General features: G+C 54.7%; 57 protein-coding genes (1 of these 57 running past the window's edge). 50 read left to right on the forward strand and 7 right to left on the reverse strand.

The genetic code is table 11. The features are described 5' to 3' along the window. The 5 genes from B5E84_RS06090 to B5E84_RS06110 form a co-directional block, all read left to right on the forward strand. Positions 1-514, forward strand: a 514-nt coding sequence (locus tag B5E84_RS06090; protein WP_204248551.1) for a UPF0236 family transposase-like protein, incomplete at its 5' end; no start/stop codon positions are given. Between the two features lie 106 nt (positions 515-620). Continuing rightward, a complete protein-coding gene (locus B5E84_RS21030; protein WP_242963315.1) occupies positions 621-965 on the forward strand; it encodes a Fic family protein in 345 nt (114 codons plus the stop codon). A 429-nt stretch (positions 966-1394) separates the two neighbouring features. Then, the gene (locus B5E84_RS06100) at positions 1395-2246 is read left to right on the forward strand and encodes a DUF6602 domain-containing protein (protein ID WP_087220737.1); all 852 of its coding nucleotides are present in this window, start codon (positions 1395-1397) and stop codon (positions 2244-2246) included. Positions 2247-2461: 215 nt separating this feature from the next. Further along, positions 2462-2782, forward strand: coding sequence for a DUF4190 domain-containing protein (locus B5E84_RS06105; protein ID WP_087220740.1), 321 nt, complete (start codon positions 2462-2464; stop codon positions 2780-2782). Between the two features lie 12 nt (positions 2783-2794). Beyond that, complete coding sequence (locus tag B5E84_RS06110) at positions 2795-3592, forward strand: DUF975 family protein (protein ID WP_087220743.1); 798 nt, start codon at positions 2795-2797, stop codon at positions 3590-3592. 171 nt (positions 3593-3763) lie between these two features. Here B5E84_RS06110 and B5E84_RS06115 read toward each other — a convergent pair whose 3' ends face one another. Together B5E84_RS06115 and B5E84_RS06120 are read right to left on the reverse strand one after the other, a co-directional pair. Then, on the reverse strand, positions 3764-5284 hold the full coding sequence (locus B5E84_RS06115) for a DUF4190 domain-containing protein (protein WP_087220746.1): 1521 nt from the start codon (positions 5282-5284) through the stop codon (positions 3764-3766). Positions 5285-5317: 33 nt separating this feature from the next. Further along, positions 5318-6226: a PHP domain-containing protein gene (locus B5E84_RS06120; RefSeq protein WP_242963316.1), complete on the reverse strand. Its 909-nt coding sequence runs from the start codon at positions 6224-6226 to the stop codon at positions 5318-5320. Between the two features lie 189 nt (positions 6227-6415). Between B5E84_RS06120 and B5E84_RS06125 the strand changes: the two genes are divergently transcribed. The 15 genes from B5E84_RS06125 to B5E84_RS06200 all read left to right on the forward strand — a co-directional run bounded on the left by B5E84_RS06125 (position 6416) and on the right by B5E84_RS06200 (position 24674). Then, positions 6416-6676 (forward strand): PRC-barrel domain-containing protein, encoded by a 261-nt coding sequence (locus B5E84_RS06125; RefSeq protein WP_087220749.1) that lies wholly within the window; start codon positions 6416-6418, stop codon positions 6674-6676. Positions 6677-6868: 192 nt separating this feature from the next. Then, positions 6869-7504 carry a GNAT family N-acetyltransferase gene (locus B5E84_RS06130; protein ID WP_087220752.1) on the forward strand — a complete coding sequence of 212 codons (636 nt, stop codon included), beginning with the start codon at positions 6869-6871 and terminating at the stop codon, positions 7502-7504. Positions 7505-7676: 172 nt separating this feature from the next. Then, a complete protein-coding gene (gene nrdR / locus B5E84_RS06135) occupies positions 7677-8129 on the forward strand; it encodes a transcriptional regulator NrdR (protein ID WP_087220755.1) in 453 nt (150 codons plus the stop codon). Between the two features lie 3 nt (positions 8130-8132). Beyond that, entirely contained in the window at positions 8133-8648 is a 516-nt protein-coding gene (locus B5E84_RS06140) for a YqeG family HAD IIIA-type phosphatase (RefSeq protein ID WP_087220758.1), read from the forward strand. Then, the gene (gene aroE / locus B5E84_RS06145; protein WP_087220761.1) at positions 8641-10029 is read left to right on the forward strand and encodes a shikimate dehydrogenase; all 1389 of its coding nucleotides are present in this window, start codon (positions 8641-8643) and stop codon (positions 10027-10029) included. The genes B5E84_RS06140 and aroE overlap by 8 nt, the downstream gene beginning before the upstream one ends. Further along, positions 10026-10454, forward strand: coding sequence for a type II 3-dehydroquinate dehydratase (gene aroQ / locus B5E84_RS06150; protein WP_087220764.1), 429 nt, complete (start codon positions 10026-10028; stop codon positions 10452-10454). Before aroE ends, aroQ begins: the two co-directional genes overlap by 4 nt. Before the next feature lie 100 nt (positions 10455-10554). Further along, entirely contained in the window at positions 10555-10860 is a 306-nt protein-coding gene (locus B5E84_RS06155) for a hypothetical protein (protein WP_087221038.1), read from the forward strand. Between the two features lie 93 nt (positions 10861-10953). Then, entirely contained in the window at positions 10954-11511 is a 558-nt protein-coding gene (gene efp, locus B5E84_RS06160; RefSeq protein WP_087220766.1) for an elongation factor P, read from the forward strand. A gap of 386 nt (positions 11512-11897) precedes the next feature. Continuing rightward, a complete protein-coding gene (locus B5E84_RS06170) occupies positions 11898-15407 on the forward strand; it encodes a doubled motif LPXTG anchor domain-containing protein (RefSeq protein ID WP_242963317.1) in 3510 nt (1169 codons plus the stop codon). A gap of 293 nt (positions 15408-15700) precedes the next feature. Next, positions 15701-17470, forward strand: a complete 1770-nt coding sequence (argS, locus tag B5E84_RS06175) for an arginine--tRNA ligase (RefSeq protein ID WP_087220775.1) — start codon at positions 15701-15703, stop codon at positions 17468-17470. Positions 17471-17526: 56 nt separating this feature from the next. After that, the gene (locus tag B5E84_RS06180; protein ID WP_087220778.1) at positions 17527-20691 is read left to right on the forward strand and encodes a DEAD/DEAH box helicase; all 3165 of its coding nucleotides are present in this window, start codon (positions 17527-17529) and stop codon (positions 20689-20691) included. 1 nt (position 20692) lies between these two features. Beyond that, positions 20693-21397, forward strand: a complete 705-nt coding sequence (locus B5E84_RS06185) for a FadR/GntR family transcriptional regulator (protein ID WP_087220781.1) — start codon at positions 20693-20695, stop codon at positions 21395-21397. A gap of 213 nt (positions 21398-21610) precedes the next feature. Next, on the forward strand, positions 21611-23068 hold the full coding sequence (locus B5E84_RS06190; RefSeq protein WP_087220784.1) for an NAD(P)/FAD-dependent oxidoreductase: 1458 nt from the start codon (positions 21611-21613) through the stop codon (positions 23066-23068). Further along, positions 23065-24315, forward strand: a complete 1251-nt coding sequence (locus tag B5E84_RS06195; protein WP_087220787.1) for an NAD(P)/FAD-dependent oxidoreductase — start codon at positions 23065-23067, stop codon at positions 24313-24315. Before B5E84_RS06190 ends, B5E84_RS06195 begins: the two co-directional genes overlap by 4 nt. Then, the gene (locus B5E84_RS06200; RefSeq protein ID WP_087220789.1) at positions 24309-24674 is read left to right on the forward strand and encodes a DUF1667 domain-containing protein; all 366 of its coding nucleotides are present in this window, start codon (positions 24309-24311) and stop codon (positions 24672-24674) included. The genes B5E84_RS06195 and B5E84_RS06200 overlap by 7 nt, the downstream gene beginning before the upstream one ends. Before the next feature lie 125 nt (positions 24675-24799). Here the strand turns inward: B5E84_RS06200 and B5E84_RS06205 are convergent, their stop codons facing one another. Both B5E84_RS06205 and B5E84_RS06210 read right to left on the reverse strand, forming a co-directional pair. Continuing rightward, the gene (locus B5E84_RS06205; protein ID WP_087220792.1) at positions 24800-25132 is read right to left on the reverse strand and encodes a hypothetical protein; all 333 of its coding nucleotides are present in this window, start codon (positions 25130-25132) and stop codon (positions 24800-24802) included. A gap of 40 nt (positions 25133-25172) precedes the next feature. Then, positions 25173-25943 carry a DeoR/GlpR family DNA-binding transcription regulator gene (locus tag B5E84_RS06210; RefSeq protein WP_087220795.1) on the reverse strand — a complete coding sequence of 257 codons (771 nt, stop codon included), beginning with the start codon at positions 25941-25943 and terminating at the stop codon, positions 25173-25175. 438 nt (positions 25944-26381) lie between these two features. Between B5E84_RS06210 and B5E84_RS06215 the strand changes: the two genes are divergently transcribed. From B5E84_RS06215 to B5E84_RS06290, 16 genes are all read left to right on the forward strand, one after another. Then, complete coding sequence (locus B5E84_RS06215) at positions 26382-27191, forward strand: BtpA/SgcQ family protein (protein ID WP_087220798.1); 810 nt, start codon at positions 26382-26384, stop codon at positions 27189-27191. A gap of 148 nt (positions 27192-27339) precedes the next feature. Beyond that, entirely contained in the window at positions 27340-28533 is a 1194-nt protein-coding gene (locus tag B5E84_RS06220) for a BMP family lipoprotein (protein WP_087220801.1), read from the forward strand. 68 nt (positions 28534-28601) lie between these two features. Next, on the forward strand, positions 28602-30152 hold the full coding sequence (locus B5E84_RS06225; protein WP_087220804.1) for an ABC transporter ATP-binding protein: 1551 nt from the start codon (positions 28602-28604) through the stop codon (positions 30150-30152). Continuing rightward, positions 30149-31246 carry an ABC transporter permease gene (locus tag B5E84_RS06230; protein ID WP_087220807.1) on the forward strand — a complete coding sequence of 366 codons (1098 nt, stop codon included), beginning with the start codon at positions 30149-30151 and terminating at the stop codon, positions 31244-31246. The genes B5E84_RS06225 and B5E84_RS06230 overlap by 4 nt, the downstream gene beginning before the upstream one ends. Continuing rightward, on the forward strand, positions 31243-32196 hold the full coding sequence (locus B5E84_RS06235) for an ABC transporter permease (RefSeq protein ID WP_087220810.1): 954 nt from the start codon (positions 31243-31245) through the stop codon (positions 32194-32196). The genes B5E84_RS06230 and B5E84_RS06235 overlap by 4 nt, the downstream gene beginning before the upstream one ends. Before the next feature lie 18 nt (positions 32197-32214). Further along, positions 32215-33159 (forward strand): carbohydrate kinase family protein, encoded by a 945-nt coding sequence (locus tag B5E84_RS06240; protein ID WP_087220813.1) that lies wholly within the window; start codon positions 32215-32217, stop codon positions 33157-33159. Between the two features lie 20 nt (positions 33160-33179). Further along, positions 33180-34370 carry an SIS domain-containing protein gene (locus tag B5E84_RS06245; protein ID WP_162612815.1) on the forward strand — a complete coding sequence of 397 codons (1191 nt, stop codon included), beginning with the start codon at positions 33180-33182 and terminating at the stop codon, positions 34368-34370. Between the two features lie 9 nt (positions 34371-34379). Beyond that, positions 34380-35189, forward strand: a complete 810-nt coding sequence (locus tag B5E84_RS06250; RefSeq protein WP_087220819.1) for a secondary thiamine-phosphate synthase enzyme YjbQ — start codon at positions 34380-34382, stop codon at positions 35187-35189. A 71-nt stretch (positions 35190-35260) separates the two neighbouring features. Continuing rightward, complete coding sequence (locus B5E84_RS06255) at positions 35261-36418, forward strand: SIS domain-containing protein (protein ID WP_087220822.1); 1158 nt, start codon at positions 35261-35263, stop codon at positions 36416-36418. 12 nt (positions 36419-36430) lie between these two features. Next, positions 36431-36823, forward strand: coding sequence for a YjbQ family protein (locus tag B5E84_RS06260; protein ID WP_087220825.1), 393 nt, complete (start codon positions 36431-36433; stop codon positions 36821-36823). A gap of 14 nt (positions 36824-36837) precedes the next feature. Beyond that, positions 36838-37824 carry a hypothetical protein gene (locus B5E84_RS06265; protein WP_087220829.1) on the forward strand — a complete coding sequence of 329 codons (987 nt, stop codon included), beginning with the start codon at positions 36838-36840 and terminating at the stop codon, positions 37822-37824. 28 nt (positions 37825-37852) lie between these two features. Then, the gene (locus B5E84_RS06270) at positions 37853-39124 is read left to right on the forward strand and encodes an MFS transporter (protein ID WP_087220832.1); all 1272 of its coding nucleotides are present in this window, start codon (positions 37853-37855) and stop codon (positions 39122-39124) included. 2 nt (positions 39125-39126) lie between these two features. Then, entirely contained in the window at positions 39127-40395 is a 1269-nt protein-coding gene (locus tag B5E84_RS06275; protein ID WP_087220835.1) for an MFS transporter, read from the forward strand. 31 nt (positions 40396-40426) lie between these two features. After that, a complete protein-coding gene (locus B5E84_RS06280) occupies positions 40427-41629 on the forward strand; it encodes an SIS domain-containing protein (RefSeq protein WP_162612816.1) in 1203 nt (400 codons plus the stop codon). An 8-nt stretch (positions 41630-41637) separates the two neighbouring features. Next, positions 41638-42822 carry an SIS domain-containing protein gene (locus B5E84_RS06285; RefSeq protein WP_087220844.1) on the forward strand — a complete coding sequence of 395 codons (1185 nt, stop codon included), beginning with the start codon at positions 41638-41640 and terminating at the stop codon, positions 42820-42822. Positions 42823-43032: 210 nt separating this feature from the next. Then, positions 43033-43377 carry a phenylpyruvate tautomerase MIF-related protein gene (locus B5E84_RS06290; protein ID WP_087220847.1) on the forward strand — a complete coding sequence of 115 codons (345 nt, stop codon included), beginning with the start codon at positions 43033-43035 and terminating at the stop codon, positions 43375-43377. 240 nt (positions 43378-43617) lie between these two features. On the opposite strand, the gene B5E84_RS06295 is transcribed toward B5E84_RS06290, so the two are convergent. After that, on the reverse strand, positions 43618-43908 hold the full coding sequence (locus tag B5E84_RS06295; protein ID WP_087220850.1) for a type II toxin-antitoxin system YafQ family toxin: 291 nt from the start codon (positions 43906-43908) through the stop codon (positions 43618-43620). Then, positions 43905-44183 (reverse strand): type II toxin-antitoxin system RelB/DinJ family antitoxin, encoded by a 279-nt coding sequence (locus tag B5E84_RS06300; RefSeq protein ID WP_087220853.1) that lies wholly within the window; start codon positions 44181-44183, stop codon positions 43905-43907. Before B5E84_RS06300 ends, B5E84_RS06295 begins: the two co-directional genes overlap by 4 nt. 730 nt (positions 44184-44913) lie before the next feature. On the opposite strand from B5E84_RS06300, the gene prmA reads away from it, so the two are divergent. The 4 genes from prmA to thiI are packed head-to-tail and all read left to right on the forward strand — an operon-like array spanning position 44914 to position 49001. Then, on the forward strand, positions 44914-45876 hold the full coding sequence (gene prmA, locus B5E84_RS06305) for a 50S ribosomal protein L11 methyltransferase (protein WP_087220856.1): 963 nt from the start codon (positions 44914-44916) through the stop codon (positions 45874-45876). Positions 45877-45879: 3 nt separating this feature from the next. Continuing rightward, positions 45880-46641: a 16S rRNA (uracil(1498)-N(3))-methyltransferase gene (locus B5E84_RS06310; protein ID WP_087220859.1), complete on the forward strand. Its 762-nt coding sequence runs from the start codon at positions 45880-45882 to the stop codon at positions 46639-46641. An 18-nt stretch (positions 46642-46659) separates the two neighbouring features. Continuing rightward, positions 46660-47814 (forward strand): cysteine desulfurase family protein, encoded by a 1155-nt coding sequence (locus B5E84_RS06315; protein ID WP_087220862.1) that lies wholly within the window; start codon positions 46660-46662, stop codon positions 47812-47814. 5 nt (positions 47815-47819) lie between these two features. Further along, positions 47820-49001 (forward strand): tRNA uracil 4-sulfurtransferase ThiI, encoded by a 1182-nt coding sequence (gene thiI / locus B5E84_RS06320; protein WP_087220865.1) that lies wholly within the window; start codon positions 47820-47822, stop codon positions 48999-49001. A 284-nt stretch (positions 49002-49285) separates the two neighbouring features. On the opposite strand, the gene B5E84_RS06325 is transcribed toward thiI, so the two are convergent. Then, on the reverse strand, positions 49286-49519 hold the full coding sequence (locus tag B5E84_RS06325) for an HPr family phosphocarrier protein (RefSeq protein ID WP_087220868.1): 234 nt from the start codon (positions 49517-49519) through the stop codon (positions 49286-49288). Positions 49520-49653: 134 nt separating this feature from the next. Here B5E84_RS06325 and mtaB point away from each other — a divergent pair, with 134 nt between their 5' ends. The 10 genes from mtaB to B5E84_RS06375 all read left to right on the forward strand — a co-directional run. Next, positions 49654-51012: a tRNA (N(6)-L-threonylcarbamoyladenosine(37)-C(2))-methylthiotransferase MtaB gene (mtaB, locus tag B5E84_RS06330; protein ID WP_087220871.1), complete on the forward strand. Its 1359-nt coding sequence runs from the start codon at positions 49654-49656 to the stop codon at positions 51010-51012. 38 nt (positions 51013-51050) lie between these two features. Then, entirely contained in the window at positions 51051-51314 is a 264-nt protein-coding gene (locus tag B5E84_RS06335; RefSeq protein ID WP_087220874.1) for an IreB family regulatory phosphoprotein, read from the forward strand. A 269-nt stretch (positions 51315-51583) separates the two neighbouring features. Next, the gene (ruvX, locus tag B5E84_RS06340) at positions 51584-52006 is read left to right on the forward strand and encodes a Holliday junction resolvase RuvX (RefSeq protein WP_087220877.1); all 423 of its coding nucleotides are present in this window, start codon (positions 51584-51586) and stop codon (positions 52004-52006) included. Positions 52007-52158: 152 nt separating this feature from the next. Continuing rightward, positions 52159-52422 (forward strand): DUF1292 domain-containing protein, encoded by a 264-nt coding sequence (locus B5E84_RS06345; protein ID WP_087220879.1) that lies wholly within the window; start codon positions 52159-52161, stop codon positions 52420-52422. 21 nt (positions 52423-52443) lie between these two features. After that, positions 52444-52890 (forward strand): Fur family transcriptional regulator, encoded by a 447-nt coding sequence (locus B5E84_RS06350; protein ID WP_204248552.1) that lies wholly within the window; start codon positions 52444-52446, stop codon positions 52888-52890. A 19-nt stretch (positions 52891-52909) separates the two neighbouring features. Continuing rightward, the gene (locus tag B5E84_RS06355; RefSeq protein ID WP_330374186.1) at positions 52910-54589 is read left to right on the forward strand and encodes a ribonuclease J; all 1680 of its coding nucleotides are present in this window, start codon (positions 52910-52912) and stop codon (positions 54587-54589) included. Positions 54590-54601: 12 nt separating this feature from the next. Further along, positions 54602-54994, forward strand: coding sequence for an endolytic transglycosylase MltG (locus tag B5E84_RS06360; RefSeq protein ID WP_087220887.1), 393 nt, complete (start codon positions 54602-54604; stop codon positions 54992-54994). Continuing rightward, positions 54991-55635 carry an O-methyltransferase gene (locus tag B5E84_RS06365; protein WP_087220890.1) on the forward strand — a complete coding sequence of 215 codons (645 nt, stop codon included), beginning with the start codon at positions 54991-54993 and terminating at the stop codon, positions 55633-55635. The genes B5E84_RS06360 and B5E84_RS06365 overlap by 4 nt, the downstream gene beginning before the upstream one ends. A 15-nt stretch (positions 55636-55650) precedes the next feature. After that, positions 55651-56886 (forward strand): peptidase U32 family protein, encoded by a 1236-nt coding sequence (locus B5E84_RS06370; RefSeq protein ID WP_087220892.1) that lies wholly within the window; start codon positions 55651-55653, stop codon positions 56884-56886. A 401-nt stretch (positions 56887-57287) separates the two neighbouring features. Further along, positions 57288-57671 carry the 5' end (the start) of a YdcF family protein gene (locus B5E84_RS06375; protein WP_087220895.1) on the forward strand. The gene runs 504 nt beyond the window's last position, so only the first 384 of its 888 coding nucleotides appear in the window; the start codon lies at positions 57288-57290; the stop codon falls past the right edge of the window.

Raw genomic sequence — 57671 nt, forward strand, 5'->3', positions numbered from 1 at the left:
ACTGCTGACCTGGATCCGAGAAAATCAAAAAAGGAAAGTAGAAGAATGGATTCAGGAAAAGTATGCCCGGTTAACGGAAAGAAAACAGAATAAGCTGCAAAAAGCGTGGAGTTATCTGAGACGGAATTGGAAGGGGATTCAGGAGCGTCTGAAGGAAACAGAGGAAAATATCGGCAGTAGCACGGAAAGCCATGTGAGCCATATATTGTCGGCCCGAATGAGCAGCAGGCCAATGGGATGGAGTCTAAAAGGAGTCGATCATGTTGCCCAGTTGAGAATCTATTTGAAAAACGGAAGGGACTTGTCAGAGTTGCTGTTGCCTTTGAAAACGGAAGGGACAGAGGGAGCAGAAAAGGAAGATGAGAAACGGTGCTTTAGTGCGCATGAGATCCTTGCTTGGGAAAAACAAAAGCAAAAGAAAAACGGGAAATACATCGAGGCGTTACAGGCAACAGTGAGCAGACAGACTGGAGCGAAGTTCTATTTCCAATCGGCAATAGCCGGAATATGCTGACAGGAATGAGGAAAAGTGACAGGTGGAGTCTGCCTATATGGTTCCCCAGGTAGAGTTACACCATCGTTTTATTCCGTTTTATTTGATGAAATGAATGATGTGTGGTATGATAAAAATAATGATTGACCATGTGGCGGAAATTCCTTATTCCACGGACAGTCTCCTGACTGCCCATGGCATTATGGCACGGGGGTTGATGGAAGAGTTCGGCGTATTCCGCAGCCGCTCTGTGAGTGTGGTAGACAACGAAGGGCAAGTCCTGCATTTCGGTACATTTCCGCAGTATGTCCCGGACCTAGTGATAGAACTGATGGACTGGGCAAAGACCAACGAGGTGTACATACGGATTCACAGCTGCCTGATCCACTATGAGCGGGAACTGATATATTCCTTTGCCGATGGAAATGGGTGTGTGGGCCGCTTGTGGCATACGCTGTTGCTTTTCAAATGAAATTCGGCGTTTACCTGGCTCCCAGTAGAATCTATTATCCATGATTGACAGCAGGAGTATTATGCAGCCATCAATGTTCCCAATGACGCGGTAGAATCTACACTATTTATTGAGTTCATGCTCTCACCCATCAAAGTATCACTTGTGGATGTGATTAGTGCGAGTGATGAAATGAGCAAAAGATGGACAAGGCAACCCTTCGTTGGAACAAGATTCAGGAGTATCTAAAAACTCACGATTATATCATGAATGCCGATGTGCGGGAACTGTGTGGGGTGTCGGCGGCAACGGAGAATCGGATTCTTGCTACGCTTGTGGACAACAAGAAACTAACAAAGTGCTATGAACATGGGTATCGGTCTTATAGATTAAAAATATAAATGTTCCGAACAAACATACTGCTTAGATAGAAATGGGTAGGTGAATCGCATGAACGAAATTTTTGACAAGTTGATTAAATCAAAAATAGAGCAATTTGAATATGATTATATCAATCTTTCAAGGCAAATATTCGTAAATAGTGAAGGAAAACTAATTAATCCCGGAGAATTTGGCGTGTACCGAGAGGGTATAATAAAGAATTTTTTGTCCCCGTTTTTGCCAACACGATTGGCAATTGGAAGCGGATTTATTATTACTTCCAAGAATAGGATTAGCACGCAGTGTGACATTATTATCTACGATAGAGAACATACTCCCCTTATTGAGAATAACGAACAGCGCTTTTTCCCGGTTGAATGCGTTGCGGGTGTTATTGAAGTAAAGTCAAAGTTAACAAAATCAACCTTAAAAGAAGCATTGGTTAAATTGTCCGCCATTAAAGATCTGCGAAACGATATTGGATCTAATCCATACATTTTTAAGGACTATGAAGATGACACAAAGTTTGATGCCAAACTGAAAGTTCGGGATCAGATGGCTACATTCCTTATTTGCGAGAGCATTGACATTGATATTGCGAAAGAGATAGATACTATGTTTGCTGATATATACGCAGGAATAGACAAATCTCTTTTTCACAATATGATTCTATCACTAAATGATTGTTGCTTTGCATATTTTGAAGGTGATAAACTAATGTATCGTGCGTACTTTAACTATGCCAAATCTACATTCAAAAACGAGTGTATCTTCCCTCACGAGCTTGGTTATAAAAAAGAACATATCCTTATGTTTCTGAACTATTTTTATATGATAATTTCGTCTGTATCCATCATGGATATTGAAATTACAAGTTACCTTGGATCAAAAAGACTTAAAAAAACTCTTAAAGAAACATAATGATGAATGGCCATCTATCCTCAATTTCTCACCGCTTACAATAATCGAGAAACTACCCAAGTTACGAATGAAACCCGGAAAACCTGTCCACATCAGACTTTCCGGGTTTCGTTTTTTTTGAATGGACCGGGAGCGGACGGATTCCCCAACCGCCTATTGAAAATACCGGGATCCTGTGATACACTGACCTATATTTTTAAAAAGGAGTGAGGAACATGGATCAAAATAGAGAATTTTTCCAGGAACCGGCGCCGTTTGCGGAGAACCGCCCGTTTTCGGACGGCCCGGAAATGCCGCCGAAGAACAACATGGCCACGGCCTCCCTGGTACTAGGAATCTGTTCCCTTTTGGGGATTTGCTGTATGGGGATCGGAGGCATGATCTTAGGGAGCCTGGCGATGATCTGCGGGCTCCAGTCGAAGACCGGGGATCATCTTGAGACGAAGGCGGTGGCCGGGGTCGTGACGGGAACGCTGGGGCTGGTGCTGTCCATTGTGGTGCTGGTCCTGCTGATTGTGGCGGGCAGTACATACTAGGAGGTGACAGACATGGAGAGAGGATTGAAGACATCAGAATTAAAAGGGATGGCAAGGCGCGTCCTTGTGGGAAAATACGGCATTTCAGCAGGGCTTTTGACGGTGATGGCCCTGGTGTGCATGGGAGGCGGCGTGTTGATTTTTGCCCCCGTTTTCGTAATGGCCGGCATGGCGGTGGCCAGTGACATAAACTCGTCCAACGGGATTGCGCTGATTTTGGGAACTTACGGAGTCATTCTGCTGCTGGCGTTTGTGTTTAATATGGTTTACGCTCTGTTTACGGCAGGATCTGTCCGGTTTTTCTACAACGTCTGCACCGGCCAGCCCTACGGGATCGGGGATCTTTTATTTGCCTTTAAAAACAGATGGTACCGCTTTGTAGGGCTGAATCTGATCGTCTCCCTGGTGGGCGTGGTGATGAACATCCCCTACCTGGTGGTGATGGTGGCGGCGGAGCTGGAGCCCTGGGCGGAGTGGCTGCAGGTGCTGGAGTTTCTGCTGATGATTCTGGGCACGGTGCTGGGCATTGTGTTTCAGCTGTTTTTCGGCCTGGCCAGCCTGATTCTGGTGGAGGACCGGCAGAAGGGCGTGTTCGTGTCCATGGGAGAGAGCGCAAGGCTGATGCGGGGAAACGTGCTGCGGTTGATTGTGCTGGGGCTGTCCTTTTTAGGGAGCATCCTCCTTTCTGTTCTGAGCTGCTATCTGGGCTTTTTGTGGACGGTGCCTTATATGAGCTGCGCCTACATTTATTTCTATTTGGATATTAAGAGGCGGCGGGAAGGGGAGTATGTTTCCGGCGCGGAAATGTGAAGAAAGAGATAAGACGAACCCCTGCCGGAACCTGGTGGAAATGCCTGGTTCCGGCAGGGGTTTTTATGTTGTGGGAAACGGCGTTCCCTGTGCCTTATGCTGTGAAAGTTTCCGGCGTCAATGTGGGCTGCTGGGCGCACTTTAAGACGCGGGAGAAACCGCGTGTCCCCTCTATGCGCCTGCCAGGCTGTTTTCCGGCGGCAGAAATGTTTCTGACAGTCCATTTTCCGGCGGGGCGTAAAGTTCCAGAAGGTCTGTCTCCAGCACCCGCTCCCCCGTTTCCCGGTCGAACACGTCAAAGGCGGTTTCCAGGCGGTTTTCCTTTTCCAGGTATTCATAGAAAAAGAGCTGTTCCGCCGCCTGCTTTCCGGGAAGAACGTCCACGTAGAAGGAGGGGGACACGCTCGTTCCGTCCACCATGGCGTGGACGCCGTAGACGGTGACAGCGGTGTCCCGGTGGTTTTCCACCAGGAGGAGAGGGCCGTCCTCCGGCATCAGATCGCTGGTTTCCGGGATGGGGAGAACGGAAACGGTGACGCCGTTTTCTTCAAAGATAACCTGGCGCTCCGGAAGGGGAGGAAGGCTGTCCTCCCCGGCATCGGTGAGGATAGAAACCGGCCCGGACTGAAACAGGAGCCGTCCGTCCTCCGCGTCGTAGGCTGAAAAACTGGTTTCTACCTGGCTGACGGTGCGGATGCCGCAGATGTTTAAGCCGTAGCCGTTTAAGTCCAGGGTGGAGGTGGAAACGGCTCCGTCCTCCACGTCGGCGTAGAAGTCGGCGTAGTTCATATAGCCGTTTACGGAGGAGTCCTCCGCCTGTACATAGATGTCCCGGCCGGTGGCATTTTCCACGGAGAGGGTGATCTCCGGGCCCCAGGAGCCGTCGGCAAAGAAGGCGGTGGCGGTGATGGAGATTCCGTCCTGGGAAACCAGCTCCTGGAGGGGCAGCTCCACCTGGGTGAAGGGGCCGTACTCCGACGGGCCGTCCCAGTCCTCCTCCCAATCTTCCTCCCAGTCCCCGGATTCCGACAGGTCTGGCGGAAACGCCACTAAGATGGACAGGCCAGCGATCAGAACCAGGTGAATGATGGAGATGATCAGGGCGGCTTTGGCCAGGGTGTGGCTGTGTTTCCGGTCGTGGATGCCTAAGTCCACGATGGCCAGGATCAGCCCCACACAGTTGCAGAGGAAGGAAAAAATCAGCGCCAGGATGCTGAGCACGGACGGAGGCAGGGACTGTTTCTGCTGCGGACAGGAGCCAGGATCACAGGCCGTTGGGGGATGAGGCTCCTGGGCTGAGGCAGAATCCCGCTGCCACTCCATTCCTTCCGGCGGCATGGAGGAGGCGTCGGAGCCGGTGCCGTCAGAGGTGGGAATAGAGTCGGAGCCGGTGCCGTAGGGGGAAGACATAGAGTCAGAGCCGGTGTCGCCTGGTGAGGACGGAGAATCGAAGTCCGTGTCACCAGGAGAGGGCATGGAATCCGAGCCACCTGGCGGAACCAGGGAATCGCAGTCTGCCGAAACAGGATCCGTTTCCAAACATTCGTCCGCCCTGTGAGATTCCCGGTGTCCGTTTTCATATTCCGCCGGTGGGGCTGTCTGGTCCACGGGCCTCATGGCGACGCCGCAGAAGGGGCAGTTTCCCGCCGCTCCGTTTGCCGTCAGGCCGCATTTGGGACATTTTATGGTCATAGCTGGTTCTCCTTTCGTAAGGTCAGAGGAAGGTTACGGCTCTGCCGGTTCTCCTGGGAAAAATTCCTGGCTGAGGAGGCGGTAAAGGCCGTCCTGGCCGAAATCCCCGTCCCGGAATCCCAGGCGCACCGCCGGCTTTGTCTTTCCGTGGAAATCGCTGCCGATGGTTTTTAAAAGCCCGATCCGATCCGCCAGCCCTCCGAAATACTCCAGATCCTCCGGGCTGTGGTAGCTGCTGTACACCTCCATGCCCCGCATTCCCGCCTCCGCCATCTGACGGATGCGGGCCTCGTCCCGGCCCACAGTGATGGCCGGGTGGGCCAGCACGGAGAATCCGCCGGTCTCCAGAATCAGCTGGTTTGCCTCGTGGAAGGAGATATAGTGAGTGGGAATAAATCCAGGGGTTCCCTGGGAAAAATAGTCCCAGTAAAAGTTTACGAAGGGATTGTCACTGCGGTTTCCGCCGGCCTGGTATGGGGTCAGAATGGGATTTTCCAGGTTCCGGCTGTCGGATAAAGCCGTTTCGCCGATGATTTCCCCGGTGATGATGCCGTCGTGGGCCAGTTCCAGGCAAACCTCATCGTTAAACTGAAGTCCCAGCTCCCGGTGGGCAAACTCCAGCATCCGGCCGGATTTTTTCCGTTCCTGCGCCAGCACGTCCTCCTCCAGCTCTTTAAAACGCCGGTCCGTCCAGTCGATGCCGTAGCCCAGCAGATGGAGGTAAATCCCATCCAGAATGCAGTCCAGCTCCGTGCCGGGGATGAGGCGGATGCCGGCTAACTTGGCGGCTTCCATAGCGGGAGCGATACCCCGGACGCAGTTGTGGTCGGTGACGGCGATCAGGCGCAGGTTCGCCTGGCTGCACAGGCCGATCAGGGTTTCTGGGGAAAACTCCCCGTCTGTGCTGAAAAACGTGTGCATATGTAAATCAACGATGCTCATAGAGATTCCTTTCCGCAGCCCGCCTGTTTTGCTTTTCCGGGCTGCCAGAGCACTTTTGTAAAGCGCCACGACTTTATTTTACCATCGCGGACGGCGGTTTTGCAAGAGAGGACGGGGAATTTTACGGGGCTTTCACAATCCCTTTCCCATTGGCATAAACTGGTCGTAAGAGGCTTTAGGAGGCGGCGGATGAGGATTTGCGAGCTCAAACGGAAAGAGGTCATCAACATCAACGACTGCAAGCGGCTGGGATTCGTGGGGGACGTGGATTTTGACATCCACACCGGCTGCATCTGCGCCCTGATTGTGCCGGGGCCGGGCTGCATCTGCGGCTTTCTGGGCCATGAAAAGGAGTACGTGATCCCCTTCTGCGACATCTGCCAGATCGGCGAGGACATTATTCTGGTGGATGTGAAACGGAAGGATGTGGAGGAGAAGTGCAGGGATTAAAAAGAGATGGAAGGCGGCGGGGCTCTGTGATAAAATGGGAGGATCAAAGGAGACAGGCGGTCTTCCCGGGGAAAATGACAGGGCAACATGACAGGGAGCCGCCCCGCCAGGCGGCCGCAAAACCGGAAAGGACGGCCAGCCTGAGAACGGGGAACCATCCGCCCTTCCGCGAAAAACCGAAAGGAGGATACCATGATTACCATTCGAAATGAGACACCAACCGATTACCGGGCAGTGGAGGAACTGATCCGCCGCTCCTTCTGGAACCAGTACGTGCCGGGCTGCCACGAGCATTACCTGGCTCATATCATCCGCCCCCACAGGGATTTCCTGCCGGAGCTGGATCTGGTGCTGGAACTGGACGGGCAGATCATCGCCTCCGTCATGTACACCAGGGCGCGGCTGGTGGACAAGTCCGGGGAGGAGAAATCCATTCTCACCTTCGGCCCTTTTTGCACCGCCCTGGAGTATCAGCGTCAGGGCTACGGAAAACGGCTGCTGGAGGAGTCCCTGGCCAGGGCAGAGCGCCTGGGCGGCGAGGCCGTGGTGATTTTCGGCAGCCCCGCCAACTACGTAAGCCGCGGGTTCCAGAGCTGCAAAAAATACCAGGTGAGCCTGGAAGGAGGGACGTACCCGGCGGCCATGCTGGTAAAGGAGTTAAAACCCGGCGTCCTGGCCGGACGGAAATGGACGTATGTTCAGAGCCCGGCCTTCGACTTTGACGAGGGGGAGGCGGAGGCCTTTGACCGGCAGTTTGCACCTATGGAAAAGGGCTGGCAGCCCAGCCAGGAGGAATTTTACATCCTTTCAAACGCCGCGCTGCTGTAGACCGGCGGCGGGAACAGAGACGTTTACCAGGCCTGGTAGCCGTGAATTTCCGGAAATGCGGGGGCTGGGGACGCCTGTAAAACAGGAAAATACTTGCGGATTTCTCCGCCCTAAGGTAAAATAAATGAAAATATCGGGGCCGAAAGGGCGCCCGCACTCAGGAGGAAACACCGTGAAATGTCCATTTTGTAATGCTGCCGATACCAAAGTGATTGATTCCAGACCGGCGGACGACAACAGCTCCATCCGCCGCCGCAGACAGTGTGAAACCTGCGGAAAGCGTTTCACCACATACGAAAAACTGGAAACCATGCCTCTCATGGTGATCAAGAAGGATAATTCCAGAGAGACCTACGACCGGGCCAAAATCGAGGCGGGCATCATCCATTCCTGCCACAAGCGCCCCGTTTCCACCCAGCAGATCAACTCCATGATTGATTCCATCGAGACGGAGATTTTCAACCGGGAGGAGCGGGAGATCGAGACCTCTGCCATCGGTGAGCTGGTGATGAAAAAGCTCAAGGATTTAGACGAGGTGGCCTATGTGCGTTTCGCCTCCGTTTACCGGGAATTTAAGGACGTGAATACATTTATGGAGGAGATCAGCAAGCTGCTGAAAAAATAGCCTATGTTCCGAGCATTTTACCCAAAACGCTATCTGGCCTCGGCCTACGAGATCCCCTATGAGAATATGAAGGAAAAGGGGATCCGGGGGGTCATTTTTGACATTGACAATACCCTGGTGCCCCACGATGCCCCGGCGGATGAGCGGGCGGTGGAGCTGTTTCGCCGTCTCCACGCCATGGGCCTTCAGACCTGCCTTCTTTCCAATAATAAGGAACGGCGGGTGGCCCCCTTTGCGGCGGCTGTGGGCTCCGCCTACATTTACAAGGCGGGGAAACCGTCGAAAAAGGGCTACGAGAGAGCCATGGAGCGGATGGGGACAGATTCGTCGTCCACCCTGTTTGTGGGGGATCAGCTGTTCACCGACGTGTACGGGGCCAACCGGGCGGGGCTTTACAGCATCCTGGTAAAGCCCATCAACCCGAAGGAGGAAATCCAGATTGTGCTCAAGCGCTATCCGGAAAAACTGATCCTCTGGCGCTACGAAAAGGAAAAGAGAAGGAGGAAGGACCGTGATTGACGGAAAGACAAGGGTGTGCGGCATCATGGCAAATCCGGTGGAGCATTCCTACTCGCCGATGATGCAGAATTTCTTTGCCGGGGCGACGGGGGTAAATCTGGCCTACGTCCCCTTGAAAGTGGAGCCGGGGATGGTGGAGGAGGCGGTAAAGGGCGCCTACGCCATGAATCTTCTGGGGATGAATGTGACCGTTCCCTACAAGCAGCAGGTGATGCCCTTTTTAAAGGAAATCGACGAGGGGGCGGCCGCCATCGGCGCGGTGAACACCCTGGTGCGGATGGAAGGCGGATATAAGGGCTATAATACGGATGCCCCCGGCCTGTACCGGGCTATGGCGGAGGAGGGCATTTCCATCGAGGGAGAGGAGTGCATCCTGTTGGGGGCGGGAGGCGCCGGAAAGGCGGCGGCCTACACCCTGGGCGTCCACGGGGCGAAACGGGTGTACCTGTTAAACCGGAACCGGGAGCGGGCCGTTTCCCTGGCGGAGGAGATGAACGGGAAATTTGGCCGGGAGGTATTTTTCCCCATGGGCCTTGAGGAGTACGGGGGCATCCCGGAGGGCTCTTACCTCTGCATCCAGTCCACCAGCGTGGGCATGGCTCCAAAGACGGAGGAAGCGCCCATCGAGGACGAAGCATTTTACAGAAAGATCCACACCGGCTTTGACATTGTCTACACCCCCTTTGAGACCCGGTTTATGAAACTGGTGAAACAGGCGGGAGGACGGGCTTACAACGGCCTTTCCATGCTCATTTATCAGGGCGTCATCGCCTACGAGCTGTGGAACCCTGCTGTAAAGGTGAGCGCTGCCGCTGTGAAGGAGATCCGCCGCCGCATGGAAGAAAAGCTGGCGGGCCGGGACGGAAATGTGATCCTCATCGGCTTTATGGGCGCGGGAAAGACCACGGTGGGACAGGCTTACGCCAGCCGCTACGGGAAGGAATTTCTGGATACGGACGCCCTCATCGAGGCCCGGGCGGGAAAGACCATCAACGCCATTTTCGCGGAGGAGGGCGAGGAGGCCTTCCGCCGGATGGAGACGGAGACGGTGCGGGAAATCGGCGACCGGATGCGGAATACGGTGGTGTCCGTGGGAGGCGGACTGCCTCTGCGGGAGGAAAACAGACGGCTGTTAAAGGCGGCCGGGACGGTGGTATATTTAAAGAGCCGGCCGGAGACGGTGTGCGAGCGGTTAAAGGGGGATGACACCCGGCCCATGCTAAAGGGCCATGACCCGGAGAAACGGGTGCGGGAGCTTTTGGCGGCGCGGGAGGCGGCCTATCTGGACGCCTGCCATTTTTCCGTGGACACGGACGAGCGGACGCAGGAGGAGCTGGCGGAGTTCGTCTACGGGCTGGTAAACAGGGAGGAAGAATCATGAAAATACTGGTGATCAACGGCCCCAACATCAATTTCCTGGGAATCCGGGAAAAGGGGATTTACGGAACGGAAAATTATGAGAGCCTGGTGCGGAGCCTGGAGGACAAGGGCCGGGCGGAGGGCCATGAGGTGGAGGTGTTCCAGAGCAACTACGAGGGAGGCATCATCGACCGCATCCAGGCGGCCTACAGCGACGGCACAGAGGGCATTATCATAAACCCCGGCGCCTTCACCCATTACAGCTACGCCGTGCGGGACGCTCTGGCATCCGTCTCCATGCCGAAGGTGGAGGTACACATTTCCAACGTGCACAAGCGGGAGGAGTTCCGCCACACCTCTGTCACCGCGCCGGTCTGCGACGGCCAGGTGGTGGGGCTGGGCTTAAAGGGCTACGCCCTGGCTATGGATTATCTCACGGGAAGATAGAGCTCTAAAAAGTCTCTTTGAGAGCGGTGCTTTCAGAAAGGGCGCAGGATTGGTGAGGTATATTTCCTCACGGCGAGGACGTAAAAAAGGTGTGAAAACAATGGAACGAGTGATTTATAAAAGCGTAATAGAGATTCGTCATGATATTTCGGAAACGCAATTACAAAGGGTGAGAGCCGTAGCGGAAGCCGCGTTTCAGAATCGTGCCGGGTGTGTAAAGAACATCAGCGAGGATCCTTATCAGCTGGTATTTGCCGGAGGCGAGGGAGAGTATGGCTGTCTGGAAGTGGGGATGCTCAATTTGAAACGAGAATCTGATTTTTTTCCTTTTTTGAGCGCATGGCAATGGATTGATGAGGACCCAGACGAGTGCTGCGATCTGTTAAAGCTTCTACAAAAATTGTAAAAAGGTGTTGAAAATACCCTGGTTTTAGTATAGAATAGATACGATTGATTTTAGCAAGTATGAGAGAAAAGAATTTAAGGAGGAATATCATTTATGATATCAGCTGGTGATTTTAGAAACGGCATGACTCTTGAGATTGATGGCAACGTTTGCCAGATCATCGAGTTCCAGCACGTAAAACCGGGAAAGGGCGCTGCGTTCGTTAGAACGAAGATCAAGAACGTGATCAGCGGCGGCGTGGTTGAGAGAACCTTCCGCCCCACCGAGAAGTTCCCGGCTGCGAGAATTGACCGCGTGGATATGCAGTATCTGTATTCTGACGGCGACCTGTTCCATTTCATGAACGTGGAGACCTACGATCAGATCGCTCTCAACAGCGAGACCATCGGCGACGCGCTGAAGTTCGTGAAGGAGAACGATATGTGCAAGATCTGCTCCTACAATGGAAACGTGTTCTCCGTAGAGCCGCCGTTATTTGTAGAGCTTGAGGTGACCGACACCGAGCCGGGCTTTAAGGGCGACACCGCTACCGGCGCGACGAAACCGGCAACTCTGGAGACCGGCGCCGTGATCAATGTTCCGCTGTTTGTAAACATCGGCGACAAGTTAAAGATTGATACCCGTACGGGCGAGTACCTGTCCAGAGTATAAGGACGGGTTTGAGAGAGGGACTGTTCAGCTGGAAGGGCTGGGCAGTCCCTTTTTTGTGTCATAGGAAACTGCGTTCCCTATGACACAAAAGTCTCCGGCGGGAGGCGCACTTCGCGCAGAGGAATATGGCTGCTGACGCAGCCGCGTTCCGGCGCGAGTGTGCGCTGTTGCTCACACTTTTTTTGGGTATTAGGTATGATTTTACGGTTTAAATGGGGGTATCTGTTTTTGGATATGAAAAAAGCTAGAAAAAATGTGAAAAAATTATGAAATAAAAAAATAGGGGGGGGGGTAAATTACTCTGTTTGTAACATTGACTCTGTTATACTCCTAGAGATAGACGGCATTTTGCCGGACATCAATGATCAAAAAAGGAGTGAATGTGAATGAGAGGGCAGAGCAGAAGAAGGCCTCCGCGCCAGAAACGGTACAAGAAAGCGTTGGCGATGGCGTTGGCCAGTGTGCTGGCCAGCAACGGCGCCGGTGTGGGAATGCTGGTGAGCTTTGCGGAGGAAACCGGCGTGGAGTCATCCTACGATATGGAGGATGAAACCGGCGGACTGGAAGAAACCGGGGACGGCGAGAACGAAGGAACCGGCGGACTGGAAGAAACCGGGGACGGCGAGAACGAAGGAACCGGCGGACTGGAAGGAACCGGAGACGGCGAGAACGAAGGAACCGGAGATGGCGAGAACGAAGGAACCGGGGATGGAGAGAACGAAGGAACCGGAGACGGAGAGAACGAAGGAACCGGGGACGGAGAGAACGAAGAAACCGGAGACGGCGAGGATGAAGGAACCGGGGACGGTGAGAACGAAGGAACCGGAGATGGTGAGAACGAAGGAACCGGAGACGGCGAGGATGAAGGAACCGGAGACGGAGAGAACGAAGAAACCGGAGACGGCGAGGACGAAGGAACCGGGGACGGCGAGAACGAAGGAACCGAGGGCGGCGAGAACGAAGGCACCGGAGACGGTGAGAACGAAGGAACCGAAGGCGGTGAAAACGGCGGCCTGACGAACAGTATGCCCCAGGATGGAGCGCCGCAGAGCGGCCCGACGGATGGACAGGACAGCGCCGAAGATAAGGTCGGAATCGAGTACGTTGTAACTCCGGAAGATGGCGCCATAGTGAACGGCCCTGACCAGGTGAAGGTGGGCGAGGATCTCGCGTTCCAGGTAGAGCTGGAAGAAGGCTACGCCGTGGCCTTTGTCTATGCCAACGAAGAAGAACTTCAGGCAGATCATACCGCCACCGGCAGTGAGCTGGAAAACAGTGTGGCCTACTATTACCTGGAGGATGTGACGGAAGATACGGTGATTGAGGTACAGCTGGATGGGGCGATGGCGCTGGATCTGGTGGAGTATGACATCAAGCCGGGGATGGAGCAGAGCGAGATCAATGAGGTTCTGAAAAGCACAGATAAAGAAGAAGTCATTGTTCAAGCCGGAGATTATTCAGACAAAACCTTTTCTGTTGCCGATAAGACTCTTACAGTGGACGGAACCGTTACGGTGAAAGGACTTAGTCTGAATAACGCGACGGTTCAGGGCCTGCATGAGTTTATCTTCCCGGAGGACGCCACGCTGGAGATGGAGGAAGATGAAATATTTGAAGGCGCGGATAAGCTGATTGTAAAGCAGGACAAAGGAGTCGTAAGAATTAACGGAGATGTGGAGATCACAGAGATTGACCTGCAAATCAGAGGGGATGGGGCTCCATATTCGGTGTTGTGGAGTAGCGGAACCATTACGACAAACCATGCAGGTTTCAGCGTGGAGGGCAGCAATGTTTCATCTGGCTATGGTGTTTATGTTCAAAATGCCGTTAAGGGATTTACAGGAAATAATAGCTATGTCAGCTTTTCCAATCATAAAGGAAAAAATGAAAGCGGGCTTGTGGTAAATGATGAGGCCAGTATCAATTTTACATTTGAGCTTACCAATGGTATTTTTAAGGCAAATAATAATGGTTTGAACGGTATACAGTCCAGTAATGCCAAAACTGGACAGACCTTTATATTCATTTACTCAGATGTGGAAACCAGCGGGAATGGAACCAATAAAGGGTTCACCTCCAGCGGAGATGGTTTCAGCTACGGACATTACAAATTTGTTTCCGACGGGTCAAATCGTCTGGTAATGAACAACAACAAAGGAAAAGGTCTGGGAGGCGGTTCCTCAGCGGCGGCAGGCCTGTATATGGAAGGCTATACCGTAGAGGCCAATGGAAACAACAGCATTGGAATCAATGCCAGCAAACCGATGATCGGCTATGATGAAATTGTAATCAAAGACTGTGAGATCCATGCCAATGATAATTCTACCGGCATCGAGTTAAGCGGAACAGCAAACATTTCAGACAGTACAAAAATTACTGCGGCTGAAAACAGCACAGGAATCAGTTTCAAAGCACCGGCGACAGTGACAAACAGCACATTGAATGTGAATGGAAACCGGACCACCGGCATAAAGAATGTCAGTGAACTGCGGTTAGAAGACAGCATTGTGCTGGATGATGGGGCGACCACAGCATACACTGGATACGCAGGTAGTGCTGACGGAACAGCCGTTATGATCCTTTCATCCGAAGAAACAGTCGTTACATTAAATGGTAGTAGCGATGAGGATGGAGATGGAAAATTATATTATAAGAGTTTCCTGGGTGAATACAAAGGTGACATCCAGGTACAAAACGGCTCCCTCCAGGCCAGCTCCCCCATCACCTACCCGGCTTACGCCCAGGTACTGGCAGGCGGCGCCTACAGCCCGAAGATGACCAAAAACCCCATCAATACCAACGGCACTCCAGTGTACCGGTTCGACCTGCATGAGGGGTACGATCACGGAACTCTTTTAAAGAATGCCGGAGATGGAATCTGGTCCTTTACTTACCTGGACGGAGAGACGCCGGTAAGCTACGGTTTCCGCTACAATGAAAGCGGAGAGGATCTGGACAGCGGCGCAGGAAACGCCTACGTCTGGACCACCGTGGGCACCGTTTCCTACGATGCCACGGAGGGCGCGATCGCAAGCGCTAACACAGCCACCGTCCGGGAAAATGCTCGGTTTGCCGATGACGTGGTGATCAACGGCGGCGGCCTGAACCTTTCTGAGCGCACGAAACCGGAGGCGAAGAAAGACGGCTTGAACTTTGGCGGCTGGTTTATCCCGGCGGACGGACAGAAGGCGGCGGAGTACGCCGCGGCAGGAAACTGGGCGGCCCTCTACGAGCAGCTGGATGTGAGAAACGGCGCCGTACTGTTTGACGGAGACGTTCCGGTGGACGGCAGCGTGACCGTTTACGCCAAATGGCTGCCCATCAACAAGTACACCATCACCGTCAATTACCTTCAGTGGAGCGAGGACGGCAACCATCAGCAGATTTCCGACAGCGTCCTGTTAAAGAACGCAGATGGCACTACAGAGTGGACGGAGGGAGATTCCTACGATGTCAGCGGAGATGAGGCCCTGAAAAAGGAGATCTCCGGCTACACCTTCCGAAACATGGAGGGAGCCGTGTCCGGCACCAATATGACGGGAAATGTGGTGATCAACGTATTTTATGACCGGACGCCGAGCACTCCTTCCGGTGGTGGAAACGGTGGCGGCGGAAACAGCAGCGGTGGCGGCAGCGTTGTCACCCCGGGAGACCGGAATCCGGGACCGGGAGTGATGATTGATGACGGCCAGGTACCGCTGGCAGATATTCCGGAGGCAGAGGTTCCCATGAGCGACAGCCCGGTGCTGATCGCTGAGGAGGAGACGCCTCTTGCCGCCCTGCCCAAGACGGGACAGAACCAGACCAAGCGCGGACTGGCCCTGTTTGGACTGCTGTCCGGCATTTCCCTGCTGGTATTCGGCAGTCGGACGGAGCGGAAAAAACGGTTATTTTGATAAAAGAGTAACGTCCTGAATGGAAGAATCTTCAGGCGAACGCCCCCGGAAGGCCGAAAACGGTCTCCGGGGGCGTTCTTTTCCCCATCTTTCTCCCCAGCAGAATCTTGAATCCGAAAGGGGTTTATGGTAGGATGGAGGGAGGGAAAAGGCGTTCACGTTGCCGTTGCTTTTTCCAGGAGACTGCGATATAATCATTAGTTGCGTGCAGTATTGAGTAAACGGACATGACTGCTAACGCGGTCATCACAAATTATGAAAGCCAAGAGGAAAATAGAAAGGAAATCGCAAGAATGAAGAAGATTCTCGATTTGATCGCCGGAGAGCTGAAACCGGTTTTTGCAGAGTGTGGATACGACGAGGCATACGCCAAGGTCAATCTGTCCAACCGCCCGGACCTGTGCGAGTACCAGTGCAACGGGGCCATGGCGGCGGCCAAGGCCTACCGGAAAAAGCCCATTGACATTGCAAGCGACGTGGTGGAGAAGGCGGCGGGAAACCCCATGTTCGCGGAGATCTCCGCCGTAATGCCCGGCTTTATCAACATCCGCTTAAACGGAGAGTGGTTGGCAGGATATTTAAACGGAATGCGCACCCAGGAGAAACTGGGGCTGGAGGCGCCGGAGCAGCCGGAGACCCTGATCGTGGACTACGGCGGGGCCAACGTGGCCAAGCCCCTTCACGTGGGCCATCTGCGGGCGGCTATCATCGGAGAGAGCGTCAAGCGCATGGGAAAATTTTTGGGCCATCACGTGATCGGCGATGTGCATCTGGGGGACTGGGGCCTGCAGATGGGCCTGATCATCGAGGAACTTCGGGACAGAAAGCCGGAGCTGCCCTATTTTGACGAGGGATTTACGGGAGAATATCCCCAGGAGGCCCCCTTTACCATCGGGGAGCTGGAGGAGATCTACCCGGCGGCCAGCGCCAAGTCCAAGGAGGACACGGACGAGGGGCGTGCCTTTAAGGAGAGAGCCCAGACGGCCACCTTCAAGCTCCAGAGCGGCTACAAGCCCTACTATGCCATCTGGCAGCACATTATGAAGGTGTCCCTGGCGGATCTGAAAAAGAACTATGACAGCTTAAACGTCCATTTTGACCTGTGGAAGGGAGAGAGCGACGCTCAGCCCTACATCCCCGGACTGATCCAGGAGCTGATCGACAAGGGGCTGGCCTATGAGAGCCAGGGCGCCCTGGTGGTGGATATTGCGGAGGAGACGGACGCCAAGGAGCTGCCTCCCTGCATCATCCGCAAATCCGACGGAGCGGCCCTCTACGCCACCTCCGATCTGGCCACCATCGTGGAGAGAGAGCGGGATTTCCACCCGGATCACTACATTTACGTGGTGGACAAGCGGCAGGAGCTCCATTTCACCCAGGTATTCCGGGTGGCGAAGAAGGCAGGCATCGTGGGCCCGGAGCGGAAGATGGATTTCCTGGGCTTTGGCACCATGAACGGCCGGGACGGCAAGCCCTATAAGACGAGAGAGGGCGGCGTCATGCGCCTGGAGCGGCTGATCTCGGAGGTGAACGAGGCCGCTTACCAGAAGATCATGGAAAACCGCACGGTGTCCGAGGAGGAGGCCAGGGAGACGGCCAAGATCGTGGGCCTTTCCGCCTTAAAGTACGGCGATTTGTCCAACCAGGCGGCGAAGGACTACGTGTTTGACATCGACCGTTTTACCTCCTTTGAGGGGAATACGGGGCCCTACATCCTGTACACCATCGTCCGCATCAAGTCCATTTTAAACAAGGATGGGGGACAGCCGGCAGACGGAGCCATCCTGCCGTCGGTGACGGAGGCGGAGCGTGCCCTGCAGCTGGAGATCACCAAGTACAACGAGGTGTTAAACGCCAGCTTTGACGAGATCGCTCCCCACAAGATCTGTCAGTACGTATACGACTTATCCAACGCCTGCAACCGGTTCTACCACGACACGAGAATCATCACAGAGGAGAACCAGGCCCAGAAGGAGAGCTGGCTTTCCCTGGTGCGTCTGGCGAAGGATGTGCTGGAGACCTGCATCGGCCTCTTAGGCATCGACGCCCCGGACCGAATGTAAGGATTCCATTTTCATTGAGAACATTCTCCGTTTTATGAGGAGGAAGATCAGAAGGCATGACCATCACCCAATTTACATCCAATACATTTTGGAAAGGAGAGACTGCCGTGAAAGCGGCGGTCTCCGACGGCGCCCGGATTTACCGGGCGTCTCTCTATTTAAAGCGGGATCAGGTGTTTGACTACTCCTGTACCTGCGACGGAGGGCGGTCCTATAAGGGGATGTGTCCCCACTGCGCGGCCCTGTTTGACTACTATAAGGAGCGGAACCGGTCGGAGAGCCAGCGGCCGGTGTTTACCTCCCAGGAGGTGCGGGCCATGATCCGGGAGTACACCAACCGGGAGGTGGCGGACATTATGCGGGAGGAGGAAGGGGCGGACGTGTCCCTGCGGCCGCGGCTGCTTTTGCGGGGAAACGGCCTCCAGCTGGAGTTTGACATTGGCAGGGAGCGGTTTTACGTGTTAAAGGACCTGGCGGCTTTTGCCGACGCCGTGGACGGGGGGACCTTTGTCCGCTACGGGAAAACCTTCGCCTTCCACCACAGTCTTTCCGCCTTTACCCCAAAGAGCCGACCCATGGCGGAGTTTCTCATGGACCAGATCCACGCTTACCGGGATTATTACGCCCATTTCCACCGGGGGGCGGGGACGTCCGTGCCGGGAGTCCGGGCCATCCAGCTGGACAAGGGCAGCAGAGACCGGTTTTTCCGCCTGGTGACGGGAGAGGGACTGGAGGTGGAGGATAGCCGGGGCGGCCGCAGGACCCTTTTGGTGGCGGAGGAGAATCCCCGCCTGGAGGCGCGGGCGGAGCGCAGCGGCCGGGACGGCATTTCCATCGCCCTGCCGGAGGGGCTCCTCTATTTCCGGGGAGAATCTACGGTATATGTGGGGCTGGGAGAGAAACTTTACTGCTGTGACGGGGCCTGCAGCCGGGCGCTGTCCTTTTTCCTGGACGGCATGATGAAACCGGAAGGGGCGGGACGGCTGTCCGGGCGGCCCCTTCTGGAGGTGAACGACCGGGATCTGCCTCTGTTTTACGAGCGGGTAGTGCGGGCCCTGGAGCCTTACGTCTCCTTTGATTCGGAGGAGGTGCGGCTGGAGGACTACCGGCCTCAGGAGTTAAAAGCCAGGTTTGAGTTTGACAGCCCCGGAAAAAACGAGGTGGTGCTCCATCCGGTGCTGTCCTACGGAGATTTTTCCTTTCATCCCGTGGAGGATGAGAAGGTGCCGCGGACAGTGTGCCGGGACGTGCCCGGGGAGTTTCGGGTGAGCCAGGCCATCACCAAGTATTTCCGATACCGGGAGACGGAGGGGAACGACCTGGTGATCCGGGACGACGAGGAGGCGGTTTACCGCCTGTTGACGGAGGGAATCCCGGAATTTATGGAGTTGGGGGAGGTGGCCGTGTCCGACGAGATGAAACGGATGCGGGTGGCGCCTCCGCCGGAGGTGTCCGTGGGCGTCTCCTACACAGGAAACTGGCTGGAGCTTAAGGTGGACGCGGAGGGCATGAGCCGCCAGGAGCTTTTGAAGATCCTGGACAGCTACCGGCAGAAAAAGAAGTATTACCGGCTAAAGAGCGGGGAATTTCTGGAGCTGACGGACGGAGGGCTTTTGACGGTGGCCAGGATGATGGACGGCCTGGGGCTTTCTAAGGCTCAGATGTCGGAGGAGGTCATGCGGATCCCCGCCTACCGGGCGTTTTACTTAAATTCCCTGCTGGAAGCCAGGAGGGATATGAGCGTGTACCGGGACAAGCTGTTTAAGGCGGCGGTCCGGGGGATGAAGTCCCTGGAGGACAGCGAGTTTGAGACGCCGGAGGGCCTGCGGGGCGTGCTGCGGGAGTACCAGAAGGTGGGGTTCCAGTGGATGAAGACCCTGGACAGCTTAGGGTTCGGGGGCATTCTGGCGGACGACATGGGACTGGGAAAGACGGTGCAGGTGATCGCCCTTTTGCTGGATGAGCGGGAGAGGGCAGGAGAAGAAAAACTGCCGTCCCTCATCGTCTGTCCCGCCTCCCTGGTGTACAACTGGGAGAGCGAGATGGAGAAATTTGCCCCCGCCCTGAAGGTACTGTTGGTGACGGGAAACGCCGCAGAGCGGCGGGAGGCGGTGAGCCGGGCGGCATCCTGCGACGTGCTGGTGACCTCCTACGACCTTCTGCGGCGGGATCTGGAGCTGTACCGGGAGCTGGAATTCCGCTATCAGATCATTGACGAGGCCCAGTATATTAAAAACGCGGGGACGCTGAGCGCCAAGGCGGTGAAATCCATCCGCTCCCGCTCCCGGTTTGCCCTCACCGGCACTCCCATTGAGAACCGGCTGGGAGAGCTGTGGAGCATCTTTGACTATCTGATGCCAGGCTTTTTGTTCTCCTACCAGAAGTTTAAAAAAGAGTACGAGACGCCGGTGGCGAAGGACGGGGACCGGGAGGCCCTGGAGCGTCTCCACGGGCTCATCGGGCCGTTTATCCTGCGGAGACTGAAAACCCAGGTGCTAAAGGAGCTGCCGGAAAAGCTGGAGACGGTGGTCTACTCCCGGCCGGAGGGAATGCAGCGGGAGCTTTACACCGCCAGCGCCGCCCTTTTAAAGGAAAAGCTGGAATCGGGAAATCTGGAAAACGACAAGCTCCAGATCCTGGCGGAGCTCACCAGGCTGCGGCAGATCTGCTGCCATCCGTCTCTTTGCTATTCCCACTACAAGGAGGGGAGCGCCAAGCTGGAAACCTGCGTGGATCTGATCCGGGACGGGACGGCGGGAGGCCACAAGATCCTGCTGTTTTCCCAGTTTACCTCCATGCTGGCCATCATTGGGGAGAGGCTGAAAAAGGAGGGGATTTCCTTCTTTTCCCTCACCGGAGAGACGCCCAAGGAGGAGCGGATCCGGCTGGTGAACGAATTTGGACAGGATGAGACGGAGGTGTTTCTCATCTCCTTAAAGGCCGGCGGGACGGGGTTAAACCTGACGGCGGCGGACATTGTGATCCACTACGATCCCTGGTGGAATGTGGCGGCCCAGAATCAGGCCACAGACCGGGCCTACCGGATCGGACAGGAGAAACGGGTGACGGTGTTTAAACTGATCATGAAGGACACGGTGGAGGAGAATATCATCCGCCTGCAGCAGATGAAACAGAGCCTGGCGGACGGGGTCATCACCGAGGGAACGGTGGATCTTAGCTCCTTAAACAGCCGGGACGTGCTGAAACTTTTGGAGGGTTAGGATGGAAAAAATGGTGCACAGATCCCTGCCGGAGCGGACGGCGGACGCGATTTCCGACCTGATTTACCGGGAAAACTACAGCTCCGGGGCCAAGCTTCCGGGGGAGACGGAGCTGGCTACCAGGCTGGAGGTGAGCCGGAACACGGTGCGGCAGGCGATCCGCATTCTCACGGAGAAACAGGTGGTGGAGGTTCGCCGGGGAGCCGGCACTTTTGTCTCCCTGCGGCGGGGCTTGAGCGACGACGTGCTGGGGCTGTCTCTGGTGAGCGATAAGAAAAAGCTGGTTCAGGACCTTTTGGAGCTGCGCCTGCTCATCGAGCCGCGGATGGCGGCTATGGCGGCGGAGCGGGCCACGGCGGCGGAGATCGCCCGCCTGCGGGAGATGTTTGCGGAGATGAAGGCGGCCTGGGAGGCGGGGCGGAACTATTTTGAGCAGGATATGGAGTTTCACACCTACATCGCCGGGTGCAGCGGGAACCTGGTGGTTCACAATCTGCTGCCCTCCATCCAGCAGGCCATCCTTCTCCAGGAAAATGTGACGGCAAGGCGGCTGGGAGAGCGGACGGTGGAGGCCCACCGGCGGATCCTGTCAGCCATCGAGAACCGGCGGGGCTGTCAGGCCCACGACGCCATGACGGCCCACCTGATCCAGAACCGGGAGCGGATTTTGCAGCTGATGGAGGAGGATCACCCGGGGATCGGATGAGAGACGAAAAAATAGACAAATATGTACTTTTTGACCGGCCGGAAGGGGAAAGCAGTTCCTTTTTCAGGGCCAGGGTTGAGAGGGGAGACAGGCTGTGGTATAAGAGGACCATAGCCTGTTTGATTTTCTGCGGAAGGGCGGATGGGATTTCTCCGGCCCGCGGGAATGGCCTTCGGAAAAAGGCGCAAAGGGGGCAGGAGAGGAGAGGTAGCGATGAGAGAATACGATGTGATGGTAATTGGCGCCGGCGTGGTGGGCTGCGCGGTGGCCAGGGAGCTGTCCCGGTACCGGTTGCGGATCGGGGTGTTGGAAAAGGAGCTGGACGTGGCCTGCGGCAATTCCAGCAGGAATACGGGAATGCTGCACGCCGGGTTTACCTACAAGCCGGGCACCTTAAAGGCGGAGTGCGCCGTGGAGGGAAACCAGGAGTTTGACCAGGTGGCGAAGGAATTAAATGTGCCCTTTAAGCGGACGGGAAAGCTGGTGGTGGGCTTTACGGATCACGACCGGGAGAACATTTTAAAGTTTAAGGCCATCGGGGAGCAGAACGGCGTGAAGGGGATGCGGATGGTGACGAAGGAGGAGATGGCGGCCATCGACCCTCACGCCGGGGGAGAGTTTGCCATGTACGTGCCAAGCTCCGGCATTTTAGACCCCATGCAGTACACCATCGCCCTGGCGGAAAACGCCGCCATGAACGGCGCCCAGTTCCTGTTTGGGCAGAAGGTGGTGGGGATGGAACGGGAGGAGGAAACCTACCGGATCCGCACGGAAAAGGAAACATTTTCCACCCGCTGGGTCATCAACTGCGCCGGAATGTACGCCCCGGAAATCTCAGAGATGATGGGGTATCCCAACTATCCCACGAAGGGCTTTAAGGGAGAGTATTTTATCCTGGACAAAAAGGCGGGAAAATACTTAGGAATCCCGGTGTACCCGGCGCCCAACGACAACGGCGGCTTTATGACCCACGCCACCCCCACGGTGGACGGAAATGTGCTGGTGGGCCCGGACTCCTACGTGACGGAGGACCGGGAGGACTACGCTGTGACAAAGGAGCATCTGGACGGCCTGATCGCGGACGGCAGAAAGATGTTTGACCATATGGAGCCCCAGTATTTTATCCGCAATTTCGCCGGTATCCGCTGGAAACGGTACGACCCGGAAACGGGGGCCATCCTGGACTTCCTGCTGGAGGCGGACGACGGACACCCGCGGACGGTGAACCTGGTGGGAATTGAGTCCCCCGGCATCACCTGCGCCCTGCCTTTAGCGAGACGGGCGGTGAAAAAGCTGGTGGAAAAGGAGCAGCCGGAGGCAAATGAGGCCTTTCAACCGAACCGTCCCGGTATCCGCCGGTTCAGCGAGATGACGGAGGAAGAAAAGAAGGCGGCCATCCAGGAGGACAGAGATTACGGCGAGATCGTCTGCCGCTGCGAGACGGTGACCAGGGCGGAGATCCGCCAGGCCATCCACAATCCCTTAGGCGTTCACACGGTGACGGGCATCAAAAACAGGACGCGGGCCACCATGGGGCGCTGCCAGGGCGGCTACTGCGAGACCAGGATCACCCATATGATCGAGGAGGAGCTGGGAGTGGCGCCGGAGGACGTGCGCTACTCGAAGGAAGGCGGATATATGTTTATGGGGAAAGTGAGGGAGGAACAATGAGGCAGCTTGATACAGTGATCATCGGAGGCGGCCCGGCGGGGCTTTCCGCGGCGGTGCGGCTGTGGGAGAAAGGGATCCGGAACCTGCTGATTTTAGAGCGGGAAAAGCAGCTGGGAGGAATTTTAAGGCAGTGCATCCACGACGGATTCGGCCTCACCCGCTTTGGGGAGACCTTGAGCGGGCCGGAGTACGCCCAGCGGTTTATCAGCCAGGTGGAGGAGTTTGACATCCCCTATATCACGGACACTACAGTCATCGACATTTCCGTGGAGGAGGATACGGGGAAGAAGAAGGTGGTGGCGGCCTCTAAGGACGGCCTGCTGGAATTTGAGGCGAAGACGGTGATTCTTACCATGGGATGCAGGGAGAGGACCCGCGGGGCCATCAGCATCCCCGGCGAGCGGCCCGCGGGCGTGTACACTGCCGGAGTGGCCCAGGCCTATATCAACCTCCAGAACAAGATGGTGGGCCGGGAAGTGGTGATCTTAGGCTCCGGAGACATCGGCATGATTATGGCCAGAAGGATGACCCTGGAAGGGGCCCACGTGCAGGCGGTGTTTGAGGTGCAGCCCTACGCCAGCGGCCTTCCCAGAAACATTTTGCAGTGTCTGGACGACTACGGCATCCCCTTATACTTAAGCCATACGGTGACGGAGATCCGGGGCCGGGAGCGGCTGGAGTCGGTGGTGGTTTCCCAGGTGGACGAGAGGATGCAGCCCATCAAGGGGACGGAAAAGGAGTATCCCTGCGACACCCTGATCCTCTCTGTGGGCCTGATCCCGGAAAATGAGCTGTCCCTGGCGGCGGGAGTGGAGCTGGATCCCCGCAGCAAGGGGGCGGTGGTGGACGAACATCACCAGACCAGCGTGCCGGGGGTATTCGCGGCGGGAAATGTGCTCCAGGTGCACGACCTGGTGGACTTTGTGTCCATGGAGGCGGAGGAGCTGGCGGACTCTGTGGCGGCCTACCTGCGGGAGGACGGTCTGACTCCCTGCGGCCTTTCCGTGATGACGGACGGGAACGTGACCCACACCATCCCTCAGCGCATCAGCGGAACGGAGGATTTTAAGCTGTCCATGCGGGTGCGCCGCCCCATGAAGGACTGCCGGATTGAACTGGTCCAGGGCGGCCAGGTGGTGGCGGAGCGCAGGATGAAGAAGGCCATCCCCGCGGAGATGATTCAGATCCCGGTGAAGGCGGCTAAGCTGAATGAAAAGGAAGATTTGGAGGTGAAGGTGGTATGTTAAAGGAATTTACCTGTATCATGTGTCCCAGGGGCTGTGAGGTGACGGCGGAAGTGGAAGGGAAGGAAGTTCTGTCGGTGGAGGGAAATTTCTGCCCCAAGGGCCGGGAGTACGTGCTCCAGGAACTGACCAACCCCATGAGAAACATCTCCTCCTCCGTGCTGGTGCGGGGCGGGGAGCTGCCTTTAGCCAGCGTGCGGCTAAACGGCCTCATCCCCAAGGACCGCATCTTCGACGTGATGGCAGAGATTCGGAAAACGGCAGTAGACGCCCCCACCGCCATCGGCCAGGTGGTCATTGAGAATGTGCTGGGGCTGGGGTGCGATGTGGTGGTGACGAAGATGGTGGGGAGACGGGAATGATGGTTTTCTCCGCCAAGCTGCGGGATAGAACAGAGAAAGCATGAAAACAGGACGCTTTTTCCGGATTTAAGGGAAAGGCGTCCTGTTTTTGGCGGGTGCGCCTGGCAGCCAGAGAAAACCGCTTTTTATCCCGCCGCCATCTGCAGAATTGCCAGATCAAACATATATAGAGCGGCCCAGACAACTAAAAATTTGTACTGGCGGCCGTTTTTTATGGCCCGAAAATAGAGATAGAGAGGAATGAGGATCAGCCCGGAGAGATAGACGGAAAGGGGCTGGTCCTTTGTCGCTTTTGTTTTAAAATAATCATAGGATACGAAACCTATATTTAAGACAAACACAATGGCGGACACCCATCTGTGATCGGTACCTGCGGTGTGCAGGAGGATAGAGACAAGCATGGGGATCGCGGCCAAAAGCCACAGGGAAACTTCGTCTTTTTTCACTTCTTTTTTCATGACAATCTCCATTGCAAATTGAAATATTGAAACATCAGATTTATGCGAGAATCACTTCGATTCCTTCGTCTCTTAACCGGTCGATGCTCTCTTTGTTTTCCTCAGTTTCCACAGTGATGAGGGTGTCGATCTCGTTAAAGCCGCAGAAGGGGTAGAACCCGCTGGACAGGAATTTGGAGGAGTCGATGAGGAGCACCACCTTATTGGAAACCTGGATCATTTTCTGCTTGATGTCCAGAAGGAAGGGGGTGGAAATCGTGGGGCCCACTGTGTGAAGGATCCCGCAGGAGCCGATGAACGCGATGTCCGCGTGAATCCCGGAGAAGAATTCCGCCGTCTTTACTCCGTAAATCGTCTTACTATAGTGATGGACCACACCCGGCGGCATGGAAACGGTGGAAAAGTTGGACAGGGATAAGGCGATGTCCAGGCCGTTGGTGATGATGCAGCTGTTGGTGAGCTCCTTGTGGGAGTTCAGTTCTTTGGCCAGCTCCAAAAGCGTGGTTCCGGAGTCTAACAGGATAGAGGAGTTGTTGTGGATCATTTGCAGGGCGCGTTTGGCGATCCTCTGCTTTTCTGACTGAAACATTCCGATCCGGTAGGTATTGTCATCGGTATCGTGATCTTCGCTTAAAAAGGCGTATCCCCGGGAGCGGACGATCTGGTGATTCGCCTCCAGCTCCAGCAGATCCCTGCGGATGGTGGTGGGGGTTACGGAAAACATCTTTGACAGCTCGTCTACCGCTGCGGACTTTTTCTGCAGCAGAAGTTTCATAATGGCATCCTGTCTGTAATTTCCCTTGTTGGACATGGCGTTCCTCCTTGAACAGTATTGAATTTTTCTGTGTTATAGGAAGTTTCATTTTATATGCAGGAAACTGCGCCTCCTATGACACAATAGCCTCCGGCGGAGGCTCACACTTATATAAGACTGGCTGAAGATGCGGGAAATTGGGTTCGGGAAGTCGGATTCAGCCCTTATATACGTTTGCGGATGTGTATTGCGTTACGTTTATTATAGCATGAGTGGAAGATATAGTAAATAGCGAACATTTTATTTCGAACAAAAAAGTGTGCAAAAGTTATCATATAATGAATTGGAGTTCATACTATTGACGATAATACGGGAAATATGTTATATAATTTTATAGAAAACGACAATAATGATCGTAAAACGAAAATTAATTGGAATAAAAATTTTGTTATACGAACATTACGAACAAACAAGAAAAGCGGGGAGAATGAAAAAATGTTTAAAGAAGCTCGCAGAAACAATCAGAAACTGATATTTGGGCTGATTCATTTGAAACCTATGCCCGGGACGCCGTTTTATCAGGATGGAGATTATGAAACATCCATAGAAAAGGCGGTAAAGGATGCCAAGGCCCTGGAAAACGGCGGGGCATCCGGCTGTCTGATCCAGACGGTGGATAAGGTATATCCCACAGGGGATGAGAGCGATTACGTCAGGGCCACCTGCCTTGCGGTAATTGCCAACGAAGTGAAAAAACAGGTGGGAGCAGATTTCAAAATTGGGGTACAGCTTATGTGGAACTGCATCACCCCATCCATCGCGGCGGCAAAGGCGGTAAACGCGGATTACACCAGATGCACCGCCCTGGTGGGACAGACGTCCTCTCCCTTTGGCGGGGTTGTGAACGGCGACCCGTTAAAGGTCCTGGAGTACCGGCGGAAGATCGGTGCGGAGAAGGTGGAGCTATTGGCGGAGATCGCCGGATACCATTTTCATGGCGGGTATGACAGGGAGGCCCTCCTGGGCCGGGTGAGCTCGGCGGTGATGGTGAGGGCGGACGCGGTGGAGATCATGAGCAAGGATGAGGAATTAAATAACCGTATGGAACAGGATATACGGGCTGCTTATCCAGATCTTCCCATTATCCTTGGCGGCGGTACGGATGTGCAGAGCGCGGCCTCCCGGCTGAAAAACGCGGACGGCGCCCTGGTAGGACGGTGCTTTGAGGGAAATAACTGGGGAGGCGGCATCGACGAGGCGATTGTAGCGGCGTATATGAAGGAAGTGTGGAGCATATCCGGCTGATTTGCGAAAAGGCTTTGGGGATGGCTCAGAGCCGGAGCGAGAGTACAAATGAGAGCATAACTTCACGGCGGGCCACGCTTTCCGGCGCAGATCTCAGCTGTGGAGAAAGTAACAAATAAACTATTTTTTATGCGAGGAGGAAAAAAATATGAAAAGACGTTTCATGGGATTGCTGACTGCTGCCGCTCTTGTGGCATCGCTTGCAGGCTGCGGAGGTTCCACAGAGGAGGCCGCGACGACGGCGGCTACAGCCGGTGGGACAAGTACGGAAACCAGCGGAGAGACTTCCGGAGGAGAGGATTCCCTGGAAGGCAAAAAACTGCTGTTCTTCGCTTTCCAGAACATCGGAGACTATGGGACGAACGATCTGGGATACTACGCTGCCCAGGAGATCGCGGAAAAGTACGGCATTGAGATGACGCTGGTGGAAGGCGGACTGGACGCCTCCACGAGAACGACTACGCTGCTGGATGCCATCGAAACTGGCGGATACGACTATGTGATCAGCTCCAGCTGGTACATCCAGGACGACCTTTTGGCCAATGTGGACCGGTTCCCGGATATGAAGTTCATCCTCTATGATACGGCGCCCACCCTGGATCTGACCGATTACCCCAATGTGTTCGGCGTCAGTTTCCGCCAGGATGAAGGTTCCTTTATCACCGCTGTATACCAGTGCCTGATGTCTGAAAATCATAAGATCGGAGCGGCGGCCAACCAGGATTCCCCCATCTTGAACGACTTCGTAACCGGCTGGCTGGCAGGCGTGAAGTACTATAACGACAACATGGCGGCAGACGGGGAGGAAGTTGCTTACAACATCGCGTACTATTCCGACCAGACCGTTCAGGGCGCGTATGAGACGGTGAACGTCCTTTACAACAACGGCTGTGACGTGGTTTACAACATCGGCGGCAGCTACTGCGTAGGCGCGTTAAATGCCTGCTCTGAGCACGGCGGAATCGAGAATGGCCAGTATCTGATCGGTGTGGACTACGACCAGTACACCACCTTTGCCAACGCGGACAACGAAGTGGCCGGATATGAGAATCTGGTAACCTCCATGGAAAAGAGAATCACCCAGTGCTGCGTGCTCGCTTTTGACGGCATTGTAAGCGGCGATATGGAGATGGGCAACCACAGATTCGGCGTGACAGACGGCGGTACGGGACTTGCCTATAACGAAAACTACTACGCCCACACTCCGGAAGATGTACAGGCTACGATTACGGAGCTGGAGGAGAAGATCACAAGCGGTGAGATTGTGGTTCCCAGCTATTATGATCTTCCTGACTATGATACATTTGCACAGTTTAGAGATGACCCGGAGTATCGTTTGTAAAGTTTAGACAATCATTTATAAAGGCTGCTGCGGGAGAAGGCAGCAGCCTTTTAAAGGCAGGTGTAGGAATGGCAAAAGAACTTTTAAAAATGGAAGGGATTACCAAGATTTACGGCAACGGTTTCATGGCGAATAAAAACATTACCTTTACCGTAAATGAAGGAGAAATTCACGCGCTGATCGGAGAGAACGGCGCGGGAAAGACTACGCTCATGAAAATCCTCTTTGGGCTGGAAAGCTGCCAGGAGGGGAAGATTTATCTGAACGGACAGGAGACCCACATAGAAAACCCTCTGGACGCCATTGCGAAAGGCGTGGGCATGGTTCATCAGCATTTCATGCTGGTGCCGAATCTGAGTGTGGCGGAAAATGTGGTTCTCGGCATTGAACCGGGTCCGGGGCAGATTTTTGACAAAAAGACGGCGGTCCGCATGACGGAGGAGGCGTCGGAAAAATTCCAGCTGAAAGTGGATCCCAATGCCCTTGTGAGGGACATCAGCGTAGGCTTGAAACAGAAGGTGGAGCTTTTGAAAGCTCTGATCCGGGGGGCGAAGGTGCTGATTCTGGATGAGCCCACGGCTGTGCTTACGCCTCAGGAGGTTCGGGAGCTGTTTGTGCAGCTGAAATCCCTGAAGGAGAGCGGGTATGGAATTATTTTCATTTCCCACAAGCTGGATGAGGTTATGGAGCTGTGTGATTCCGCCACGATCTTAAGGCACGGGAGAGTGACCGGTTTCGTAAAGAAGGAGGAAATGAATGAAGTCGTCTTATCCAGGCTGATCGTGGGCAGGGATGTGGTTAGCACCATGGAAAAAGATGAGAGCAGTGTGGGAGACACGGTTCTTAAGGTGCGGGGCGTCACTTACGTGGACGATATAGGGAAAAAGCTGGTGGACGATGTCTCCTTCGGCGTCCGGGCCGGTGAAATCGTAGGAATCGCCGGGGTGGAAGGCAATGGCCAGAATGAAATTTCAGAGATCATTACGGGCCTGCTGCATATGACGAAGGGAACGGTGAGCATCAACGGTACGGAAACCTCCGGCCTGTCTATCAGCCAGATCCGGAAACTGGGCCTTGCCCATATCTCTGAGGACCGCATGACCTATGGCTGTGCCCAGGAGATGTCGATCTATGACAATCTCTCCTCCATTTATCTGGATCATCCCAAGTTTACGAAGGGGATTTTCATTGATCAGAAGGCGCTGGATCAGTATGTAAAAGACTGTATTAAAGAGTTTGAAATCGCCTGTGATTCTGAAAAGAGCCCCATCCGGATGCTTTCCGGCGGCAATATCCAGAAGGTGATTGTTGCCAGAGAGTTTACCAGCGGGGCTAATATTATCATCGCGAATCAGCCTACCAGAGGCATTGACGTAGGCACGGCCTCTCTGATCCACAAGCTGCTGCAAAAATACACCAGGGAGAAAGGGTTCGCGGTGCTTCTGATCTCCTCGGATTTGAATGAGGTGATGAACCTGTCAGACCGGCTGCTGATTATGAGAGACGGCAGGATTGCCGCCCAGTTTACGGACATGAACAAGGTGAATGACGAGCTGATGGGCGAGTATATGCTTGGAATCAAAAAGATGACGGAGGAAGAAAGGGGGGATCTGCATTGAAAAAAGTACAGAGAGTGGAGGCGTTATTTGAACTTCTGCGGGTAGTCCTGGGCCTGCTTCTTGCCTACATTATTACGCTGGTGATCATCATACTGACTTCCGATGTGACACCCCAGGAAGTGGTAACGAATTTCGTGTTAGGTCCGTTTACCACGTCGAGGCGGTTCGGACAGCTGATGGGCAAATTTATCCCCTATGTGCTGGGTGGCTGCGGAATGTGCTTTATTTACGGCTGCGGCCGTTTCAATCTGGTGGGAGAGGGAATTGTAAACTTTGCTCCCGCGGTGGCCTGCATTGTGCTGTTCAACACGCCTTTATTTGATCATGTGCCGTGGATTGTGGGAGTGGTGATGCTTTTAGTCATCTGCTGCGCCGTGGGCGGCGGTTTAAGCCTGATCCCCGCGGTGGGAAGGGAAAAGCTGAAAATTTCCGAGATGGTGACCTCCATCATCATGAATTATATGCTGTTATACCTTTCACTCTGGTTTTTGAAGATTTTCTTCGCGGATCGCTCCCAGGCATTTTTGTGCAGCCCTATGTATCCGGAAAACGCCAGTTTTTTCCAGATTCTGAAAGGGACGAATCTTCACGCCGGTATTTTTGTCAGCATCATAGGCTGGATCGTGGCCTGTCTCATGTTTGACCGGATGCGGATCGGGGTAAAGATTCGGATCTGCGGTTCCAACGGGATGTTTGCGAAGTATTCCGGGTTAAACACCACAAAGATCGTGCTGATCGCCCAGCTCATAGGAGGAATCTACGCTGGAGCGGCGGCGTGCGTGGACGCCTTTGGAATGTACACCCGGTATCAGTACAGCGTCCTTACCAACATTGGCATGGATGCCCTGGTGGTCGCGGTAATCGCCAGAAAGAAACCGATTTTTATCCCTCTCGCGGCCTTTGTTCTGGCTTACATAAGGACTTCCGCTGTGGTGCTCAATCTTTCCACCAATATTCCGATTGAGTTCGTAAACATGATGCAGGCGGTGCTGATTCTGTTTGTGGCAGCCCAGCATTTCCTGAAGAAGTCCAAGGAAAAAGCGATTTATAAAATTTCCATGGAAGAAAACAAGGGGAAAGGAGCGACGGTATGAGTTTAGAATATATCGAGACATTTTTGTTCTCCGCTGTGAGAATCGCGACTCCTATTATGTATGTGGCGCTCTGCTCCACCATAGCTTTGCAGGGCGGCCTTACCAATATGGCGGCGGAGTCCATGATGCTGATTTCAGCGGTTACGGGAGTGATTTTTTCGGCCATTTCCCAGAATTTGCTCATCGGCATTTTGGCTGGAATGATGAGCTCTGTTTTGATCACGCTGTTTCTCTGTTTCGCGGCTTTTGTGATGAAGGTGGACCTGTATCTGATGTCCATCGCTCTCAATACGGCCATGAGCGGGGCAACCATTTATATCATGTATGTGACCACGGGAAATAAGGCCAACACCGCGGGATATTTTGCCTCCCTTCAGATGCCGAATATCCAGATTCCCATTATCAAGGACATTCCCCTGATTGGAAACGTCCTGTCGGGGCATAATGGGTTTACCTACCTGGCGGTAATTATGATTTTTGTTGTCTGGTTTATTATTTTCCGCACAAAACTGGGGCTGCGGATCCGGGCGGTGGGGCAGAATCCCCAGGCTGCAGAGTCTGTGGGCATCAATCCCAGCAAGATCTACACCATCGCTTTCGTGATGGCCAGCGCCATCGCCAGCCTGGGCGGAATGTTCCTCTCCATGGGCTATCAGAATATGTTCATCCGGGATATGACGGGAGGAAAAGGCTTTATCGGTATGGCGGCATCCACCATCGCCGGGGCGTCCCCGGTGGGGTCGGCTCTGTTGGCTGTAGTGTTCGGCGTGGCGGAGGCGGTGACAAACTACTCCAAGCTCTACATCACCGACGCCCAGTTTTTGTCGGCCATGCCCTACATCATCACCACCGTACTGCTCTTTGTGCTCTCCTATATCCGGCTGAAGAACAGTGAAAGCGAGATGAGAAAGAGAAAGGCGGCCGCTTTGAAGGCCCATGAAAATCTGTAAACGATCGGAGGCTTATGTATGGATTATGTAATAGGCGGAAACGTGATGCTTGATACCGTCCGTTTCCCAGGGGAGGAATCACCGTCCCGTGAGCACATCGGCGGTCCCGCCACCTTCGCTTATTCCGGGGTAAGGCTGTACACGGACAGCGTCATGCAGTGTTCCAACGTGGGAGAGGATTACGCGCCGCTGTTTCTTCCCTGGATGGACAAAAATGAGGTGTTCCGGGACGGGCTGAAGGTAAAGGTGGAGCACTGCAACCATTCTTACCTGATCTACAACGAGGACGGCACCTACGGTGCGGATCCCACCGTGAAACGGTTCCGTAGCGACTGGATCCAGGACTTCGGCTATATGAAAACGTCGCCGGAGGATCTGGAGGTCTGGACAAAGGGCGGGAATGTCAAGGGCGTCTATGTGGCCCAGAATGTGGACCGGGTGTTCTGGAGAAAGATGAAGGAGCTCAAAGCCAGAGACGGGTTTAAGTTAATGTGGGAGATTGAAGGGCCCAGCTCTTATAAGGAGTTTATGCCGGAGGTCTTAAATGCCATGGAGCAGACCGACATTTTTTCCATCAATATTCAGGAGGCCAGGCATCTGTTTGAGGTGGAATCGGAGGAGGAGTGCATTCGGGAGCTGCAGAAGTTTCCGGTGGACATGACCTTATTCCGCGTAGGAGGAAAAGGGGCATATATGGTGACGCCGGACCGGTATTATTACCTGCCGCCGGCGCCCTCAGATAAGATTGTGGATCCCACTGGCTGCGGAAATACTTCCACAGGGGCAGCGCTTTATGGCTATTGTGAAGGCTACGATGCTTTAAAGGTGGGTATCATCGCCAATGTGGCGGCGGCCCAGAATATCCGGCAGTACGGAGTGATCCCGGATTTTAAGGCTGTGAGGGAATTTGCCCTCGCTCAGGTGGACGAGCTTTACAGACAGTATCAGGAAAAATTTGATTGATGGATCTGCGGAGAGACAATATGGAAAAAACGAAGGGATCAAATCCATTGGGCAGCCAGGTGTTAAGCCTGCCGTCCATGGTGGAAGAACAGGTGAATTACTGTTTTTCAGAAGAAGTGCAGCAAAGTATCATGACTATGGCAGAGGCCTTCGACATCAGAAAGATCTATATCACTGGCTGCGGTGATTCCATCGCCGCGGCCGGGGCCATGGCGCCCATCCTTTTAAAGCTTTCCGGCGTGTTTGGATGTGAGATGGTGGAACCCATGGATTTCACAAGGTTTATGACGGCGAAGGATATGGGCATCGGCGAGCCCAACAGTCCGCTGGTCATCGGCATCAGCGCCGGCGGGAACACCTCCAGGGTGGTGGAGGCCATGAGGAAGGCCAACGAGATGGGGGCGTTCACCATCGCTCTCACCAACAACGGGGAAAGTCCTGTAGCCAAAGAGGCCAGACGGTCTTTTGTGCTGAATACGCCCAAAATGAAAGATGATTTTCCAGGGCTTCGGTCCTACTTTGCCAGTATGGTAGGACTTCTGGCCATCGGCTGCCGAATGGGACGGGTGAGAAATGTGCTGCCGCCGGAGGCGGAAACCCGTCTGGCGGAACGGTTAAAGGCCTATGTGCGCCGTTACAGCGGAGTCTTGGAGGAAATGGACAGGGAGATGTTTGAGCTGGCAAAGACCTGGAAGGAGTTTGAGCGTTTTGACTTTATCGGCGACGGCAAGGAGCTGTGGTCAGCCCTGTTCGCCATGGAAAAATTTGTGGAGTGCACGGGAGTTATGGCAAATTATGACGACTCCGAAAACTGGTGCCATGTGGGCTATCACATTTCAGACCCGGAGAGTATCGGCACGGTATTCTTCGCGGATGCCCTTTCCCCGAGCTATGGAAGGCTGAGGGAGACGGTGGATGCGGCCTTAGGCATCAGACGGCCGGTGCTCATTATCACCAACGGGGAGAGGGAGGATTTTCCTGAAGGGGCTCATGTGGTGATTCTTCCCAAAACAGAGGCAGGAGACGAGTGGATGCAGCCTATGATGGACTATGCGCCTGCAGCCCTTCTCGCCGGATACTGCTGTACGCTGGCGGGCAGAAAATTTTTCAATGAGTATGACCCCATAGCGGGGGAGTACAACGGGACGGGGGCTTATTTTGCAGAGGGCGTCCGCACCATGAAAAACAGTGAAATTCAAGTGTATATTTGAGGTGCATCTATGTTCAGACGGGAATATATCGAGACGGAGTGGAGAGGCTGCCCCTCCATTACCGGGAAACTGGAGGAGCTGGTGAAGGAGAGCGGGATCCAGGAAGGACTCTGTGTGGTCAGCGCCCCGGATCTTACCACCGCCCTTGGCATCACGTCGTTCTGGGATAAGCGGGGATTAGAGGATCTGATGGATGAGCTGGACCGGGATTTCCCGGCGCGGGTGGACTATAAAAGCCAGAGGACGCCCTTTGATTCCGTAGGGAATGTAAAGGGGGCTGTGGTGGGAAGGAGTCTGTCCCTTATTATCCATGAGGGAAAGCTGGTATTAGGCTCGTCTCAGGGAGTGGTGCTGCTGGAGTTTGACGGCCCCAGGAGGCGGCCTTATGAGGTACAGTTGGTGGAGAGATCGCTCACCCTCTATAAAACAGGTATAAAAACCCAGTATATGGGGATGTGCGGGATCACGGACTGGGTTCGCTCCTGCGTAAAAGAGAGCGGTGTGAAGGAAGGGCTCTGTCATGTTTCTCAGCTTCATTCTACAGCGGGGATTCTCCTGTGCGGCCGTTCTGAGCCGGCAAAGGCGGATTTGATGGCCGATATAGAGAGAATGGTCCCGACCAGGGCGGATTTTAAGCACAGAGAGACGGCCTCCGACGCGGGGGGCCATGTGAAGACCGCCCTGACAGGGAGTCAGATTTCCCTGGCGGTTCATCATGGGGAACTGGTCATCGGCGAGGACCAGGACCTGGTATTTGCCGAGTTTGACGGGCCCCGCCCGAGGACGGTTTACGCTGCCGTGATGGGAGAGAAGATGTAGAAATTCCGGACAGAAAATCAGCGGAAATGTTTTAAAATTTGCGGTACATTTGCAGCAGAACGGAGAATTCAATGGATAAGACAATGTATGACAACCAACTGCGAAGGCAGTGTCTGAATCTGCCGGTGATGTGTGAGGAGCAGCTGAAAGGGATACAGGAGGGACTAAAGGCAGTGCCGGGCGAGGTCTTAAAGAAGATCAGGAGAGTGATCCTCACTGGCTGCGGGGATTCTTATTTCGCGGGAATCGCGGCAGTGCCTGCCTTTCAGACTTGCGCGGGGGCCTTTGCGTCTTCTTTCAAAGCGGTGAGATGTATAGATGCCGCCCGGTATCTGGAGTATGAAGAAGGACAGGAGGAGTCCACTCTTGTAGTGGGAATCAGCGCGTCCGGCAGTCCGGTGCGGGTGATGGAGGCTTTAAGAAGGGCCAATGAGAGGGGATGCTGCACCCTGGCAGTGACCAACGTCCCGGATTCCAGAGCGGCCAGGGAAGCAAAATATGCCCTGATCGTCCATACGCCGCCCTTTCCGGAGCCGGGTCCTGGACTGCGGAATTATTTTGCCTCCCTATCAGCCCTGTTTTTGCTGGCAGCCAGGATGGGCACGGAAAAAGGAACCTGCGGCGCCGGCAGCGAGGAGGCCCTGTGCAAAGCGATCCTGGATTACACCGGCGCTTATGGGAAGGCCTTTGACGGGATGGACAGCCTGATGTTTGAGCTGGGGGAACGGTGGAAGGATCACATTGGCCACGAGGTGATCGGCGACGGTCCCTTATACGCCACGGCGGCTTTCATCGGAGCCAAGTTCGTGGAGGCGGCGGGAAAGATGACGAACGCGGTGGATTCTGAAAACTGGTGCCATGTGAACTATTTCCGGCACAGTCCGGAACAGTCGGGCCTCATCCTGGTAGCCAACGATGGGGACCACAACCACTCCAGAGTGGCAGAGACCATGGGACAGGCGGTGAAAATAGGAAGAAACTGTCTCTTGATTACGGATACAAACGGGAAAGACTACGGCGTTCCGGAGGGGGTCACGGTATGTACCGTACCGAAAGCGCCGGAGGGATATGAGTTTCTGGCGCCTTTGCTCAACTACATACCGGGCACGCTGTTGGCAGCCTATGTGGCAGCTTTGCGGGGCGAGCCCTATTTCAGAGGAGAGCATTCTCTGCAGAAACAGTCGGAAGTGGGTTCCACCATCGGCAGCAGCAAGGTGATAATTGTATAGGGGAGAAGACGGATGTTTGTACAGAAGACAGTTATTTATCAGGAAGGGAACGGGTTCGACATTACGGGAGAAATCGTGAGGGCGGTGAAGGAAAGCGGTATAAAAGAAGGACTTTGCTGCGTCACCGCGCTCAGCGAACATACGGGTATCGTATGCGTTCCGGAAAAAAGACAGGAAATCCTTGCGGATATATGGGAGGATCTGGAACGAATTCTTCCTCCGAGGACGAACTATAAAGACAGCAGTGACCCGGCGCGCTGTGCGGGGAGAAGCAAAGCGGCTCTCACGGAATCCTCCAAAGATTTCATCATCCACGAGGGGGAGGTCCGGACCTGGGGAAATGTATATCTGCTGCATTTCTCCCAGGAGGAGGAAGGCCGTTACGCTATAACGTGCTGCGGGTAGTCAGGAAGTGAAACATGGAAACCTATTTTTCTCTTGAAATGTCTATGTTCCTTACATTGCTGGCGGCAGCGATGTGGGGCAGCTGGATGCAGATTCAGAAACACCTTCACGGCTATCCCATCGCGGGCGTGATCTTCTGGCTCTACACATTTTCTTTTATTCTCATTTGGACCATTACCCTCATCGTCTCCCCGTTTTTGCTGGAAAGGAGCATTCTGGAAATCTCCCTGGAAAACACAGATACCGTTCTCACCATCCTGGCGGGAGGCGGCCTCATGTCTCTGGGGCTTTACAGCTCTCTGGTAGTGGTGGGAAAAGTGGGACTGCTGCTTTCCACCACCATCAGCGGAGGCATCGGCATTGTGCTGGGGGTAGTTACTTCCGTAGCGGAGGAGGGACTTCCCGAAGATCCCGTGGCCCTGGCGCTGATCGCGGCGGCTACGGTTATATTTATCGCGGCAGGGTTTGTATGTGCTCTGGCCTCCAGTTCCAGAGACCGGGATCACAAGGTGAAAACGGGCTCCAGGACAATGTCGGCTACGGTCGTTTTGCTGATGCTGTTTACCGCCGTCCTTCAAAATGGCTGGTCCATGGGGACAGCGGCGGGAACGGCCAGAAATTTCGCTCCCGTTCTCACCTGCGCCTATATGGCTACGGGCTCCTTTCTCAGCGTGGCGGTGGTGACGGGAATCCGCTTTACGCGAAGGAGGGAGTGGAAACTGGTCTTTGCGGTGGGGGAACGCAAGGCGCCAATCTGGATGTCAGCCGCGGCTGCTCTCTGCCATTACGGCGGCAATCTGATGTCCATCTACTCCATGCCGGCTCTCAGTGCCACCGTCTCTTTCCTCCTGGGAAAGTCGGCCAATGTGTGGACCATCTTCTGGGGGATGTACTACCGGGAGTTTTCCGGTATCAGCCGCGGGACAAAAGTGCTGTTGTGGTCCGGCATCAGCCTGTATTTTGCGGGCATTGTGCTCCTTGGCATTTATTATCTGTTTTGATTTTTGAGGAAAGAGGGGAGTTTTGGGTATGGACAGAAAAGACGGCAGGCTGCATTACGCGTGGAAAATCATGCTTGCCTGTATGTGTGTAAAAATGGGCTCGGCAGGAGCTTTGACTGTGGCCATGGGAAATTTTGTAACGCCCATTGTGGAGGATTTAAACTGTGAGGTGAGCAGCCTTACGATGTTTGTGAGCATCCAGGCGATTTCCATGGCGCTTATGTATACCATCGCGTCGAAGATTCTGATGAGCCGGAAAATCGGCCGGGTCATGGGAATCGCGTCTGTGGCGGAGGTGAGCGGATTGGCGCTTATGGCTACGTATCACTCGCCTTATATGTTTTATCTGTCAGGCCTGATTACGGGAGTGGCCCAGGCGTTTACCGGCTATGTGGCGATCCCCACAGTGATCAATCTGTGGTTTAAGAAAAAGGCTGGAACCGTTTTGGGGATGGTGATTGCCGTAGGCAGCGCCGCAGGCATTTTCTACAATATGCTGTCGGCAAAGCTGATTGTGGCATTCGGCTGGAGAGCGGCGTACCTGATCCTGGCCCTGATTGCGGCTGCAGTCACCGTACCGGCTGTCTTTCTGATCATCAAAACGCCGAAGGAGCTGGGGCTTTCCCCTTATGGAGAGGAACCAGCGCTTTCTGAAACGGAAAAACGGGAGCCGGAAAGCCGGGGAGAGAGCGGAGCTGGGCTTACGCTGAAACAGGCCTTTCACTCTGGTTTCTTCTATCTGGCGTGGACGGCCTGTATCCTGATCAGCTATGCCAGCGGAGTTTCCGGCTATACGGCGACCTACACGACCATGGAGTTGAAACAGAGCATCGTGTTTGGCTCCTTCGCCGGCATATGCGTCAATATCGGCACGATCATAAGCAGCCTTGTCCTTGGCCGTTTAAATGATAAGCTGGGTGTGCGAGCCGGACTGCTGTGGGGAGCCGGAACGGCTTTTGTGGGATATTCCATTATGTTAATCAGCAGGACCACTCCGGCGCTGGTCCTTCCCGGAGGCTTTATCGTCGGGCTGGGAGCCAGTATGTATGCCGTGCAGTGCCCGCTGTTAGCCAAGAAGATCGTAGGAGATGGGCACTATTCTCAGATCTGGTCATGGATGATGATGGCAAACAGTCTGATCGGCGGCGGCCTGTATTCTTCCATCGGAATGTTTTATGACAAATTTGGAAGCTACCAATGGCCGTTTATGATGGCAATCGCCCTCTACGCGGGGGCCATGCTCTTAGGGATGGCTGCTCTCTCCGCGTCTGAACGAAATAAAAAGAGAAAGTCTGGTTGATTATGGGAACAAAAACGGAAAAAAGGCACTATGGGTGGACGATTGTCGTCTGCTGTGTGCTCATTTATTTTACAACAAGTGTGGTCACCGTAAGCCTGGGGAATTTTGTCTCGCCGGTGGTCCATGATTTTGGCATTCAGGTCCGGCAGCTGACCCTCACAAACAGTATTGAATGCGCGGTAATGGCGGTGCTCTATCCTGTGGCGGGGAAGGTACTGAATACGAAAAAGCTCAGCATTGTGGTGCCGTCGGCCTTGTTTTTGATGCTCCTTGGGATGTTTCTCATGGGCTCCTACCATTCCGTTTACGGGTTTTACCTGTCGGGAGTGATGATCGGGATCGGCTCTGCTTTTACGCAGTTTCTGGCCATGCCATTGATCATCAATATGTGGTTTAAGAAAAAAACGGGCACAGCCCTTGGGATCTGCGTCTCCTGCGGCAATGCCTTCGGCATTATTTTCAATCTGATCAGCGCCCAGCTGATTGTGAAAATCGGATGGAGAGCCGCGTACCATATCCTTCCCATGATTCCTCTGGTGCTCGCCCTTCCATACGTGATGACACATCTGAAAAGTCCAGAGGAAGTGGGATGCAGGCCCTATGGGGCTGAGGAAACGGAGCAGGAGGCCCTGACGGTTTCCGGCTCGGAAAATGCGTGGGGAGTGACGGGAAAGCAGGCGTTTCATCTGCCGATGCTGTACCTTGCGTGGCTGGTGTGCCTCTGCTACAGCGTAGGCAGCAGCGTCCCCAATTATATCGCCACCTTTGCCACCATGGAGCTGGGAACCAGCGTAGAGCTGGGCTCCATTGCCGCCAGCATATACAGCGTCGGCTCTGTCTGCTGCGGATTTCTATTGGGAAAGATCAATGACCGGTACGGCGTAAAAGCCGGCATGACCTGGGGAATGGTGTTTATGATTCTTGGCATGGGCGGATTGACCGCGTCCATAGGAAACAGTGCCCTGCTGATACCAGCCTGTTTCCTCACCGGATTTGGCGGCTTGAATATGTACAGCGTGCAGGCGCCTCTGGTAGCCAGAACGGTGGTGGGGGACCGGCATTACTCGGACATCTGGGCGGTGCTCATGATCGGAAACAGCATGATCGCGGCTCTGGTATACTCGCCGATCGGAGGAATTTTTGACGCTACAGGCTCGTTCGCGGGGGCTTTCGCTCTGGGAATGGCCATGTACACGGCGGCTTTGATCTTTGGGGTGATTGCTTTGAACATGAGCAGGAAATACAGGAAAACCCATGAAACTGCCTGCTAAAAGAATAAACTTAAGTTGGAGGGGAAGCGGATTGAAAAAAGAGGATTACAGGAATTCTGTTCTGCATCAGGTGCGGGATCTGAAAGAGCTGGCACGAATCCAAAAGGAGAAGTGCTTTCACCTGGAGAAACTTACGGAGGTAATGGGAAGGGAAACGGCCGCGGGGATCAAACGGGTCATTTTTACCGGCTGCGGAGACTCCTATTCTGCCGCCGGGGCCATGCTGCCGGGATTTAAACGGTTAAGCGGCTTAAAGCGCTGCAACGCGCCGGACATCATGGATTTTTGCTGCTACTACACCAGGGACAAGATTTTGAAGGGGCTGAAGGCGGAGGAAGTGTTGGTGGTTGCCATCAGTTTCAGCGGCTCTGCCCAGAGGCTGGAGGAGGCCTTAAACAAAGCCAACGACCTTGGAGTTCAAAGCTTGCTTATCACGAGAAATCCGGATTCCAGGGGCGGCCGTGCCGCGAAATCAGTTTTCAATGTGGAGACTCCGGATGGCTGCAACTCACCGGGACTGCGGTCTTACTACGCAAGTATGGTGGGAATGGCGGCGTTGGGGGCTTACATAGGCTGCTGCAATGGGACGCTGGGGGAACAGGAATTTTATGATACAGGAGAGACCATTGCCGGATATACCTTAAGGTTTCTGGAGGATCTGGACCGCATCGACGAGGAGATGTTCGCGGAGGCGGTGAAGATGAAGGACCTTAGGAAATTTGAGCTCATTGCCGACTGGAATGAGGGCAGCTCGGCTCAGTTTGTGGAGCAGAAATTCATTGAGTGCGGCGGAGTGTACTGCGACCACACCACCTCGGAGGAATTTGCCCACATCAGTTTCTTTTTCCGGGGGCCGGAAGAGTTTGGCACCATCGTGATGGTCAATGAGGCGGATCGGAGCTTAAGCCGGATGAAGGATACGGTAAACGGCTGTCTGGCCCAGCACCGTCCCACCCTTGTGGTGACGGATCTGGAGGCGTCAGAGTTTGAGGTGCGGCAGCGGGATTGGAGCGATGTGGACAATTTCTACGGCATCGCGGACCAGGGATTTAATTCCATGGAACAGGCGGGGAAAGCGGCGGTCTGCCACATCGCGAAAGCCCCGGAACAGTGGATGTCCCCCTTTGTAGACTTTATCCCCGGTTCTCTGCTAGCAGCGTACCATGCCGCCGTCAATGAGCACCATTTCTTTGGCGGCCGTTTTGACTTTCGCACGGAAACCTGGAGGGGGTGAGGAAAATCATGTATAGAAGACTGAATGATGAGAAATATTACAGAAAATTTTACTTTCAGGACAGTTTTTATGCCCAGTGCATGGACGTGGATCCTTTGAGTCTGGTTCAGACAGAGCGGGCAGCGGCAGCTGTGAGAGCGGTTTTGGAAAATCCGGTCTTTCAAGGGGTAAAGCACATTATTGCAAGCGGCTGCGGCGACTCCAATCTGGTGGCGTTTGCGGTAAAAGGGGCCTTTGAGCATTATCTGCCCCAGGTGGAATATGAGGCGGTGGAGGCTATTGAGTTAAGCCGTCACTACGATTATGAGGAAAACCATGAGGATACGGTGGCCTTTTTTATCAGCTATTCCGGAAAAATCTACCGGACGATAGAGGCCATGGAACAGTGCAGGCGGCACGGGATCACTACGGTGGCGGTGACGGATAACCCGGAGTCCCCCACGGCGAAAGCGGCGGACATCCTCTGCTATACCAATATCCCAAAAGGAGACAATAACGCTGGCCTTCGCACGTATTTTGCCAATGTTCTCACCATGATCACCATGGCAGCCGCCATTGGAGAGCTGCAGGGAGGAGAGGGGAATGTTTCCCGGCTGGGAGACCAGGTAAGGCAGTACCATGACCAGTTCTTTTCCCGGCTTTCAGAGATCGACAACCGCTGTTTTGCTGCCGCCATCCGCTGGATGGATAAAAAATACCTGGAAATCGTGGGAGATGGTCCCCTGTTTTGGGTGGGAAAATTCATCCAGGCCAAGGTGGTGGAGCTTTCCGGAGATGCCTGCGCGGTCATTGACAGTGAAAACTTTAAGCACGTCAATCAGATGATGGAACCGGGAGAGGAGATCGGTGAGTTGGTGTATCTCAATACCAATGACAGAAACCTGCCCCATATGGTTGACACTGTTAATGGAATGGCGGCAAAAAACAGGGATGTGCTCCTGTTTTGTGACCGGCGCCCGGAGGAGATCGGAATCACTGCCGGCGTGCAGTACTGCCCCATGCCGGTACCGGAAAAGGAATATAATTTCCTGGCCCCCCTCTATGCCTTCCTTCCTGGAGCCATATTCGCGGGATTCCGGCACACCACCATAGGGGAACCTATGTTCCGGGGCGGGATGGATCCCACCATTTTCATCCCTACCTATTACTCCCCTGTGGATGTGGTGGATATGGAATCTGTGGGACGGGAATAAATGTTATATTTCCTAAAGGAAACGGCCAGGCTGCTCTTTGCGCCTGGCCGTTTCCTTTTGCCATGTTCTGTTTGCATATCTGTTTCCTGTCGGTCTTCCCGGTTTCCCCGCTGTTTTGGGGCTGTTTCCGGGGAAACATCTGTGGTATAATTGATCCAGAGAGCTGCCCGCCCCGGCAGGCGGCCCCGGGAGAAAAGGAGGACGAAAACCATGCCGTTTATCAACACAAAAATCACCAAAACCCTGGATCGGGAGGAAAAGGACCAGCTTACCGCCGCCATCAACCAAATCACCTCAGAGTGTCTGGGAAAAGGGGAAAACTGGATTATGTCCGGCTGGGAGGACGGCTGCGACCTGTATTTTAAAGGAAAACAGGACGGAGCCATCGTCTATGTGGAGGTAAAGCTGTTCGGAACTCCCAGGCCGGAGGCCTGCGAGCGGATGACGAAACAAGTGTGTGATCTGTTTAAAGAGAAACTGGATATTCCAGCAGACCGGGTGTATGTGAGCTATTTTGCTACGGATCGCTGGGGGTGGAATGGAGGAAATTTTTAAAATTTTTAGAGATTTGCCCTGAAGATTGCAGCGCTGTTTCGTGATGGAAGTTTTAAGGAAAATCAGAACATGGAAAAGCCTTTGTTTCCTATTTTTGGATATAGGGAAACAGAGGCTTTTTCGTTACAATATAGCTGGCGCGGGAGAGATCGGAGCGGTGGCGGTATTTTATAAAGAGGGGATGGAGCTTTGATAGAGAAGGAAAACCGCCGTACAGATTTTCCCATACGACAGCAGCTTTCATTTGCCGAATAAATCGCTGTGTGTTCCGGTGCGGGTCAGCGTCAGCACCAACACATTATCCTCAATACGGTAGATGAGCAGCCAGTCCGGGAGAATGTGACATTCCCGATGGCCTGCCCAATCGCCGGATAGATCGTGATCGCGGTTTTTCTCCGGCAGAGGTTTGCCCATTGCAAGCAGCGCCACCACCTGTTCCAGCAATTCGATTTTCAGGCCACGCTTGATTGCCCGCTTGTAGTCCTTTTTGAAACCTGTTGTGTACTTAACAGTGTACATTGTTTCCCTCATTTTTTCAGGTCGGCAAACAACTCGTCAAGGTCGTTATAACCTTTGACAGACGGGTCTTTCGCAATCCTTTCCGCCTCCAGCATGGCAGCAAGCGTTTCTTTGTTCGGCCGTTCCAGTTTCACTTCAAAAGGAATACCGCCCTCCCGAAGGGACTGACGCACAAAGATGTTGAATGCCGTAGACAAATTCATACCGAGTTCCGCAAACAAGGCGTCGGCCTGCGCTTTCAAATCCGCGTCCATACGGATACTGATGTTTGTGGTATTTCCAGCCATATCATCAACTCCTTTCTGCTGATACTTTTAGTATATGCTATTTGCACGAAGAAAACAATGCTTTGCACGAAATTTTAACATAAAATGAAAAGGAAATGTAACAGTTCAGCCATGCAGAAACATATGGCAAAATACTGCGTGGGAGCTTGCTTACTAAGCAGTTTTTTGCCATATGTTTCAATAAGGCGGACGCCCGGCCTGAATCATTTGACAGCTAATAACGTTTCACGTTAGCCAATTTTGAAAATCCGTCAAATTATGAATGGCATGGCTGAGCTGTCACAAGAAAATAAAGGAGGTACAGTAAAATCAAACGGGAAGTTAAAAAATCCGCAAATCCTGACCGCAGAGAAATCAAAAAATCCGGGGTGCTCGACAGGACAACTCTGGAGCGCGGCAGCGGAGGGATCCTTTGTATGTGCGAAGAAGTGATCCCCATTGATCAGAAAAACTGCTTTATTCCCTGTAATCTGATATAAAGGATGTCCGGCAATGCAAAACCCCGGATCGCTTACAAGGAAAAATAGTGAGCAATAAACAAAACTCCCCCGTCTTGCACACCCGCCCAATCTATGATATGATACGTTAGAATTGAAACAGTGGAGAAAACCAGCCGGGGGGCCAGACGGAAGTTCCCTCCCGGCCTGTTGTGCTTTGCGGGCGCGGGACGCCGCCGCCCCGCCGGCCTCCGAACCCGGAGATAAGGAAAGAGAAAACGAGGAAACGGACTATGAAATGGAAAAAATTTACATTGAGCACCACCACGGCCGCCGTGGATCTGGTGAGCAGTATGCTGGATGAGCTGGGGATCGAGGGAATCGAGATCGAGGACCACGTGCCACTGACGGAAGCGGAGACAAAGGGAATGTTCATCGACATTCTGCCGGATCTTGGCCCCGACGACGGGACGGCCAAGGTGAGCTTTTATTTAGACGACGACAAGCTGGAAAACCTGGAGGAGCTGCTTTTGGAGATTGAAAAAGGTCTGGACGAGTTAAGCTCCTTCGTGGACGTGGGCGAGCGCACCCTTCAGCTCTCCGAGACGGAGGACAAGGACTGGATCAACAACTGGAAACAGTATTTCAAGCCCTTCACCGTGGACGACATCCTCATAAAGCCCACCTGGGAGACCATCCCGGAGGAGGATAAAGACAAGCTCCTCATCCAGATCGACCCCGGCACCGCCTTCGGCACCGGCCAGCACGAGACCACCCAGCTGTGCATCCGCCAGCTGAAAAAATACGTGACGCCGGGCTGCTCCGTGTTAGACGTGGGCACCGGCAGCGGCATCCTTGGCATCACCGCCCTGAAACTGGGGGCCGGTTCCGTGTTCGGCACCGACCTGGATGATAACGCCATCACCGCCGTAGGAGAAAACCTGGAGGCCAACGCCATTGACGGCTCCCAGTTCCAGGTACTGCAGGGCAACATCATCGACGACAAGGCCGTCCAGGACGCCGCCGGCTACGGCTGCTACGACATTGCGGTGGCCAATATCCTGGCGGACGTGATCATCCTCCTTCAGGAGGAGATCCCCGTGCACCTGAAAAAAGGCGGCATTTTCATCACCTCCGGCATCATCAACATGAAGGAGGAGGCGGTGCGTCAGGCCTTTGCCGCCAACGACCAGCTGGAAGTGGTGGAAGTGACGTATCAGGGCGAGTGGCTGTCCGTCACCGCCAGGAGGAAATAGGCCATGTTCCATTTTTTTGTGGACCGGACTCAGATTGACGAGGGGCAGAACCGGATCACCATCACCGGCCCTGACGTAAACCACATCCGGAACGTCCTGCGGATGAAACCAGGGGAACAGCTTAGGGTGAGCAACGGCGAGGATAAAGACTACCTCTGCGCCGTGGAAGAAGTGTCCCAGGAGCAGGTGACCGTGGAGATTTTAGGACCCCTGGAGAGCACGGAGCTGCCTGCCCGCATTGTGCTCTTTCAGGGCCTGCCAAAGAGTGATAAAATGGAGCTCATCATCCAGAAGGCCGTGGAGCTGGGGGTGTACGAGATCGTCCCCGTGGCCACCCGGCGGGCAGTGGTGAAGCTGGACCGGAAAAAGGAAGAATCGAAACTGCGCCGCTGGAACCTGATTTCCGAGAGCGCCGCCAAGCAAAGCAAACGGCTCATCGTGCCCCAGGTGACGGGGGTGATGACTCTGGAGGAGGCATTTTCCTACGCCGCTGGCTTTGACAAATGCCTGATCCCTTACGAGAACGCGGAGGGGATGGAAGGGACCAGAGAGGCCTTTGCCTCCATTCGTCCGGGGATGACGGCGGGAATCTTCATCGGCCCGGAAGGCGGCTTTGACCAGGAGGAAATCGCCCAGGCAGAAGCTCACGGCGTCCGTCCCGTGACCCTGGGAAAACGGATCCTGCGCACGGAGACGGCCGGGCTCTACGCCCTGTCGGTGCTTGGCTTTCTGCTGGACGGAAACGAGGGAGACGTTCGTTTGTAAAAAGGATTGGAGAGAACAATGGAAGCATATTTTGACAATTCGGCCACCACGCGGGTGCTGGACCCGGTGGTAGCTGCCATAGAGGAAATGATGACGGTGAACTACGGAAACCCATCCTCCCGGCACATCTTAGGTGTGCGGGCGGAGAATGCCGTAAAGCAGGCTGCCGCCGAGGTGGCAAAGACCCTGAAGGTAAAGGATAAGGAAATCCTGTTTACCTCCGGAGGCACAGAGTCCAACAACCTGGCCCTCATAGGCACGGCCCTGGCCAACAAGCGGGCCGGCCGCCACATCATCACCACCAACATTGAGCACGCGTCCATCTACAACCCCATGGAATTCCTGGAGGAGATGGGCTTTGAGGTGACCTACCTCACCGTGGACGAAAAAGGCCATATCAGCCTGGAAGAACTGAAAAACGCCATCCGCCCCGACACCATCTTGGTGTCCGTGATGTATGTCAACAACGAGGTGGGGGCAGTGGAGCCAGTGGAGGAGATTGGAAAGCTGGTGCACAGCGCCGGTGAGCACATCGTATTCCACGTGGACGCCATCCAGGCCTACGGGAAATTTCAGATCCGCCCGAAAAAACAGGGCATCGACCTGCTCTCCGTGAGCGGCCACAAGCTCCACGGCCCCAAGGGCGTGGGATTCCTCTACATCGACGAGCACGTAAAGATCCGCCCCATCATTTACGGCGGCGGCCAGCAGCGGGGAATGCGCTCCGGCACGGAAAATGTTCCCGGCATTGTGGGCATGGGCGTGGCGGCGAGAGAGGCCTACGACCATTTTGAGGAAAAGGTGGCCCATTTATACCAGTTAAAGGACCATATGCTGGAGCGGCTCTCCGAGATCGAGGGGGCCTATGCCAACAGCTATCCAGGAAAGGAGAGCGCCCCCCAGGTGGTGAGCGTCAGCTTTTCCGGCGTGCGCAGCGAGGTGCTGCTTCACGCCCTGGAGGACAAAGGCATCTACGTCTCCTCCGGCTCCGCCTGCTCCTCCAATCACCCGGCGGTGAGCGGGACGTTAAAGGGCATCGGGGTAAAACGGGAGCTTTTGGATTCCACCCTGCGGTTCAGTTTCGGCCGGTTCAACACCCTGGAGGAAGTGGACTACTGCATTGAAACCCTGAAGGAATTACTGCCGGTTCTGCGCCGGTATCAGAGAGGATAAAAATTATGGAGTACAGATCATTTTTAATCAAATACGCGGAGATCGGCACCAAGGGGAAAAACCGCTATCTCTTTGAGGACGCCCTGATCAAGCAGATGAAACGGGCCTTAAAGAACGTGGACGGCCAGTTTGTGATCACCAAGGAATCCGGCCGCATCTACGTGGAAACGGAGGGGGAGTACGACTACGACGACGCGGTAGACGCCCTGCGGCGGGTGTTCGGCATCGTCTGGATCTGCCCCATGGTCCAGTTTGAGGACAAGGACTATGAAAACATCAAAAAGCAGGTGGTGGCCTACATGGACGAGGTCTACCCCGACAAGAACCTCACCTTCAAAGTAAACACCAGAAGGGGAGACAAGAGCTACCCTCATAAATCCGAGGAGATCAACCGGGATCTGGGCGAGGTGATCTTAAACGCCTTCCCGGAGATGAAGGTGGACGTGCACCATCCCGACGTGCTGCTCCACGTGGAGGTGCGCAGAAAGGTAAACGTATATTCCCTGATGATCCCCGGCGCCGGCGGAATGCCCGTGGGCACCAACGGAAAGGCCATGCTGCTGCTTTCCGGCGGCATTGACAGCCCCGTAGCCGGCTGGATGATCGCCAAGAGAGGGGTAAAAATCGACGCCGTCTACTTCCACGCCCCGCCCTACACCAGCGAGCGGGCGAAACAGAAGGTGGTGGATCTGGCGAAACTGGTGGCCCGCTATTCCGGCCCCATCGCCCTTCACATCGTGAATTTTACCGACATTCAGCTTTACATTTACGAGAAATGCCCTCACGAGGAGCTGACCATCATCATGCGCCGCTACATGATGCGCATCGCGGAGCAGATCGCAAACGATACCGGCTGCATCGGCCTCATCACCGGCGAGAGCATCGGCCAGGTGGCCTCCCAGACCATGCAGTCCCTGCTCTGTACCAATGACGCCTGCACCCTTCCGGTGTACCGGCCCCTCATCGGCTTTGACAAGCAGGAGATCGTGGACATTTCCGAGAAAATTGACACCTACGAGACCTCCGTCCTGCCTTACGAGGACTGCTGCACCATCTTTGTGGCCAAGCATCCAGTGACGAAACCGAACCTGAATGTGATCCGCAAATCCGAGCGGAATCTGGAGGAGAAGATCGACCAGATGGTGGAGGAGGCCATCCGCACCAAGGAGGTCGTCTGGTGCGACTGATTTCTGGGAAAAAGGACATGACCGCTAACGCGGTCATCCCGAATCATGAAAGCCAGATGGCTCCACGCCTACGGCGTTCCCGCCATCTGCCGGCGGTATTCAAAATCCGGGCTGTCGCCCTACTTTTTCATACCGCCTTGCCCGTCTGATGTCGATATATCTGTGCGCGCGAGCGCGCCCATCTATATCGCCGCCATCCGGGGCTTTCATAGTAAAAAGGCGAAACGCTTAAAACAAGCGTTTCGCCTCTGCTGTCCGTATCCGATCAGTCAAACTGCCGGAAATTACTCAACGATATAGGGAGCCAGCGTGGTCAGGATCGTCTCCAGGTTGGACTCTGCGTGGATGTTTAAATCAATGGGCTTGGAAAGATCCAGGCTGAAAATCCCCATGATGGATTTCGCGTCGATAACGTATCTTCCGGATACCAGATCGAAGTCCACATCGAATTTGGTCAGGTCATTCACGAAAGATTTTACTTTATCAATCGAATTTAAAGAAATACGTACAGTTTTCATGTTGAAACATCCTCCTCTATCTGCGGTTTTGGAAACCGCTTTTCCTGTTTCCATAGTACAAAGGGATGGGAAAAAAGTCAAGAGGGACTTTTGACGAAAATGGAGTTGTACGAAAAATAGAAATGGAGAAAGCTATGAAAAAAGCAGCGTTTCACAGTCTGGGCTGCAAAGTGAATTCCTATGAGACAGAGGCCATGGAGCAGATGCTGGAGGAGGCGGGGTACGAGCTGGTGCCCTTTGCCCCAGGAGCCGACGTCTATGTGATCAACACCTGCTCCGTCACCAACGTGGCGGACCGCAAATCCAGGCAGATGCTCCACCGGGCCAAAAAGATGAACCCGGACGCGGTGGTGGTGGCCGCCGGCTGCTATGTCCAGGCTGCCGGAGCGGAGTTGGCAAAAAAAGACGAGGCCGTGGACATTGTGGTGGGAAATGACCGCAAGGGCGAGCTGGTGGAGATTCTGGAGCGCCATTTTAAGGAAAACGGCCGTCAGAACGGGACGGACGAGGCGGAGGTCTATTTAAAAGACATCGGGGCCTCGGGGGAGTACGAACGGCTCCACATTGACCGGATTGCCGACCATACCAGAGCCTTCATCAAGGTTCAGGACGGCTGCAACCAGTTCTGTAGCTACTGCATCATCCCCTACACCAGAGGCCGGGTCCGCAGCCGCCGTCCGGAGGAGGTGCTGGAGGAAATCCGCGGACTGGCGGGGAGGGGGTATAAAGAAATGGTCCTCACCGGCATTCATTTAAGCTCCTACGGCGTGGATTTTGACACCCCCATGAGCCTGCTGGACCTGGTGGAGGCCATCCATGAAATCGAAGGGGTGGAGCGGATCCGCTTAGGTTCCCTGGAGCCGCGGCTCATCACCGAGGAGACGGCAGAGCGGCTGGCAGGCCTGAAAAAATTCTGCCCCCATTTCCACCTCTCCCTTCAGAGCGGCTGCGATTCCGTCCTCCAGCGGATGAACCGGAAATACACCACCGAGGAGTATTTGAGCCGCTGTGACATCCTGCGGAAATGGTTTGACCGCCCCGCCATCACTACTGACGTGATTGTGGGCTTTCCCGGGGAGACGGAGGAAGAATTTGCCGCCACGGAAGATTTTCTGAAACAGGTGCATTTCTACGAGATGCACGTGTTTAAATACTCCAGGCGCCAGGGAACGCGGGCTGACCGGATGCCGGACCAGGTGCCGGAGGCAGTGAAGGCGGCGCGCAGCGACCGGCTTTTAAAGCTGGAGCAGGAGATGTCCGACGAGTACCGGCGCCAGTTTTTAGGCGGCCCGGTGACGGTTCTCCTGGAGGAGGAGGCCGTGGTGGACGGCCGGAAAATGATGACCGGCTTTACAAGAGAGTACGTAAAATGCGCCGTACCCTGGCAGCCGGGAATGGAGCGGGGGACCATGGCAGAGGGCAGGGCGGTCCGCCTTTTGGACGGCGGCCTTCTGGAGGTCGAAAAAATCCCCTTTACGAATCCGGAATTATAGTATAGAATAGTAAAGAACAGTTAAAGGACGTGAGAAACATGGGCGAGATCCACAATACACAGTATTTTAAAGCAGTGCAGGAAGAAAATAAGATGGATGTAAGCGAGATCCTGGAGCAGGTCTACGTGGCGTTGACGGAGAAGGGCTATAATCCCATCAACCAGATCGTGGGCTATATCATGTCCGGGGATCCCACCTACATCACCAGCCACAAGAATGCCAGAAGCCTGATTATGAAGGCGGAACGTGACGAGATCCTGGAAGAACTGATGCAGGTGTATATTGATACGAAGTTGAAATAAGAGGGCTCCTTTCCGTATATAGAAGGGGCCGTCTGGCATTGGTGTGTCTTATTTTTGTTTTGAGGGCCGGTTTCCATTTTACGGGGAAACTGTGTCCTGGGAAACGAAACCTTCGGCGGGAGCACCGTTTGCGCGGGAGAAAGGGACTGTCTGTGCAGTCATACCTCCTCGTGAAGTGCCCACGCCGCGCACACATTTTACAGAGCGTTGTGGATAAGGGCTGCGGGAAAGCAGCCCTTATCGGCTAATACGGCAAAAAGGATGGAACAATGAGAATCATGGGACTGGATTACGGCTCCCGGACCGTGGGTGTTGCGGTGAGCGATGCCCTGGGTCTGACTGCCCAGGGGGTGGAGACCGTGACGCGGGAAGAAGAAAACAAGCTGCGGAAAACACTGCGCCGGATCGAGGAACTGGCCAGGGAGTACGAGGTAGAGCGCATTGTGCTGGGCTACCCGAAACATATGAACAATTCCTTGGGAGACCGGGCAGAAAAGACAGAGGCATTTAAGGAAATGCTGGAGCGGCGCCTGGGACTGCCGGTGGTGCTGTGGGACGAGCGTCTGACGACTGTGGCAGCGGAGAGAATTCTGATGGAAAGCGGCGTGCGCCGGGAAAACAGGAAAGAAGTGATCGACAAGGTAGCTGCGGGGCTGATCCTGCAGGGGTACCTGGATTCTCTCGTTTCGTAGGAGACGGGGAATTGGATGCGCGCTCCGCGGAAAGAAACAAGGGCTTTTTGCTTTGTAGGGAACTGCGCCCTATGAAGGGAAAGCCACCGGCGGATGAGCACTTCCCTCATAGGGAAATTTCAGCCGGGACAAAGGTTAGGAGAAGATGGCAAATGGAAGAACGGATCATCATGACGGATGAAAACGGAGAGTCCGTGGAATTTTATGTGCTGGAGGAAACCAGGCTCCACGGGCGCAATTACCTCCTGGTGACAGACGCGGGGGAGGACGAGGACGGCGAATGCTACATCCTTCGGGATATGTCCCGCGGGGAGGACCCGGAGGCCGTATACGAGTTCGTGGAGGACGAGGCGGAGTTAGACGGGCTGTACCGGATCTTTTCAGAGCTTCTGGATGACGTGGATTTGGAAAAGTGACACGGGAGAAAGGAAGTGCGTATGAATCAGGAGGATTTTAAAGAGCTGCTGCGGGAAAAGGGGCTGAAGGTGACATCCCAAAGGCTCCTGGTGCTTCAGATGATGGCTGAGCACCCCGGAGAGCACCTGACGACAGAACAGATCTATGATCTGGTGAGAGAGACAAACCCGGAGATCGGGTTGGCGACGATTTACAGGACGGTACAGGTCCTGGTGGACCTGCATTTGATTGACAAGATCAGCTTTGACGACGACGTCGCCCGTTACGAGCTGAGGAGCAAAAACACCAAGCACCACCATCACCATGCCATCTGCTTAAGCTGCGGCAAGGTATTTTCTTTTGAGGACGATTTGCTTGAGAATCTGGAGGCGGCCGTGGAGGACCGTCTGGGATTTGCGGTGGTGGACCACGAGGTGAAACTGTATGGATACTGCAAGAACTGCAGAGAAAAAATGGAACGAGATTGATTTTTGGAGGTTATGAATTTTGAGAAAACAGAAAAATGAAAATAAAGCGGGGAAATTAAAAGTCATTCCCTTGGGCGGAATGGAACAGATCGGAATGAACATCACCGCTATCGAATATGAGGACAGCATTATTGTGGTGGACTGCGGATTGGCGTTCCCCACAGACGATATGCTGGGAATCGACCTGGTGATCCCGGATGTCTCCTACTTAAAGCAGAACATCCAGAAGGTCAAGGGATTTGTGATCACCCACGGCCACGAGGATCACATCGGCGCCCTGCCCTACATTTTACAGCAGGTAAACGTACCGGTGTACGGCACCAAGCTGACCATCGGCCTGATCAACAATAAATTAAAAGAGCACAATCTCTTAAAAAATACCAAGAGAAAGGTGGTAAAGCACGGCCAGTCCATCAACCTGGGATGTTTCCGGGTAGAGTTTATCAAGATCAACCACAGCATCGTGGACGCCTGCGCCCTGGCCATCTTCTCACCGGCGGGCATTCTGCTTCACACCGGTGACTTTAAAATCGACTACACCCCGGTGTTCGGCGAGCCGGCAGATCTGCAGAGATTGGCGGAGCTGGGCAAAAAAGGCGTTCTGGCCATGCTCTGCGAGAGCACCAATGCCACGAAACCCGGCTTTACCATGTCCGAGCGCACCGTAGGCAAGACCTTCGACACCATTTTCAACGAGCACCGCAACAACCGGATCCTGGTGGCCACCTTCGCCTCCAACGTGGACCGGGTGCGCCAGATCATCAATTCCGCTTACAAGTACGGCAGAAAGGTCGTGATCGAGGGCCGTTCCATGGTGAACGTGATCGGCACCGCCACGGAGCTTGGCTATATCAAGATTCCGGAGGGGACCCTCATCGACATCGACCAGTTAAAGAACTATAAGCCGGAGCAGACCGTGCTCATCACCACAGGAAGCCAGGGCGAGGCTATGGCAGCCCTGTCCCGGATGGCCTCCGGCCTTCACAAGAAGGTCTCCATCCGTCCCAAGGACGTGGTGATCTTAAGCTCCCACCCCATTCCCGGAAACGAGAAGGCGGTGGCCAACGTCATCAATGAGCTGTCCATGAAGGGGGCGGAGGTGATCCACGAGGACACCCACGTTTCCGGACACGCCTGCCAGGAGGAGATCAAGCTGATGTACTCCCTGGTGAAACCGAAATACGCCATCCCGATCCACGGAGAGTACCATCACCGCATGGCCAATAAAAACCTTGCCCTGGAGATGGGCATTCCGAAGGAGAACATCATTATGATGAACTCCGGAGACGTGATTGAGCTCAGCGAGGATTCCTGGCACAGCGCCGGCCGCGTGCAGTCCGGCAGCATCCTGGTGGACGGCCTGGGCGTAGGCGATGTGGGAAATATCGTGCTGAGAGACCGGCAGAACCTGGCCCAGAACGGCATTATCATCATTGTGCTAACTCTGGAGAAGTACAGCGGCCAGCTCCTTGCCGGGCCGGACATCGTGTCCAGAGGCTTTGTGTATGTGAGAGAGTCGGAGGACCTCATGGGCGAGGCCAGAAAAGTGGTGCTGGACGCCGTGGAGGACTGTCTCTATCATCATGTAAACGACTGGGGCAAGATCAAGAACATCATTCGGGACAGCTTAAGCGACTTTTTGTGGAAGAAGATGAAACGCAATCCCATGATCCTGCCCATCATCATGGAAGTGGAGTAAGAGAGGTTATTTATGAGCAGAGGAAGCAGCGGGCAGAGCGCAGCGGGAGCGGCTCTGGGAGCAGTGGTGAAAATCCTGGTCTACGGAGCCATCCTGGTACTTCTGGCGGGGGGAGCAAAAAAAGGCTACGAGTTCGGCCGGGAGATTTTCTGCCCCGCTGCCGTGAGCGGTGAGCCGGGGGTGGCCCGGCAGGTCACCATCGGGGAAGGCAATACCGCCTCCCAGATCGCCGCGGCTCTGGAGGACAATGGTCTGATTGAGAACCGTCTGATCTTTGTCATCCAGGCCAAGCTGTATGAAATCGAGTTCCAGCCCGGCACGTACGTGCTCAGCACCGCCATGGACTCCAGGGAGATCCTGGATGTGCTCAGCGGGGCGGTGAACACGGAGGAGGGCGAAGAATGATCACAGACGAGAGAATCGCGGACTACATCCGTTCCCTGGACCGGGGAAACGGGCCGTTTTTGGACCGGATTGAGAGAGACGCGAGACGAGAGGAGGTGCCGATTATCCGAAAGGAGACGTCGGCACTTTTAAAGACCCTGGTGGCGGCAGGCCGCCCGAAACGGATCCTGGAGGTGGGGACGGCGGTGGGATACTCCGCCCTGCTCATGTGCCAGGCCATGCCGGAGGACTGTCATATCACCACCATCGAAAAGTTTCCCCCCAGAATCGCCGCGGCCAGGGAGCATTTCCGGGAAGCGGGAGAGGAAGGGCGGATCACCCTTTTAGAGGGGGACGCGGAAGAATTTTTAAGGACCTTAAAAGGGCCCTTTGACTTTGTGTTTATGGACGCGGCCAAGGGGCAGTACATCCACTGGCTGCCCATGATCCTGGAGCTGATGCCGGTGGGAGGGATCCTGCTCTCTGACAACGTGCTCCAGGACGGAGACATCATCCAGTCCCGGTTCGCGGTGGAGCGGCGGGACCGGACCATTCACAAGCGGATGCGGGAATACCTCCGCGCCCTCACGGGAAACGACCGTCTGCAGACCTCTGTGCTGCCGGTGGGCGACGGGGCCGCTGTGAGCGTGAAAATCCGCTGACGAGAGAGGAAGAACATGAGAGAAATAGAGCTTTTGATACCGGCGGGCAGCCTGGAGGTCCTGAAGGTGGCGGTGCTCTACGGAGCGGACGCCGTTTACCTGGGAGGAGAGGCCTTTGGCCTGCGCGCCAAGGCAAAGAATTTTACCAATGAGGAGATCCAGGAGGGGATCGCCTTCGCCCACGAGAGAGGGGTAAAGGTGTACATCACCGCCAATATTTTGGCCCACAACGAGGATCTGGCCGGAGTGGAGGCCTATTTTGAGGAGTTAAAGGCCATCGGGCCGGACGCCCTCATCATTTCCGACCCCGGGGTGTTCGCCATCGCGAGACGGGTGTGCCCGGAGATGGAGCTGCACATCAGCACCCAGGCCAACAATACCAACTACGGCACCTACCAGTTCTGGTGGGAGCTGGGGGCCAAGCGGGTGGTTTCCGCCAGGGAGCTGTCCCTGAAGGAAATCCGGGAGATCCGGGACCGCATTCCGGAGGAGATGCAGATTGAGAGTTTCATCCACGGGGCCATGTGCATTTCCTATTCCGGGCGCTGCCTTTTAAGCAATTTCCTCACCGGGCGGGACGCCAACCAGGGCGCCTGCACCCACCCCTGCCGCTGGAAATACTCCCTGGTGGAGGAGACGCGGCCGGGAGAGTATTTCCCGGTGGAGGAGAACGACAGGGGCACCTTTATTTTCAACTCCAAGGACCTGTGCATGATCGAGCACATCCCGGAGATGATGGAGGCCGGCATCGACAGCTTTAAGATCGAAGGTCGGATGAAAACGGCCCTCTACGTGGCTACGGTGACCCGGGCTTACCGCCTGGCCATCGACGCTTATAGGAGAGACCCGGAGGAATATAAGAAGAATCTGGCCTGGTATAAGGAGGAGATCGGAAAGTGCACCAACCGGGAGTTTACCACCGGTTTCTATTTCGGAAAGCCGGGGGCAGATTCCCAGATCTATGAAAACAGCACCTACATCACCAACTACGTCTATCTGGGCCGGGTGGACCAGGTGGATGAAAGAGGGCGCTGCCGCCTGGAGCAGAAGAATAAATTCTCCGTGGGCGAGGAGCTGGAGCTGATGAAACCGGACGGGAGAAACATCCCGGTGACGGTGGCCGGCATCTGGGATACGGAAGGGAATTTCCAGGAGAGCTGTCCCCACGCCCGCCAGATCATCGACGTGGTCCTGGGATTCGTCCCGGAGCCCTACGACATCCTGCGCCGCCGGGCGGAGGAGACAAGGTAAGAGGAAATGAGATAGCGGCAGTCCGTGAGGAGATGCCGCATTCTGGTTTAACAGGGAACTTCGTTTCCTGTTAAACCAGAATGCTCCGCAAGGAGGCGCACTTCGCGCAAAGGAAAATGGCTGTTTACGCAGCCGCGCTCCGGCGCGAGTGTGCGCCAAGCGCACACTTTCTGGTGTCATAGGAAACTGCGTTCCCCATGACACAAAAGCCTCCGGCGGGAGGCGCACTTCGCGCAGAGGAATATGGCTGCTGACGCAGCCGCGCTCCGGCGCGAGTGTGCGCTGTTGCGCACACTTTTTTACAATATGGAAAACTGCGTTCCCGATGGCACCGGGACGTTTCCGGCGGGAGGCGCAGGCCGAAAACCATTCAACCAAGGATTCATCCAACAGGAGGAGACATGAGCTGGATACTGGGGATCTGCAGCGTGCTGTGCTGCGTTTATTTTGCGGCGATCATGATATGTTCCGGGCCGGGGACGTCCTTTGCCTTTATCTGGCTGGTGCTGGCCCTGGTGTTCGGGGCGGCGGCCAGCGGACGGCTGGTGGGGCGGCTGTTCGGCGCGGGGGTGCCCCTGTGGCTGCGGGTGCCTGCCGCCACCCTGTTTGTCACAGGACTGGTGGTGTTCGTGATCGTGGAGATTCTGGTGTTTACGGGGGTGGCCCGCAGTGACCCGGAGGGGCTGGATTACGTGATCGTGCTGGGGGCCAAGGTGCAGAGGGAGGGGATCAGCAAATCCTTAAAAATGCGCCTGGACAAAGCCATCCAGTACGCGGAGGAGAAT

The sequence above is a fragment of the Lachnoclostridium sp. An14 genome, assembly GCF_002160755.1.
Taxonomy (GTDB): Bacteria; Bacillota; Clostridia; order Lachnospirales; family Lachnospiraceae; genus Lachnoclostridium_A.

Bases quoted from the DNA above. Each gene is read 5' to 3' on its own strand.
- B5E84_RS21030 (WP_242963315.1), top strand. From the start codon at position 621: ATGATAAAAATAATGATTGACCATGTGGCGGAAATTCCTTATTCCACG.
- B5E84_RS06100 (WP_087220737.1), top strand. From the start codon at position 1,395: ATGAACGAAATTTTTGACAAGTTGATTAAATCAAAAATAGAGCAATTT.
- B5E84_RS06105 (WP_087220740.1), top strand. From the start codon at position 2,462: ATGGATCAAAATAGAGAATTTTTCCAGGAACCGGCGCCGTTTGCGGAG.
- B5E84_RS06110 (WP_087220743.1), top strand. From the start codon at position 2,795: ATGGAGAGAGGATTGAAGACATCAGAATTAAAAGGGATGGCAAGGCGC.
- B5E84_RS06115 (WP_087220746.1), bottom strand. From the start codon at position 5,284: ATGACCATAAAATGTCCCAAATGCGGCCTGACGGCAAACGGAGCGGCG.
- B5E84_RS06120 (WP_242963316.1), bottom strand. From the start codon at position 6,226: ATGAGCATCGTTGATTTACATATGCACACGTTTTTCAGCACAGACGGG.
- B5E84_RS06125 (WP_087220749.1), top strand. From the start codon at position 6,416: ATGAGGATTTGCGAGCTCAAACGGAAAGAGGTCATCAACATCAACGAC.
- B5E84_RS06130 (WP_087220752.1), top strand. From the start codon at position 6,869: ATGATTACCATTCGAAATGAGACACCAACCGATTACCGGGCAGTGGAG.
- B5E84_RS06140 (WP_087220758.1), top strand. From the start codon at position 8,133: ATGTTCCGAGCATTTTACCCAAAACGCTATCTGGCCTCGGCCTACGAG.
- aroQ (WP_087220764.1), top strand. From the start codon at position 10,026: ATGAAAATACTGGTGATCAACGGCCCCAACATCAATTTCCTGGGAATC.
- B5E84_RS06155 (WP_087221038.1), top strand. From the start codon at position 10,555: ATGGAACGAGTGATTTATAAAAGCGTAATAGAGATTCGTCATGATATT.
- efp (WP_087220766.1), top strand. From the start codon at position 10,954: ATGATATCAGCTGGTGATTTTAGAAACGGCATGACTCTTGAGATTGAT.
- B5E84_RS06170 (WP_242963317.1), top strand. From the start codon at position 11,898: ATGAGAGGGCAGAGCAGAAGAAGGCCTCCGCGCCAGAAACGGTACAAG.
- argS (WP_087220775.1), top strand. From the start codon at position 15,701: ATGAAGAAGATTCTCGATTTGATCGCCGGAGAGCTGAAACCGGTTTTT.
- B5E84_RS06180 (WP_087220778.1), top strand. From the start codon at position 17,527: ATGACCATCACCCAATTTACATCCAATACATTTTGGAAAGGAGAGACT.
- B5E84_RS06185 (WP_087220781.1), top strand. From the start codon at position 20,693: ATGGAAAAAATGGTGCACAGATCCCTGCCGGAGCGGACGGCGGACGCG.
- B5E84_RS06190 (WP_087220784.1), top strand. From the start codon at position 21,611: ATGAGAGAATACGATGTGATGGTAATTGGCGCCGGCGTGGTGGGCTGC.
- B5E84_RS06195 (WP_087220787.1), top strand. From the start codon at position 23,065: ATGAGGCAGCTTGATACAGTGATCATCGGAGGCGGCCCGGCGGGGCTT.
- B5E84_RS06200 (WP_087220789.1), top strand. From the start codon at position 24,309: ATGTTAAAGGAATTTACCTGTATCATGTGTCCCAGGGGCTGTGAGGTG.
- B5E84_RS06205 (WP_087220792.1), bottom strand. From the start codon at position 25,132: ATGAAAAAAGAAGTGAAAAAAGACGAAGTTTCCCTGTGGCTTTTGGCC.
- B5E84_RS06210 (WP_087220795.1), bottom strand. From the start codon at position 25,943: ATGTCCAACAAGGGAAATTACAGACAGGATGCCATTATGAAACTTCTG.
- B5E84_RS06215 (WP_087220798.1), top strand. From the start codon at position 26,382: ATGTTTAAAGAAGCTCGCAGAAACAATCAGAAACTGATATTTGGGCTG.
- B5E84_RS06220 (WP_087220801.1), top strand. From the start codon at position 27,340: ATGAAAAGACGTTTCATGGGATTGCTGACTGCTGCCGCTCTTGTGGCA.
- B5E84_RS06225 (WP_087220804.1), top strand. From the start codon at position 28,602: ATGGCAAAAGAACTTTTAAAAATGGAAGGGATTACCAAGATTTACGGC.
- B5E84_RS06235 (WP_087220810.1), top strand. From the start codon at position 31,243: ATGAGTTTAGAATATATCGAGACATTTTTGTTCTCCGCTGTGAGAATC.
- B5E84_RS06240 (WP_087220813.1), top strand. From the start codon at position 32,215: ATGGATTATGTAATAGGCGGAAACGTGATGCTTGATACCGTCCGTTTC.
- B5E84_RS06245 (WP_162612815.1), top strand. From the start codon at position 33,180: ATGGAAAAAACGAAGGGATCAAATCCATTGGGCAGCCAGGTGTTAAGC.
- B5E84_RS06250 (WP_087220819.1), top strand. From the start codon at position 34,380: ATGTTCAGACGGGAATATATCGAGACGGAGTGGAGAGGCTGCCCCTCC.
- B5E84_RS06255 (WP_087220822.1), top strand. From the start codon at position 35,261: ATGGATAAGACAATGTATGACAACCAACTGCGAAGGCAGTGTCTGAAT.
- B5E84_RS06260 (WP_087220825.1), top strand. From the start codon at position 36,431: ATGTTTGTACAGAAGACAGTTATTTATCAGGAAGGGAACGGGTTCGAC.
- B5E84_RS06265 (WP_087220829.1), top strand. From the start codon at position 36,838: ATGGAAACCTATTTTTCTCTTGAAATGTCTATGTTCCTTACATTGCTG.
- B5E84_RS06270 (WP_087220832.1), top strand. From the start codon at position 37,853: ATGGACAGAAAAGACGGCAGGCTGCATTACGCGTGGAAAATCATGCTT.
- B5E84_RS06275 (WP_087220835.1), top strand. From the start codon at position 39,127: ATGGGAACAAAAACGGAAAAAAGGCACTATGGGTGGACGATTGTCGTC.
- B5E84_RS06285 (WP_087220844.1), top strand. From the start codon at position 41,638: ATGTATAGAAGACTGAATGATGAGAAATATTACAGAAAATTTTACTTT.
- B5E84_RS06290 (WP_087220847.1), top strand. From the start codon at position 43,033: ATGCCGTTTATCAACACAAAAATCACCAAAACCCTGGATCGGGAGGAA.
- B5E84_RS06295 (WP_087220850.1), bottom strand. From the start codon at position 43,908: ATGAGGGAAACAATGTACACTGTTAAGTACACAACAGGTTTCAAAAAG.
- B5E84_RS06300 (WP_087220853.1), bottom strand. From the start codon at position 44,183: ATGGCTGGAAATACCACAAACATCAGTATCCGTATGGACGCGGATTTG.
- prmA (WP_087220856.1), top strand. From the start codon at position 44,914: ATGAAATGGAAAAAATTTACATTGAGCACCACCACGGCCGCCGTGGAT.
- B5E84_RS06310 (WP_087220859.1), top strand. From the start codon at position 45,880: ATGTTCCATTTTTTTGTGGACCGGACTCAGATTGACGAGGGGCAGAAC.
- B5E84_RS06315 (WP_087220862.1), top strand. From the start codon at position 46,660: ATGGAAGCATATTTTGACAATTCGGCCACCACGCGGGTGCTGGACCCG.
- thiI (WP_087220865.1), top strand. From the start codon at position 47,820: ATGGAGTACAGATCATTTTTAATCAAATACGCGGAGATCGGCACCAAG.
- B5E84_RS06325 (WP_087220868.1), bottom strand. From the start codon at position 49,519: ATGAAAACTGTACGTATTTCTTTAAATTCGATTGATAAAGTAAAATCT.
- mtaB (WP_087220871.1), top strand. From the start codon at position 49,654: ATGAAAAAAGCAGCGTTTCACAGTCTGGGCTGCAAAGTGAATTCCTAT.
- B5E84_RS06335 (WP_087220874.1), top strand. From the start codon at position 51,051: ATGGGCGAGATCCACAATACACAGTATTTTAAAGCAGTGCAGGAAGAA.
- ruvX (WP_087220877.1), top strand. From the start codon at position 51,584: ATGAGAATCATGGGACTGGATTACGGCTCCCGGACCGTGGGTGTTGCG.
- B5E84_RS06345 (WP_087220879.1), top strand. From the start codon at position 52,159: ATGGAAGAACGGATCATCATGACGGATGAAAACGGAGAGTCCGTGGAA.
- B5E84_RS06350 (WP_204248552.1), top strand. From the start codon at position 52,444: ATGAATCAGGAGGATTTTAAAGAGCTGCTGCGGGAAAAGGGGCTGAAG.
- B5E84_RS06360 (WP_087220887.1), top strand. From the start codon at position 54,602: ATGAGCAGAGGAAGCAGCGGGCAGAGCGCAGCGGGAGCGGCTCTGGGA.
- B5E84_RS06365 (WP_087220890.1), top strand. From the start codon at position 54,991: ATGATCACAGACGAGAGAATCGCGGACTACATCCGTTCCCTGGACCGG.
- B5E84_RS06370 (WP_087220892.1), top strand. From the start codon at position 55,651: ATGAGAGAAATAGAGCTTTTGATACCGGCGGGCAGCCTGGAGGTCCTG.